The organism is Bradyrhizobium agreste (assembly GCF_016031625.1).
In the GTDB taxonomy this organism is placed as follows: domain Bacteria; phylum Pseudomonadota; class Alphaproteobacteria; order Rhizobiales; family Xanthobacteraceae; genus Bradyrhizobium; species Bradyrhizobium agreste.
The window spans coordinates 113,004-166,254 of sequence record NZ_JACCHP010000026.1 but is presented as its reverse complement, the minus strand read 5'-3'; the positions used below and the strand labels follow the sequence as shown (position 1 = coordinate 166,254).

The window sequence follows — 53,251 nt, the reverse complement described above, 5'->3', positions numbered from 1 at the left end:
GGACACTGCAACGCGCTGGATGTAGGTGCCCTTCGAGCCGGCGGGCTTGGCCTTGGAGACCGCGTCAGCCAGAGCCTTGATGTTCTCGACCAGCTTTTCCTCGGAGAAAGAGGCCTTGCCGACGCCGGCCTGCAGGATGCCGGCCTTCTCGACGCGGAACTCGACCGAGCCGCCCTTGGCGCCCTTCACCGCACCGGTGACGTCCATGGTCACGGTACCGATCTTCGGGTTCGGCATCAGGCCGCGCGGGCCGAGCACCTTACCGAGACGGCCGACCAGCGGCATCATGTCGGGGGTGGCGATGCAGCGGTCGAAATCGATCGTGCCGTTCTGCACCTTCTCGACCAGGTCCTCCGCGCCGACGACATCGGCACCGGCAGCCTTGGCCTCGTCGGCCTTGGCGCCGCGGGCGAACACGCCGACGCGCAGTGTACGGCCGGTGCCGTTCGGCAGGGTCACCACGCCGCGGACCATCTGGTCGGCGTGACGCGGGTCGACGCCGAGATTGATCGCGACCTCGATGGTCTCGTCGAACTTCGCTTTCGCGCGTTCCTTGACCATCTTGATGGCGTCCGCGAGCGGGTAAAGCTTTTCGCGGTCAATGCCTTCGCGGGCTTTGTTCAAACGCTTTCCGATTGCCATGGCCGCTTACCCCGCAACTTCCAGACCCATCGAACGGGCGGAGCCCTCGACCATCTTCATGGCCGATTCGATGGTGTCGCAATTCAAGTCCTTCATCTTCTTCTCGGCGATCTCGCGCACCTGCGCCTTGGTCACCTTGCCGGCCTTGTCACGGCCCGGCGCCTTCGAGCCGGACTGGATCTTGGCGGCCTGCTTGAGGAAGTAGGACATCGGCGGCGTCTTCATCTCGAAGGTGAAGGAACGGTCCGCATAAATGGTGATGATCACCGGAATCGGGGTGTTCTTCTCTTCCTTCTGGGTCTGGGCGTTGAACGCCTTGCAGAACTCCATGATGTTGAGACCGCGCTGACCGAGCGCGGGACCGATCGGGGGCGAAGGGTTCGCCGCACCGGCCGGGACCTGAAGCTTCAGGTATCCGGTAACTTTCTTTGCCATGTATCACTCCTGTTGTGCCGGCGAGGCCGGCGGTTTCAGGTTCGTGGTCTGGGTCGGATGCGGCTGGCAACCGCCCTCTCCCTCCCACGGCCTCTTGCTGCGCGAGACCGAAGCCTCGCGCGTTACCCGATCAGACCTTCTCGACCTGACCGAATTCCAGCTCGACCGGGGTCGCGCGGCCGAAGATCGACACGGCGACCTTCACGCGCGAGCGCGCCTCGTCGATTTCCTCGACCACACCCGAGAACGAGGCGAACGGGCCGTCGGCCACGCGCACGTTCTCGCCGATCTCGAACGACACCGACGCCTTCGGCCGTTCCACGCCCTCCTGCACCTGGTGCAGGATGCGCATGGCCTCGGCTTCCGAGATCGGCATCGGCTTGTTTTCCGCACCCAGGAAGCCCGTGACCTTCGGCGTGTTCTTGATCAGATGGAACGCCTCGTCGGTCAGCTTCATCTTCACCAGCACGTAGCCGGGGAAGAACTTGCGCTCGGCATCGATCTTGCGGCCGCGACGCACTTCCGTGACCTTCTCGGTTGGAACCAGCACCAGCTCGAACAGGTCCTCGAGCCCGCGCTGCTTGGCTTGCTCGCGGATCGATTCGGCGACCTTCTTCTCGAAGTTCGAATAGGCGTGGACGATGTACCAGCGCTTGTCGGACACTTGAGCGGTTGCTGTTGCCATCAGTGAATGCCCAGGAGGAAGGTGATGAGGTAGCGGATAATCTGGTCGGCCGCGAAGAAGAAGATCGAGGCCACCGCGACCATCACGAACACCATGATCGTGGTGATCGTGGTCTCACGACGGGTCGGCCAGGTGACCTTGGCAGTCTCCGAGCGCACTTCCTGCAAGAACTTGAACGGGCTGACTGCCATCGTCTAGGGTCCAGCGTCCTCGACAGACGCAACTGAATTTCGGGGATCCGAACAGCCGCCGTTGGCCCAGCCCTCTGTCTCGAAGGATGAGCCGGAAACCGGGCTCGATTGTTCGGGGATTTCAAAGCCGCGCCGGAGATCCGCGTCTAACGGGCCGGCTGCGAGTGCGGGGTATCTACTGCGGATGGGGCCAAAGGTCAAGGTGAAGAGAGTTCGCCCGGGCAGGCCGTCCTCCCCGGGACGGCCGCGCAGAAGCCATGTGGATCAAGGACTTGTCGATCGACTGGAAGGGCGCCCGCCCGTGAGGCTATCTGGAGCCCGGCACCGTCAGTCGGCCCGGTCGACCACGGAAATCCCCGCCAGCGGCACCACGAACTTCCCGCCTTCGGCGAAATACCGGACCCCATGATCAAATTTGCTGAACTTGACGCACACAACTGCGCGCGGGACGCCTTTCCGCCGAAATCTAGTCTAAGTGATTGATTTGGCTGGCAGGAGTGGCAGGGCTCGAACCTGCGACCCCCGGTTTTGGAGACCGGTGCTCTACCAATTGAGCTACACTCCTACGAACCCGCGTCGCCGCGGATCAGGGGCGCTTTCAAGCACAGAGAGCGGCCGGTTTGCAAGGGTGAACCGCGCCGGCTTCGCTTGTTCGTGCCGGGGCTTCTGGGCCACAGTCCCTTGGCCATAACGAAAAACAATCGGGAGTGCCCATGACTGTTACAGCGACCGCTACAGCCGCCCCGCAGGCCGCAAACGCGCCCCAGACCCCGGCTTTGCCGGAAGCCCGCCCCGAGACGCTCGGGCTGTCGCGGCCGCGTCTCCAGGCCATGTCGGACGCCTTCAAGCGCGAGATCGACAAGGGAACCGTTCCCGGGGTCACGGTGCTGGTGGCGAGGCGCGGCCAAATCGGCTGGTTCGAGGCGCTCGGCAAGCAGGGCCCGGCAGGCGCGACGCCGATGGCGCGCGATTCGATCTTCCGCATCTTCTCGATGACCAAGCCGATCGTCTCGGTCGGCATCATGGCCCTGGTCGAGGACGGTTACCTCTTGCTGAGCGATGCCGTCGCCAAATTCATCCCGGAGTTCGCGAGCCAGCAGGTCGGCGTCGTCAAGGACGGCAAGCTGGAGCTGGTGCCGCCGGTGCGGCCCATCACCGTGCAGGACCTGCTCCGCCACACCTCCGGCCTCACCTACGAGCACCAGGGCGACGGCCCCGTGCACAAGCTCTACCAGGAGTCCCGCGTCCGCAGCCGCAAGATCACCAACGCCGAACATGCGGAGCTGGTGGCGAGCTTCCCGCTGGTCTGCCAGCCCGGCGCGGAGTTCAACTACAGCCGCTCCACGGACATCTTGGGCCGCATCATCGAGGTTGTCAGCGGCAAATCGCTCGGCACGTTCCTCACCGAGCGCGTGCTCGCGCCGCTGCAGATGGTCGAGACCGGCTTCTCGACAAGCCAGGCCAATGCCGGCCGCCTTGCCGAGCCGTTCGCGGCCGACCCCTGGACCGGCGACAAGGTCGCGCTGTTCAACATGCTCGAACAGCCGGTGATGGAGTCCGGCGGCGGCGGCCTGGTCTCGACCACGATGGACTATGCCCGCTTCTGCCTGATGCTGCGCAATGGCGGCACGCTCGACGGCAACAGGATCATCGGCCGCAAGACGCTGGAGCTGATGGCCTCCGATCACCTCGGGCCAGGCGTGCCCACCAACGGCACGCTGCTGTCGCCCGGCCATGGGTTCGGCCTCGGCTTTGCCGTGCGCCGCGAGGCCGGCATCGCGCCCTTCCCCGGCAGCGTCGGCCAGTATTTCTGGAGCGGCATTGCCGGAACGTTCTTCTGGATCGATCCGAAGGAGGATTTGTTCGCAGTGTTCATGAGCCAGGGGCCGGGACAGCGCGACTACACGCGGACATTGGTGCGGGATCTGGTGTACGCGGCGGTGGAGTGAGATCTCGTGCCCCGGACGCGCTGCAACGCTTTTCGCGTTGCTGCGCAGAGCCGGGGCCCATGCCTCCGCAACCGCGCTCTCGGTTTTCTGGGGCCCCGGCTCTGCGGAGCAGCACCATAGTGCGTCGAAGACGCGCGTGAACGCGCTTATGGTGCTGCGCCGCGTCCGGGACATGAGAAACTCAGCGCGTCGTCAACCTCAACTGATCGTCGCGCCGCCGTCGATCACCATGGTCTGGCCGGTCATGAAGTCGCCGGCCTTCGAACCCAGGAACACGGCCGCGCCGGCGATCTCGTCGGGGATGCCGATGCGCTGTAGCGGCGAGCGCGAGGTCGAGGCTTTCAGGTTCTCCGGATTGTCCCACAGCGCTTTGGCGAAATCGGTCTTGATCAGGCCGGGCGCGATGCAGTTCACGCGAATGTTGTGCTTGCCGTATTCGCAGGCGAGATTGCGCGCGAGCTGCATGTCGGCGGCTTTCGAGATCGCGTAAGCACCGAGGATGGTCGAGCCCTTCAGGCCGCCGATCGACGAGACGATGATGATCGAGCCGTCATTGCGCTCGATCATCTGCGGCACCACCATCGAGATCAGCCAGTTGTTGGCAACGATGTTGTTGTCGAGGATTTTCCTGAACTGATCGTCGGAGATGCCGGCGAGCGGGCCGTAATACGGATTCGAGGCCGCATTGCAGACCAGCACGTCGATCTTGCCGAAGGCACGGTTGCTCTCGTCGACGAGGTTTTGCAGATTCTCTTTCGATGAGATGTTGGCGGCGATCGCAACTGCAGTGCCCTTGCCGAATCTTTCGTTGATGCTGTTCGCCACCTGCTCGCAGACGTCGGCCTTGCGCGAGGAGATCACCACCTTGGCCCCGTGCTCGGCCATGCGCTCGGCGATCGCGAGCCCAATGCCGCGCGTCGATCCCGTGATGACGGCGACTTTCCCCTTCATGTCGAACAAGGTCATGTTTCTCTCCCAGATTGATTTTCGTCTTCAGTGTCAGGCCAGCTTCTTGACTTCCGGTCCCGCCGGCTGATGCATTGCCGCGTGCGCGGGATCCGCGATCCACGGCTGCTGATTGACCATCGGCAGCCGCCAGAGCGTGCGCTCGGGGCTCGCGAAATGATCGAGCCGCGTCACCGACACATTGTCGATATCGAATGCGAGCCCCTGCTCCGGCCGGTCGCCGAGCGCAAGACCGACAGCCGCCTTGATGGTGCCGCCATGCGCGACCGCGATGATGTCCTGCCCTGCCGCCTCGCTGTTGATCCGCTCGATGGTACGCCGCGTGCGGTTGTAGAGGTCCATGAAGCTTTCGCCGCCGGGCGCGGGCTCGTTGATGTCGGCGAACCAGCTCGCGCCGACGGGGCGGCTCGCGATGAATTCGGCGCGGTTCATGCCCTGCCAGCGGCCGAGGTTCTGCTCGGCGAGCTCCGCTTCCCATTTCATCGACGCAGGCTTTGGGAAGCCAGCCGCCCAGATCGCCTCGGCGGTCTGATGGGTGCGCGTCAGATTGCTCGAATACCAGACCGCCTGGCGTGGCAGCACCTTGGCAACAGCGTTGAACACGTAGGTATCGCTGGTGTCACAGGCGATGTCGCTCTGCCCGTAGATGTTGCCGCCGTCGTTGCGCACCGGCGCGTGCCGGACCCACCACCATCGCGTGACGACCACGTTCGGCTTGTCTGCACCTGCCATCGAAACCCTTCCATCCCGTCTGATGTCGCTGTACGTGAGTAGCGAACGTGTCTCAAGACACTTTACCGTTTGAAATCTTGTTTGAAATTCCGTCGCGCGGCAAGCGTCGTGCGCGAGCAAAAGGGAGAAACGCATGGGCCGTCTGCAAGGCAAATCCGTCATCATCACCGGCGCCGGCAGCGGCATCGGTCGCGCGGCTGCGCTGCTGTTCACCAGGGAAGGCGGCAAGCTGATCGCGGTCGATCGCACCGAGGCGGTGAAGCAGACGGTCGAGGAGATCAAGCAGGCCGGCGGCGTCGCGGAGGCGATGGTTGCGGATGCCGGCTCCGAGCAGGACGTCATCGCAATGATCGACAAGGCGGTGAAGGCGCATGGGCGGCTCGACGTGATCTGGGCCAATGCCGGCGTCTCCGGCGGACTCGTGCCGCTCGCCGAGCAGACCGTCGAGCACTGGCAGGAGATTTTGCGCGTCAACCTGATCGGGCCGTTCCTCGCGGTGAAATACGCCATGCCGCACATGGTCAAGCAGCAGTCCGGCGCGATCGTGCTGACCGCCTCTGTCGCGGGTCTCAAGGCCGGCGCGAGCGGGCATCCCTATGCCGCGAGCAAGGCCGGCGTGATCAGCCTTGTGCAAACCACGGCCTATTCGCTCACCGGCACCGGCGTGCGCATCAATGCGGTCTGCCCCGGCCTGATCGAAACAGGCATGACCAAGCCGATCTTCGATCGCGCCAAGGAGCGCGGCACCGCCGACAAGATCGGCCAGCTCAACCCGCTGAAACGGGCGGGACAGCCGCACGAGCTCGCGGCGATGGGATTGTTCCTGGCGAGCGACGAGGCGTCGTACGTGAACGGCCAGGCGTTCCCGGTCGACGGCGGCTTGACCGCGTCGATGCCGTATACGGGCAAGCCGGTCTAGTTCGCACTCGTGTCCCGGACGCGACGCAGCGCGTAAGCGTTGCGGCGCAGAGCCGGGACCCAGCAAGCCCTGCGCTTCGCTGATGACACGCAATGACGGAGCGCGTGGGTGCTGGTTCGTAGGATGGGTAGAGCACTTGCGAAACCCATCATGCTTCCCCGCAGACGAAAGGTGATGGGTTTCGCTGCGCTCTACCCATCCTACAATCCTGCAGACACGGTTTCGCATCCTCGCGGCGCATCTCGCCCGAGCTTTGCTTTCACCTCTTCGCCCTCATCGAAAGAAGGCGCAGGGAAGACCGGGAGCCGGCTGGCTCCCATTGACCGCCATGCCAAGAGCAGACTGCGTGTGCCTGGTGCATAGCGGGGAAACAGGGCAACCGGAGACATCCCGGCCTTCCCTGCGCAGTGGTTGGAACGGCTTATGTCGTGCTCTCCCCGGGGAGCGATGCACTATTGCCCCCGTCGCCTTGCGGATGGCTGATGCGTATCGCCCGGTCGGACAGCACACATCACCGCAACACTTGGCGCACAGACCCCGGGCGCCAGGACCACACGATTTTGCCGTACGCGAACCGCACCCGTCGTTGACACGAGGTCTTCGCTCACGGCTCTCCGCCCTGCGAAGCTTTTCGCGCCGATGTGGCCCGCGTCCACCGCCGCCCGACCCGCGTTCGTGACGATCGCGATACGCCCCTCTTCCTTGGGCCGGGTTGCGCGTCACATACGTCATTTCCGAATTTCGGTAAAGCGGAATATTTTATCGACGTCGTCTTGACCCACGCCTTGGGTGTTTTGCCCGACGGACAACGCAAGGTTTGGTAGGCCTGCCTCGTCATTCCGGGGCGCGACGCAGTCGCGAGCCCGGAATCCATTTCACAGCATGTAACGCGGCCCGATGGATTCCGGGCTCGATGCTGCGCATCGCCCCGGAATGACGGCTGCGGTGTTGATTTGCCCCAGGGGACCTCACGTTGGTATGGTTCCTGCAGGCAACTCAGCCTCCATTCCCTGACAAGACCGAGATAATGCCAAGCTCAAGATCCGACCGCATCCGAAAACTCCTCGCCGACCTCGTCAGCTTCGACACCGTCAGCGACCGCACCAACCTGCCCCTGATTGCCCATATCGAGAGCTATCTCGCTTCGTTCGGAATCAAGGGCGAGCGCATCGTCGACGAGACCGGCGAGAAGGCTTCGCTGTGGGTCACGATCGGGCCGGAGGAGCGGCCGGGCTTCGTGCTGTCGGGCCATACCGACGTGGTGCCTGTCGTTGGCCAGGACTGGAGCCATGATCCGTTCAAGCTGGTGGAGCGCGACGGCAAGCTCTTTGGCCGCGGCACCACCGACATGAAGGGGTATGTGGCGGTGTGCCTTGCCATGGTGCCGGAGATGGTGGAGGCGAGACTCAAGACGCCAATTCATCTGGCGATCTCCTATGACGAGGAGATCGGCTGCGTCGGCGTGCGGCCGATGCTGCATGAGGTCGCGAAGAAGAGGATCCGGCCGCTCGGCGCCTTCATCGGCGAGCCCACCCAGATGCAGGTCATCATCGGCCACAAGGGCAAGCACGGCGTACGCGCCACGTTCCACGGGCTCGCACGTCATTCCTCGATCGCGCCCGACGGCGTCAATGCGATCGAATATGCCGCCGAGCTGATCGTCGAGATCCGCCGCCGCGCCGTGGCGCTCGCGGCCGTGCGATCGACCGACAGCCTCTACGACGTCCCGCATTCGACGCTGCTCACCAGCATCGTGCATGGCGGCGCGGCGCTGAACATCGTGCCTGATACCTGCACGGTGGATTTCGAATGCCGCGGCATCGGCATCACCGAGTCCAAGGAGGTGACGGATGCGATCGTCGCCTGGGCCAAGGCCGAGATCGAGCCGGCGATGAAGGCGCGGCATCCGGACTGCGGCATCGATTTCGAGGAGATCCTCGACTATCCCGCACTCGATACCGCCGCCGACGCCGCCATCGTCACGCTGGCCAAGAGCCTCGCGGGGCGCAACGACCATGCCAAGGTCGCCTTCGGCACCGAGGCGAGCCTGTTCGCCAGCATCGCCGACATCCCGTCAGTGGTGATCGGCCCCGGCGCGATCGCGCAGGCGCATACGCCTGATGAGTTCGTGGAGATGGCGGAGCTGGAGAAATGCGCGGGATTCGTGGAGAGGCTGATCGCGCATTGTGCGAAAGAATAGCCGGAGTTCGTAGTTGACTGGGTCCCGGCTCTGCGCAGCAACGCTACGCGTTGCAGCGCGTCCGGGACACGAGAACACGGTTTAATCCACGCTGAGACGATAAAATATGCGGTCTCGTGTCCCGGACGCGGTGCGACACGAAGTGACGCTCCGCAGAGCCGGGACCCAGAGTGCTTGGCGATATCTCATACATGCAATTATAAGTAGCGACACCCAGTCGATACCGATTGCACGGACGTGCCATACTTCGTCTACATCCTCGCGAGCAAACGAAATGGAACACTCTATGTCGGGGTTACCAACGATCTCGCTCGCCGAATGACCGCACACAAGTTCAAGCTCATACCCGGGTTTACACGGCAATACGACGTAACTCTGCTGGTCTACTTCGAAACCTTTGAGTCGGTGCTCGAAGCGCGAGCACGTGAACGTTCGCTGAAGCGCTGGCGGCGCGCGTGGAAGCTCAAGCTGATCGAAGACCTCAATCCGGATTGGCGCGATCTCACTGACGAGCTGAATACTTTGGCGACATGACTGGGTCCCGGCTCTGCGGAGCAGCACTTCGTGCTGCACCGCGTCCGGGACACGAGAGAAGCGTACTAAGCAAAAAAGCGCGGCCAGCGGCCGCGCCTTCGCTCTTGCTACACCGCGCCCGCCTTCTGCGCGTATTCCCACGAGGCCTTTGACAGCGGCACGGTGCGCTTGGCTGACTCCAGCGCCTTGGCGTTGGCGGCGGTGCCGTCGCGGACGCGGCCGGCGATGCCTTGGGTGATGCCGGCGAGACGGAACAGGTTGTAGGCGAAGTACCAGTTGAGATCGGGCACCGTCATCTGCGTGACGTCGCAATAGATCTGCGCGGCCTCTTCGAGGCTCGGGATGTTGAGCGCCTTGAGGTCGGCGCCCTCGAGGCCCGGCATGATCCACTGCATCAAGAGATAGGTGAAGTCGGCCATGGGATCGCCGAGCGTCGACAGCTCCCAGTCCAGCACCGCCTGCACGCGCGGTTCCGTCGCGTGGAAAATCATGTTGTCGAGGCGGTAGTCGCCGTGAACGATGGAGACGCGCGCCTGCTCCGGCACGGTCTTCGGCAGCCATTCGGCGACCTTCTCGAACTCCGGAATGTGCTGGGTCTCGGACGCCCGGTATTGCTTGGTCCACCGATCGATCTGGCGGGCAAAGTAGTTGCCGGGCTTGCCGAAGTCGCCGAGCCCGATGGCAGTGGGATCGAACATGTGGAGCTTGGCCAGCGTCTCGATCTTGCTGGTGAAGATCTTTCGGCGCGCATCCGGCTCCTGGCTCGGCAGCGTCGGATCCCAGAACACACGGCCCTCCTCCATCGACATGATGTAGAAGGCAGCTCCAATGACGCCGTCGTCCTGGCACAGCGCGTAGGCGCGCGCGACCGGAAAGCCCTGTTTTCCAAGGGCCGCGATGACGCGGTACTCGCGGTCAACCGCATGCGCCGATGGCAGCAATTTGCCGAACGGCTTGCGGCGCATCACGTAGGAACGGTTCGGCGTGTTGAGGCGATAGGTCGGGTTGGACTGGCCGCCCTTGAACTGCAGCACGACCAGCGGGCCTTCGAAACCTTCGACGTGCTCGCGCATCCAGGCTTCCAGCCGCAGCTCGTCGAAACGATGCCGCTCCTCGACCGGCTTGGTGCCCGAGAATTCTTCGTCCTTTCTGACGCCGTCAGCCACGATGACGCTCCCTCTTTTCATTGTCCGTCATTCCGGGGCGCCTCAGAGAGGCGAACCCGGAATCTCGAGATTCCGGGTTCTCGCTGCGCGAGCCCCGGAATGACGGTGAGGAGAGCACTGTTCGCGCTCTCCGCCGTTCTTAATGACTAGAGTTTGCATACTTCCGAAGTTCGAGTCTGGCAATGGCGCGGTTGTGCACCTCGTCCGGACCGTCGGCGAGACGGAGCGTGCGGATGTGCGCGTAGTCCTTGGCAAGGCCCGCTTCGTCCGACACGCCGGCGCCACCGAAGGCCTGGATCGCCTCGTCGATGATCTTCAGCGCCATGTTGGGCGCGGCGACCTTGATCATGGCGATCTCGGCCTGCGCCGTCTTGTTGCCGACCTTGTCCATCATGTCGGCCGCCTTGAGACACAGAAGACGCGTCATCTCGATGTTGGTGCGGGCCTCGCCGATGCGCTGCTCCCACACGCTGTGCTCGACGATCCTCTTGCCGAAGGCGGTGCGCGAGGCGAGCCGCTTCACCATCTTCTCCAGCGCCTCCTCGGCCTTGCCGATGGTACGCATGCAGTGATGGATACGGCCCGGACCGAGGCGGCCCTGCGCGATCTCGAAGCCGCGGCCTTCGCCCAGCAGGATGTTCTCCTTCGGCACGCGCACGTTCTCGAGCAGCACCTGGGCATGGCCGTGCGGCGCGTCGTCGAAGCCGAACACCGGCAGCATCTTCTCGACCTTGATGCCTGATGTGTCGAGCGGAACCAGGATCTGCGACTGCTGCTGGTGCTTGGCCGCCTTGAAGTCGGTCTTGCCCATCAGGATCGCGATCTTGCAGCGGGGATCGCCGACACCGGACGACCACCATTTGCGGCCGTTGATCACGTAATGGTCGCCATCGCGCTCGATGCGGGTCTCGATGTTGGTCGCGTCGGACGAGGCGACCGCCGGTTCCGTCATCAGGAAGGCCGAGCGTATCTCGCCGTCCATCAGCGGGCGCAGCCATTTCCGCTTCTGCTCCTTAGTGCCGTAGCGGATGAACACTTCCATGTTGCCGGTGTCGGGCGCGGAACAGTTGAAGACTTCCGAGGCCCAGGTGATGCGGCCCATCTCTTCCGACAGCAGCGCATATTCGAGATTGGTCAGTCCCGCGCCGCGGAATTCATCGTCCTCGTGCTCGGACGGCGGCATGAACATGTTCCAGAGGCCTTCGGCCTTCGCCTTCTTCTTGAGGTCCTCGAGGATCGGGATCACCTTCCAGCGGTCGCCGCTCTTGTCCTGCTGATCGTAGATCGGCACCGCCGGGCGCACGTGCTTGGCCATGAAGGACCGCACGCGGTCGAGCCATTCCTTCTGCTTGGGGGACATATCGAAGTCCATGGGACGCTCCTCTCTTTCGCTGGTCGTTTTGCGCCGGACTGTCCTCCCGCAAAGAGCGGCCCGCAAGCGCGAATGCGCGCGTTCACGGACCTGTCGAAACCCAGCCGCACTTGCGAACGAGTCCCGATTGCGGATTGACTTTTCCCGGCCTTCAAACGATAGTTTCATACAAGCGTTTGAATTGCAACTCCCTCCCTGAGGGCTCCCATGGCCAGCGATCATACGAGGTCTGCCATTCTCGCCGCCGCCGAACGGCTCTATGCCGATCGCGGCTTCGGCGACGTGACGCTGCGCGACATCGTCGCTGAGGCGGGCGTCAACCTCGCCGCGGTGAACTATCATTTCGGCTCGAAGGACGAGCTGATCGCGGAATTATTCGTCACCCGCTCGGTTCAGACCAACCGCGAGCGCCTGCGCGAATTGAAGGCGGCGGAGGAAGAAGGCGGCGGCCGCGCGCCGATCGAGGTGATCCTGCGCGCGCTGGTCGGGCCGACGCTGCGCGGTTGCCTGGGGCCGGAGAACCAGCGCTCGACCGCCGCGCGCTTCATGATCCGCGCCTCGATCGAATCCGTGCCGCCAATCCGGCGCATCAAGAACCGCGAGATCGACCATTTGCGCAAGTTCGTCGGCGCGATGCGCCGCGCCCTGCCCGAGCGCAGCGACGTCGATATCTATTGGGGCCTCAACTTCGCGCTCGCCATGGCGCATCACACCATCCGCGAGAGCGAGCGGCTGACCAAGCTGTCGGAGGGCAAATGCGACCTCGACGACGTCGAGGACGTGGTCGCGCGCGTCGTCAGCGTGGCGACGATGGCGCTGACGGCGGGAAAGGCCGAGGCCAAGGCGCCGGCGCGCGCGTTGGCCCGGGATGCGCGCTGAAGCTTCACATCAGCGCGATGCGCGTCGAAGTCTTATGGAAGCGCTGGCGAGCCTACGCCCGCTGCGGCATCTCCTCGGCCTCTTCCTTGGCGAGCAGCAGCAGCATCTCGATGCCCATCTCGCCTTCCTGCGGCGAGCGGATGAACTTGATCTCGTCGGCGCTCTGCCGCAGCGCGGCAATGATGGCGACGGCCTGATTGGCGGTGGCCGCCTCGGTCGCCAGAATGGCCTTCTGGTCCTTGGCCTGGAACCCGATCGTGTAGGACATTTGCTTCCCTCCCGCACTCAAGTGGAGAGATCGAACCAGAGTCTCGCGCGGAACGGAAGCCTGTGCGACTACGGACCGGGATCATCTGGGGATTGCGGCAAGCTTCAGGCAAGCCCCAAAAAAGGCGCACGCGTCCACGGCTGTCGCATCAGTCGCGCTGCCCTTGAATCCCGGCCTCTTGGCGGCGGGAACAGCGAGCGTCAGATGATGCCCTGCGTCTTCAGCTGCTCGATCTTGCCGGCATCGTAGCCGAGCTTGCCGCCGAGCACCTCCTCTGTGTGCTCCCCGAGCAGCGGCGGGGCGCGGTACTCCTTGATCGGCGTCTCCGACAAGGTGAGCGCGTTGCGGACCAGCGACAGAGCAGGCTCGAAGGGATGGTTGACCTTCACCCGCATGCCGCGCGACTGGACGTGCGGGTCGGCAAACACCTGCTCGAAATCGTTGATCGGCCCCGAGGGCACGCCGGCCTCCTCCAGCTTCTCCAGCCAGTAGGCTACCTTTTGCTTCAGGAACAGGCCGGCGAAGATCGCCATGATCTCCTTGCCGTACACGACGCGGTCGTTGTTCTTGACGAAGCGTGGATCGCTTGCGAGCTCGGGCGCGCCGAGCACGGCGCAGGTGCGCTGAAACTGGCCGTCATTGCCGACCACTACCATCAGCTCGCCGTCGGTGCAGCGGAACACGCCGGCCGGCATGCCGCCATTGCCCCAGGTGCCGCGACGCGGCGGGATCTTGCCGTTGACGAGATAGATCTGCAGCCAATGCGACAAGGATGCGATCACGGTATCGAACAGGCAGACGTCGATGTGCTGTCCCTGCCCGCCTCTGGCGTCGCGATGGTAGAGCGCCGAGAGAATTCCGATCGAGGCGTTCATGCCGGTCATGTAGTCGACGATCGACGGGCCGACCTTCATCGGGCCCTCGCCAGGCTCGCCGTCGATATGGCCGGTGACGCTCATCAGCCCGCCCATCGCCTGCAGGATGGCATCATAGCCGGCGCGCGGCGCATAGGGTCCGGTCTGGCCGAAGCCGGTCACCGAGCAATAGATGATGCCGGGATTGATCGCCTTGATGGTCTCGTAATCGAGGCCGTAGCGCTTGAGATCGCCGACCTTGTAGTTCTCCATGAAGACGTCGGCGTCCTTGGCGAGCTCGCGGACGATCGCCTGCCCTTCCGGCTTGGCGATGTTGACGGTGACCGACTTCTTGTTGCGGTTGGCGCAGAGATAGAACGAATTGTTGTTGTTGGCCTTGCCCTCGGGGTCGGTCAGGTAAGGCGGGCCGAAGGCGCGCGCGTCGTCGCCGGTGCCCGGCCGCTCGATCTTGATCACCTCCGCGCCGAGATCGCCCAGCATCTGGGCCGACAGCGGCCCGGCCAGCACGCGGGTGAGGTCAAGGATCTTGATGCCTGAGAGCGGCAGGGCCGACATGTCGATTTCCTCCGGGGAACTGGTGTTGGCGCGGCGGCTGAAAGCGGCCGCGCTTCCTGCGGATACCACCATTCTCGGGCCCTGAGCACTGCACTGGCGGCATACGGCTATCCTCTGCCGGGCTCAGGTCGCAACCGCCGGCATCCGTGGCCGGCGCCGAGCCAGCAGCATCAGGATCAGCACCGTCGCGCAGGAGAACACCAGCGTCAGGCCGAGCGCGCCGCGGCTGCCGAACGCGGTCAACAGGCCGACGAGCAGCGGCGGCGAGATCGCGGAGGCCAGATTGAGCGGCAGCGCGATCATCGACATCGCCTTGGCGAACTCGGCCTGGTCGTAGAACACGAGCGGGATGGTTGCCCGCGCCACCGCCATCGCGCCGCTGCCGGCGCCATAGAGCAGGATGAAGACCGCGACCGCCCAGGTGGCGCCCTCGCTCGTCATCAGCAGCAGCATGGCGACCGGCAAGGCGCTGCCCGCGACGAGCCCGGTGGTGATGCCGTCCCATCGTCCGCCGCCGAGGAAATCCAGCGCGCGGGCGCTGACCTGGATCACGCCCAGCATCGAGCCGAACAAAAGCGCCTGGGCCGGCGCCAGCCCCTCCGCCCGCAACAGCTCGATCAGGATCGCGCCGATGCCGAAATTGACGAAGGCGTTCAGCGTAATCGCGGCGACGACGAGGCCGAACGTGCTCCGTGCGATCGCGGGCGGCGGCGACCGCTTGGCCGGCGCAGCGTCATTGTCCTTTACGATCTTCCTGCGCGGCGCGCAGAACGCATAGAGCGGCAGGCTGACGAGAAGCATCATCGCCGCGTAGACCAGGCACGTCCCGCGCCAGCCGAGATGGCCGCTCAGGAACGAGGTCGTCGGCCAGAAGATGCTGCTGGACAGGCCCGTCACCAGCATCAGCGCGCCGATCGCGTTCTTGGCCTGCCGCCCCGCGATCTCGTTCAGCATGATATAGGCGCCGGTCGACAGGGTGGCGCTGCCGGCGATGCCGAGGACGATCCACGCGGCGAAATACAGCATCGGCTCGCGTGCCAGCGACAGCAGCACGAAGCCCGGCGCAGTGACGATCGTGCCGACCATCATGACCGTCCGCGCGCCATGCCGCGCAAATGACTTGGCGAGCAACGGGCCGCACAGCCCCATCGAGACGTAGAGGACGGACGTCCCGGCGAACACCGCCGGCAGGCTCATGCCGAGATCGGCGGCGAGATCGCGCCCGACGATGGCAGGAAGGCCGATCGTGCCCCATCCGACCAGCTGCGTGATGGCAAGCACCAGCAACACGCCGATCAGCCTGCCGTCAGATTTCAAGAACCGCATTCCAAACGTTCGCCTGCCCGGCTGGCACAGATTGCGCCTGTAGCACCTGTCTACTCGGAGACTCGGCGCACGGGAACGCCGGCCGCCGAATGGCAGGCGGCAGCCGGGAGCATGTCAGGACGAGGAAAGGCGCCCTACCCTGCCATGCCAAGCAGCGATCGCGCCTCAGTCGCGGTTGCAACGCGCCGGCCGTGGCGCGCGACCGCCTCGCAGGCCAAGGTCACGAGCTCGGCGTTGCTGGCCGCGAGGCGCGTCTTGTCGATGCGGATATTGTCCTCGAGCCCGGTGCGGACCGCGTCCGCGCCGCGGGCGAGCGCCCAGCCCATGACTTCGGCCTGATGGCGGCCGATTCCGGCTGCTGTCCAGGTTGCCTTCGGGATCAGCCGCCTGAGCTCGCCCAGGAGAATGTCGAGCACATGCTCGTCCGCCGGCATGGCGTTCTTGACGCCCATGACGAACTGCACGTGAGGACGCGCATCGATGAGGCCCGCCTCGATCAGGCGGCGGGCGCCATGCAAATGCGACAGATCGAAGATCTCGATTTCCGGCCGGATACCGTTCGCCTTCATGCTGGTGGCGAGCGTCTCGACCAGCGCGGCGCTGTTCTCGTAGACGATGGTCGGAAAGTTCACCGATCCCGTGGAGAGCGAGGCCATGTCGGGCTTGAGGTAGAGCGCCGATCCGCGCGCCGCGGGATCGCGTCCTCGCCCGCCGGTCGAGAACTGGACGATCATTCCCGGACAATGCTTCCTGATCCCCTCCTGCACCTGGGCAAAACGCTCGGGGTCGGAGGACGGCATCTCGTCATCGTTGCGGACGTGGATATGGGCAAGCGTGGCGCCGGCCTCGAAGGCTTGTTGCGTCGACTCGATCTGCTCGGAGGGCAGGATCGGGACCGCCGGATTGTCCTTCTTGCGCGGAACGGAGCCGGTGATGGCGACGGCAACGACGACGGGGTTCATCCCTAGACCTCATGATGATCGCGCTCGCGCGCACTAAGTCGAATAGACGTAGCGCAGGGAGCCATGCCGCTGCAAACTTCCTCGATCGCAGCGGCGTGGCTTCCTTGCGTCCCGTCAGGTGGGAATTGTGGCCGCATCGTTCGCCTCCGCACGCTGCCGCTCATAGTCGGCCCGCGGCATCGGCACCGCCTCGGGATTGCCGAGATCGTCGATCCTGATCCGATAGGTTTCACGGGCCGTGACGGCCGCCAGCGCCGCGATGACCGTGATGCCGAAGGCGATCGCCCCGACCGTCAGGGGAATGTTGGCCGAGCCAGGAGGCGCCACGGTCGCGAACAAGGCGGGCAGCAATGCGGTGATCGTGGTGCCGATGTTCTGCGAGATCGCCATCGCCGACACACGGGTGCGGGTCGGAAACAGCTCCGGATAGAAGCTGGGGAAGATCGCGTTGTAGCCCTGGTAGACCACGCCCCACATCAGCAGCGACAGCATGATGGCGAGTGGCACGTTCCGGATGCTGATGGCATAGAGATAGCCGAAGGCGAGCAGGCCGGAGAGCAGCGCGCCCACGATGATCGGAGGCTTGCGGCCGACCTTGTCGGAGAGATGGCCGACGAAGGGAATGACGATCACGGCCAGCATGTTGCCGAGCACCGGGATCCAGAGATAGACGTCCTTCGCAAACCCGATGCCATAGGCCGGCTGCACCGCATAGGCCGCGCCGAAGATGGTCGCAACGACCGGAATCACGTTCATCAGCGCCATGCAGATGACCCGGAGCATATCGGGCCAACTCAAGCGGATGGCCTGGACGATCGGAGCCCGCGGCGTTTCTCCGCGCTTCTCCTCTCGGGCAAAGGCCGGCGTTTCGTCGACCTCGCGGCGAATGACGTAGCCGGCGACGATGACGAAGAAGCTGAGCAGGAACGGAATCCGCCAGCCCCAGCTGTTGAAGGCCTCGGTCGGCATGTAGGCCGCCAGCGGCAGGAAGACGGCTGCCGCGAGAATTTGTCCGGCCTGCACGCCCTGAAGGGCGAAGCTCGCATAGAAGCCGCGGCGGCCGAACGGCGCATGCTCCAGGATCATCGAGCTCGCGCCGGAGATTTCGCCGGCAACGGCAAATCCCTGCACGAGGCGCAGCATCACGAGCAGGATCGGCGCCAGGATGCCGGCTTGCTGATAGGTCGGCAGCAACCCGACCGCCATCGTCGAAACGCCCATCAGGAACATGCAGACGATGAGCACGGTCTTGCGGCCATGCGTGTCGCCCCAATGACCGAGCACGAACGCCCCGATCGGCCGCGCGACGTAGCCGACGCCGTAGGTCGCAAGCGACGCGACGATCGCAACGGTCGGATTGTCGGAGGGGAAGAATATCTGCGGGAAGATCAGCGACGCCGCCGTCGCGTAGATGAAGAAGTCGTAATATTCGAGGGCCGACCCGATCCAGCCGCTTGCAGCAGCCTTCCTGGACTGGCTCATGTGATGGATCGCGCGCGTGGTAGCCATCAGAAAATTTTCCTCCCGATCTGTCTTGTTTGTGACGTCCCGTTGGCGGGCTTCGTTGGAAAATTCGGCAGCAATTCCCGGGCGCCCTAGCGGAGCTCCGCGAGCGCTTGGCACTGCCGATCGGTGTCTTGGGTGAGGAGGAGCATAGGCTTTCGCCGGGATAACACAATTACCCAGTTATGCGATAAACCTAACATGATGTTATGCGGGACGAACGCCCCTGCAGCGGCGATGCTCGGAGGACCACGAGCCAGCCGCCTCGATTTCAAGAGCCGGTGTGGAAATGATGCGGAATTGCCGCGGCGCGGTTGATCGCCTGATCAGTTCGCCGCCCAGAGCCGCGTCACGCGGTGTGGCCGGGATCGATGTGCTTCGGCGTCTTCTTCTCGCGCTGCGGCGTCATCTTGGCCGGATCGGGCGCGTCCGGTACGCCGCGCGGGCCGAGCTGGTCGCGCTGGATGTCGTCTTCGGAGCGGGATGGCTCGATGCCGTTGGGCTCACGGGGCTTGGTCATCGCGGCCTCCTTCTCTCGAATGCCCTTGCTGCCGTTCTAGACACCGAGCGCGTTGTCGCCGGCTTCGCGGCCGGGCACGCTGACATGCACTTCGTGTCCTTCGCGGAGGGCCAGCGAGGCCGCGGCGACCGCGGACTCGAAGGCGGCTTCCTTGGTGGCGTATCGGCTCTTGACGTCGCCGTCATGCAGCACGCCCCATTCGTCCTGCACCGGCACGATGGCGTATTGCGCGAGACCCATTGTCCAACTCCTGGCTTTGCGTTCGAAAGACCGTCTGACCTCTCAACGCGGGACCGGGCTTAACGTTGCGTTAGCTGCGGACGTGTCGCGCTCACCCGCCACACCGTGTTGCCGCTGTCGTCCGCGACCAGAAGCGCGCCTGATTTGTCGATGGCGACACCGACGGGGCGGCCGCGCGCCTGGTTGTCGCTGTTGAGGAACCCCGTGACGACGTCCTGCGGCGGGCCGCTCGGCTTGCCGTCCGCGAACGGCACGAATACGACCTTGTAGCCGTTGAGCACCTGCCTGTTCCAGCTGCCGTGCTCGCCGACGAAGGCGCCGCCCCGATAGGCAGCCGGCAGGCTGGTGCCGGTGTTGAAGGCGAGCCCGAGCGGAGCGACATGCGAGCTCAGCGCGTAGTCCGGCACGATCGCCTTGGCGACGAGATCCGGCCGCTCCGGCTTGACGCGGGGATCGACGTGCTGGCCGAAATAGCTGTAGGGCCAGCCGTAGAAGCCGCCGTCCTTCACCGAGGTCATGTAGTCGGGCACGAGATCGGAACCGAGCTCGTCGCGCTCGTTCACCACCGTCCACAAAGCGCCGGTCTGCGGCTCGAAGCTGAGGCCGTTGGGATTGCGCAGGCCGCTTGCGAACACGCGCCAGCGGCCGCTGGCGCGATCGATCTCGAGGATCGCGGCGCGGTTGTGCTCGGCCTCCAGGCCGTTCTCGGTGATGTTGCTGTTGGAGCCGACGCCGGCATAGAGCTTCGCGCCGTCGGGGCTGGCGACCAGGCTCTTGGTCCAGTGATGGTTGATCGGACCGCCCGGCAGCGGCGTCAGCACCGTGCCGGGCGCGGTGATCTTCGTATCCCCTTCCGTGTAGGGATATCTGACGATGGCATCGGTGTTGGCGACGTAGAGATCGTTGCCGACCAGCGCGACGCCGAAGGGTGAGTTGAGATGGTCGAGGAAGACGCTTTGCGTCTCCGGCACGCCGTCCCCGTTGCTGTCGCGCAGCAGCGTGATGCGGTTGCTCGCGCCGCTGTCGCCGCCGGAGGTCGCCCAGGACTCGACGAAGCCCATCACGATCTCCTTGGGCCGCTTGATCGGGGCGCCCTTCGGCGCCTTGGATTCCACCACCAGCACGTCGCCATTGGGAAGGACATAGAGGAAGCGCGGGTGCTGCAGGCCCGTGGCGAAGGCCTTGGCCTGCAGGCCCTGCGCGACCGTCGGGACCTCGTCCTTCTTCCAGCCGACGATGCGGGCGATGTGGATCGGCGGCAGCAGATATTGCTGGATTTCGGGAAGTGCCGGGTTGGCGCCGACCTGCGCGTTGGGATCGCCGCTGCCGTCGTTGCAGCCGGCCAGAGACAGCAGCGACGCGCAGAGCAGCGCGCGGACAATTGCAGACCTCATCGCGCAACTCCCACGCCGTGGCGATAGACCAGAGCCCAGCCGAGCCAGCCGGTGATCGGCAGGATCAGCACGGTGAGCGCGGACAGAATCAGCCCGCTCGGCCACACCGAGGTCCAGGCATCGCGCATGTGGATCATCAGGTTGAAGATCGCGAGGATCAGCGCCACGGCATTGCCGATCAGATGCGGCCAGGCCGGCGCCTGCGCCCGCACCAGCCGGCTGCCGAGGAAATCGGTCAGGCCCGCGATCGCCGCCAGCACGCCCAACATGACGCCGGCGAGCAGCAGCCAGGCGGAAAAGTTCGCCCACATGATCTCGGCGCTGGCGACATAGGCGATGTCGGTCAGCAGCGCCCCGACAAAACACGTGATCGGGATCGGCACCAGCATCGGATGAATCGGATGACCCGCGATCTGCGCGGTGGAGCGTACGTGCACGTCGTCTTGCACGGTTGGCCTCATGTGGCTTTCGCCCCGCCCGACCGGCCAACTCGCGCTCGCAGTGATGGTTCCTCAGACCCCTTCCCCGGGGCCGACACCTCATCGGGTCACCGCTCGATCGTTCCGGTGCGCCGAATCTTCTTCTGAAGGAGCACGAGTCCGTAAAGCAGGGCTTCAGCCGTCGGAGGACAGCCGGGCACATAGATGTCGACGGGCACGATACGATCACAGCCGCGCACGACCGAGTACGAATAGTGGTAGTAGCCGCCCCCGTTTGCGCACGATCCCATCGAGATGACGTAGCGCGGCTCCGGCATCTGGTCATAGACCTTGCGCAAGGCTGGTGCCATCTTGTTGCAGAGCGTACCCGAGACGATCATGACGTCGGATTGCCTGGGCGATGCGCGAGGAGCCGCGCCAAACCGCTCGATGTCGTATCGTGGCATCGACACCTGCATCTGCTCGATCGCACAGCACGCGAGGCCGAAGGTCATCCACATCAGAGACCCCGATCGCGCCCATGTGATGAGATCGTCGAGCGGGGCTACGAAGTAGCCACGGTCACCGAGTTGGTCCTGGACATTGTCGAAGGGCGCGCTTTCGTCGAAGGGAGCGTTTTCGAGATGGTTCATGGCGGTATCGCTCGCGAGCCCTGCCTGATGCTGCAAGCACGGCTCCGTCTCCCTGTTCCTAATTTCTTCTCTGTTTCCCTCGCTCCGAGCTCAAATGTCTTTTGCGCTCCGACTGGCAAGGAACAGTCTCGCGGATAAGCGGTTGACCGCCAAATCCGGAACTCGGGTCATCCCAAACCAAGCCATGGACGGACATCATGAAGATCGACAACTTCAAAGACCTTTACATCGCCGAGCTGCAGGAACTCGTCAGCATGGAGGATCAGCTGAGTGATGCACTCAAACGAATGGCCGACGTGGCGGTGCATCCCTCCCTGAAACTTGCCCTGGCCGAGCATCAGCAAGAGACGGTGCAACAAGCTCAACGGCTTCAGAACATCCTGCGGAGGCACGGCGCAGATGCGCGCGTGCACACCGATCAGGCCGTGGAATCGTTGATCGAAGAGACCGCGAAGATGATGAAGATGGTGACGCAGGATGACGCGACGCTGCGATGATCGCCTCGGCCCAGAAGCTGGAACATTACGAGATTGCCGCTTATGGCAGCGCAGCCGCTCTTGCCGGGCAGCTCGAGTTCAGGGAGGACCAGAACCTCCTGCACGACAGCCTGGAGGAGGAGAAGGCAACCGACACCATGCTGACGACGCTCGCGAAGGGCGAAGTCAATCTCGACGCTCTGGCAGCCTGACTTGGAACGTCGCTGGTGAGTCCTTGCTGACGGCCACGCGACTTCGGATATCCGCAAGCACGCGTGAAACCGGACAGTTGCGCTTGGCTTTTTCGTCGCGGAACTTGAATGTATTTATTCCAGGAACTGCCGAGGTTCTTCCCTACGCAAATCGCAATGGGTGCCATCTTCAAAGCAAGGTCTTCAAAACAAGGTTTTCAAAACAAGGACCCCGCCGGTTACCGAGGTAACCTGACGGGGCTTGTGAACGAACCTTTGATTTGGTTTATCCGCAGCTTTCGCTCTGGCTTCGCCATTTCATCGATCGCTCACTGAATAACCAACCGACGACCGCCACGGACGTTCCGGACGGCGGCCATTTTTAATGTTTCTGATCGTCCGTACTTGCGCAGGAGCACAAGGCGTGGAGCGGAGGAAAGCCGGGATCCTCGAGAAGATGGAACAGGGGCCCGCGCTTACTCTTCGGGCGGATACTTCCGATTGGAGCGGGTGAAGGGAATCGAACCCTCGTATCAGCTTGGAAGGGTGTCGAACTCTCAGCATTTTCAATGCCTGTTCGGACAAAATGCAGCTTCAGACGCCTCTGAACCTCAATAACTTTTCGGGCCTATCCGAACCCGATCAGCGCCCCTTATTCGTAGATTGCCCATCGGCGGCGCAACTCGTACCATAGCCTGCCAATCCGTTTTGCATAGCGGAAGCGAGCCATGCGTATTTTAAGAATTCTTGCGGTAGTCGTATTGATAGTCGCCAGCTTCGCCTTCGGGCCGACGATATTCTTTCATTTCTACCGACCACTTCCAAACCTAGCCGCCGGAATTTCCTCGCTCAGCAGCGATGCAGCGGCGCGTTCTGAATTGATCAGAAGGCTAAACGACAAATTCCCGCTGGGGTCATCGGACACGATATTGAAAGCCGAACTTGATCAGGAAGGATGGGGCCCGATCTACATAAGCGATCTTAACAAGCGCAAGCCTCCTACTCAGTACGTACGGTTCAAGCGTCACATCAGCCTGCTCTTCGTGGAGGTCGCCATTGTTTCGTGGAGATCAGACGACAATGGCAACTTGATCGAAATTGACGGCGGCTATTTCAGAGACGCTTCTTTCAAGCAAGGTTAAGCGCCGGGCGCACCAAACAAAGAGGGGCCTTTATCGGGATGAACACCAGCCTGCTTGTCCGAATGGAAAGCTGACAACGCGACAAGTGCCTGAAATCATTGGAGCGGGTGAAGGGAATCGAACCCTCGTATTCAGCTTGGAAGGCTGCTGCTCTACCATTGAGCTACACCCGCGTTACGGGCTCCCTAACACGGCCGGACGGCGGTCTCAACTGCCCAGGGGGTCGCTTTCCGGCGTCTTCCACCCCTCGCGAAACCGGCTCTGGTCCCTCCGGACTCACCGGCCCTTAACAGCGGCCGCAATGCAACCTATATTGAAACCTCCCGCAACCAACGAAAGGAGGTGATCCAGTGTCTTATCTCAAGCGCTGTCACCTCGCTGGGATCGCCCGCTAGGCTCTGAATAGGGCTTGGCCTCGGGGCGCTCTCAGCCCTGGACCAGCGAGCAAGAAATCGGGCGCGACGGGGCCTCCCGCCGCGCCTTTTCTTTTCGATTTCCTTGAAGCCTGGTCCGGGAGCCAGTCAGTTGGCGAGGGAGTTCAGTTCGTCCCTCAGGGAAGTTGAGTTACCTAAGATTGCGCAATTGCGGCTTGCCGCCAACTGGGTCCGGCTCTGCGGCGCGTCACTTTCGTGGCGCGCCTTGTCCGGGACACGAGATACCGGCTCGTCGCAAGGCGTCAGAAGCCGAAGATGCTGAACGCGCGCCGTCGTTTGCCGCGCCGGCTCTCGACGATCCGCTCGCCGCCGTTCTCGGCCGAGCTGCCGTAATAGCGGTGATGCCCGGCTTGGTCGTGCAGATCGGCCGGCTCCGACTGTCCCGCCCGCCGCGCGTCGCAGATGATCTTGGTGGTGTGACTCGACATTGCCGCCTCCAGCAAAAGCTTGTTGTTCGTGGTTCATCAGTCGCGAGGCGTTCCGGCGGCGTTCACATGGCAAGGGCGCAATCGGGTTTCAGGAGGGTTTCGCCGCTTGCCGGCCACGCAATATTTTGCTTCGGAAGTGTCGGCAGGGACTGCGGTGCCACGTCCTTGGGACTTGCGCAGAAAAGAAACGAGGTGACGATGCTGTACGCCATCCTGGCCTATCACGTGGAAGACGAAGTCTTGTCCTGGACGCCCGAGCAGGACGCCGCTGTCGTCGCCAAAGTCATCGAGGTTCAGGCGCCGCTGCGGGCCAGCGGCCAGTTTGGACCGGCGGCCCGGCTGGATGAGACCCGGAAGGCCCGCACCTTGCGAGGCCCCGGCGCGGGAATGGTGCTGGACGGGCCGTTTGCCGAGACCAAGGAGCAGCTTCTCGGCTTCCATTTGATGCAATGCGCCACCGAGGAGGAGGCGATCGCAGCGGCGCGGAAGCTGCGGGCGGTCAATCCGACGGCGGTGTACGAGATCCGCCCGGTCAAACTTTACGTGCCGGCCGATGGGTTCGGCGCGACATCCGGCTAGGCGCCCGGCCCGGTCCGGTTCGGAAGGAAGCGCCGGATCACGATGCCGCCGAAAGCGATGAACCACAGGAAGGGTGCGACCTGCGGCGCGAACGCCGCGACGATCGTGCCCGGGATGAACACCAGCAGCGGAAACAGCGAGGCCATGATTTCGGTGCGCCAGCCGCCGAGGATCGTCCACCACAGCCAGGCGTTGAGGCCCGCGATCGCGGTCAGATGCAAGCCGTAGAGGACGGCGACGGCGTTGCTCGTGCCCTAATTGGTGTAGAGGCCGTTGGTAACCGGCAGCAGCACGATCGAGAGCAGGAAGAACAGGTTGAGGATCACGTCGCCGCGGCTGCCGATCGGCTGGCGCGCCAGCCGGCGGTGATGGCTGATCCAGAACACGCCGGCAATGATGAAGCTCAGCGCCAGCCCGGCCAGCTTGCCGGAATAGACCTGGGCGAGCTCGCTCCAGCCAGGGGCGCTGGTGAACACCGCCGCTCTCGGCAGATCGTAGGCCAGCAGCGTCATGGCGACGCCGAAAATGGTGTTGCTGAGCGACTCCAGACGCCGCATCTCGAATTGGTCGGGCGTGAGCTCGGTCATTTCGCCGTGGGGTGCTGGAACCAAAGGGCCGTCTTCCCCTAAATCCTAATTCCAGTTCCGTCCAGCCGCATTGCGATTCGCGCCGGGATCGCCGAGTCTGTCCCTTTCACCGGGGCGATTCGTGGCGACATATCTGGACACGCTCAATGCGGAGCAGCGCCGCGCCGTGGAGCATGGCGTGGCCGAGGGTTCGACCGTGGGCGCCCCCCTGCTCGTCATCGCCGGTGCGGGCTCCGGCAAGACCAACACCCTGGCCCATCGCGTCGCGCATCTGATCGTCGCAGGCAGCGATCCCCGCCGTATCCTGCTGATGACGTTCTCCCGCCGCGCGGCCGCGGAGATGGCCGGCCGGGTCGAGCGCATCGCGCGCAAGGTGCTGGGCGAGAACAACGCCGCGATCATGCGCGATGCGCTGACCTGGGCCGGCACCTTCCATGGCATCGGCGCGCGGCTCCTGCGCGAATATGCCGAGCGGATCGGCGTCGATCCCGCCTTCACCATCCACGACCGCGAGGATTCTGCCGACCTGATGAACCTGGTTCGGCACGAGCGCGGCCTGTCGAAGACTGAGAGCCGCTTCCCCGCCAAGGGCACTTGCCTGTCGATCTATTCCCGCTGCGTCAATGCCGAGATGGAAATCGAGAAGGTGCTCGCCCAGCATTATCCCTGGTGCGCGGGCTGGGCCGCCGAGCTGAAGGGTCTGTTCGCCGCCTACGTCGAGGCCAAGCAGGCCCAGCACGTGCTCGATTACGACGACCTGCTGCTGTACTGGTCGCAGATGATGAGCGACGCGCTGATCGCCGAGGAGATCGGCGGCCGCTTCGACCACGTGCTGGTCGACGAATATCAGGACACCAACCGCCTGCAATCCTCGATCCTGCTGGCGCTCAAGCCCGACGGACGCGGCCTCACCGTGGTCGGCGACGACGCGCAGTCGATCTATTCGTTTCGCGCCGCCACGGTGCGCAACATCCTGGACTTTCCGCAGAGCTTCTCCCCGCGCGCGGAGATGATCACGCTCGACCGCAATTACCGCTCGACCCAGGCGGTGCTGTCGGCGGCGAACGGCGTCATCGGCCTCGCCCGCGAGCGCTTCACCAAGAACCTCTGGACCGACCGCACCTCGGGGCAAAAACCGCAGCTCGTCACCGTGCACGACGAGGCCGACCAGGCGCGCTACATCGTCGAGGCGGTGCTGGCGAACCGCGAGCAAGGCGCGCTGCTCAAGCACCAGGCGGTGCTGTTCCGCACCTCCTCCCATTCGGGTCCGCTGGAGATCGAGCTGACCCGCCGCAACATCCCCTTCGTGAAATTCGGCGGGCTGAAATTCCTCGATGCCGCGCATGTCAAGGACGTGCTGGCCTTGTTGCGCTTCGCCGAAAATCCGCGCGACCGCGTCGCCGGCTTTCGCATCCTGCATCTGCTGCCAGGCATTGGACCTGCGACCGCGCAGCGCGTGCTCGACCAGATGGCGGAGAGCACCGACCCGCTTGCCGCACTCGGCCGGCTGCCGGGGCCGGCGCGCACCGGCGAGAACTGGACCTGTTTCGTCCGCACGGTCGAAAACTTGCGCAATTCGGAATGGCCCGTCGATCTCGAACGGGTGCGGCTCTGGTACGAGCCGCATCTCGATCGCATGCACGAGGATGCCGAGACGCGCCGCGCCGATCTGATGCAGCTCGAACAGATCGCGAGCGGCTATGCCTCGCGCGAGAAATTTTTGACCGAGCTCACGCTCGATCCGCCGGATGCGACGAGCGACAAATCAGGTCCCCCCTTGCGTGACGAGGATTACCTGATCCTCTCCACCATCCACTCCGCCAAGGGTCAGGAATGGAAGTCGGTGTTCGTGCTCAACGTCGTCGACGGCTGCATGCCGTCCGATCTCGGCGCCGGCACCAGCGCCGAGCTCGAGGAGGAACGCCGCCTGCTCTATGTCGCGATGACGCGCGCCAAGGACGATCTCCACCTCGTCGTGCCGCAGCGCTTCTTCGTGCATGGCCAGGCCGCCAGGGGCGACCGCCACGTCTACGCGTCGCGTACCCGCTTCATCCCGGAATCCCTGGTCTATTTGTTCGAGCGCACCGCCTGGCCGAAGGCAGCGGCAGGCGCCGCGCGCACCGCGGCGCAGGGGCCGAAGATCGACATCGGGGCGAAGATGCGCGGGATGTGGCGGTAGGGCTGCCGCGATAGAGCCAACGGAAACCGAGCATTTCCGAAATGCTGCCTTGTGACGGTGCGGCTGCCCATTAAGTGTCGTTCATCCTCCCACAGAGACTTGATCAATGACCGCACCGCTCGAATTCGGACTGGACACCTTTGGCGACGTCACCAAGGACGCCTCCGGCGGCATGATCTCGCATGCGCAGGTGATCCGCAACGTCGTCGACGAAGCGGTGCTGGCCGACGAGCTCGGCCTCGATTTCATCGGCCTCGGCGAGCATCACCGCGCCGATTTCGCGATCTCCTCGCCTGAAACGGTGCTCGCGGCGATCGCATCGCGCACCAGGCGCATCCATCTCGGCTCGGCCGTGACGGTGCTGTCCTCGGACGATCCCATCCGCGTGTTCCAGCGCTTTGCGACCCTGGATGCGGTCTCGAACGGACGTGCCGAGGTGATCCTCGGCCGCGGCTCGTTCACCGAATCCTTTCCGTTGTTCGGCTTCGACCTGCGCAAATATGAGGAGCTGTTCGAGGAGAAGCTCGATCTGTTCGCCGCGCTGTTGTCGCAGCAGCCCGTGACTTGGCAAGGCAAGCTGCGTCCGCCGCTGCGGGATCAACTGGTCTATCCGCCGGTCGAGCACGGCCGGCTTAAAACCTGGATCGGCGTCGGCGGCAGCCCGCAATCGGTGGTGCGCGCTGCGCACTACGATTTGCCCCTGATGCTCGCGATCATCGGCGGCGATCCCGCGCGCTTTACGCCCTACGTCGATCTCTATCATCGCGCCTTCAGGGAGTTCGGCCGCCCGGCCCAGCCGATCGGCGTGCATTCGCCGGGCTACATCGCCGAAACGGATGCGCAGGCGCGCGAGGAGCTGTGGCCGGATTACAAGGCGATGCGCGACCGCATTGGCCGCGAGCGTGGTTGGCCGCCAATGGGACGCGACGAGTTCGTCCATGAGGCCGAGCACGGCTCGCTCTATGTCGGCTCGCCGGAAACGGTGGCGCGCAAGATCGCGAAGACTGCGAAGGCGCTCGGCATTTCCAGGTTTCAGTTGAAGTACTCGGCGGGACCGTTGCCGCACGAGAAGCTGATGCGGAGCATCGAGCTTTATGGGCGCAAGGTGGTGCCGATGGTGCGGGAGATGATGGGGTAGCGGGCTTTTGAGATAGTCTCAGTCCGTCTTCGCTCACCAGAGTCTCTTCTTCGCGAAGGCGTGGCCCGAACCGGATTTCAAGTAACGCTCGAACGCACGTGCCTTCGCGATGTCAGAGAAGGCTACGTAAGTCACCAGTCGCCAGGGAGCGTATTTCGACGTGTGGGGTGACTTGCCTGCGTTGTGGTCTGCCAGGCGTTGCTTGAGATTCGTCGTCAGGCCGATATAGCGCTGACCTCCAAAGGCTTCGCTCTCCAGAAGATAGACATAGAGCATCGACGCCCGCCCTCCTTCGCCAAGGCTTCGGAGGGCATCCTGCTTCGCGCAGCGAAAGGTTGCAATCCTGCGAAGCGCGTCAGCGCGAAGCAGGATGGTGGGGGAGGCAGGACTCGAACCTGCGAAGCCATGAGGCGGCTGATTTACAGTCAGCTCCCTTTGCCACTCGGGACACTCCCCCGCTCGACGGCAGCACAATCGGGCCGGACCTTGCCGGCGGACCGAAGACGGCCATGGAACGTGAAGGCCGCGACAACCCGGATCGGGGCGCGACCGGGCGCGTTTATGGGCGAAGCGGTGGGGCAAAGTCAACCGAGGCAAGCAGCTAAAATCGCCCTCGCGGGCACCGAAATTGCCATATTCCGGAACCCATGACAGAAGCGAGCCCATGAAGGATCGAAAATTCGGCCCCAAGGGGGCTCGCGGCGGGGCTAAGCCCTTCAACAGACCCGGAAAATCGGCCGGCCGGCCGGCCTGGCGCGATCGCGATTCGCAAGGCGATGGCCCGGTCATTCTCTACGGCTGGCACACCGTCACCATGGCGCTCGCCAACCCGCGACGACGGATCCGCAAGCTGACGCTGACCGAGAACGCCGCTAGACGGCTGGCTGAGGAAAACATCAAGACGCGGGTGGCGCCCGAGATCGTGCGGCCCCAGGAGATCGACCGGCTGCTGTCGCCCGACGCCGTGCACCAGGGCCTTCTCGCCGAAGCCGATCCCCTGCCTTCGCCCGACATCGAAACTCTCAAGCAGGAGGGCATGGTGCTGGTGCTCGATCAGATCACCGATCCGCACAATGTCGGCGCCATCCTGCGCTCGGCCGCCGCGTTCGCGGTGAAGGCGATCGTCACCACGGCACGCCACAGCCCGGAAGCGACCGGCGTGCTGGCGAAGGCGGCCTCCGGCGCGCTCGAGCTGGTGCCTGTTGTCACCGTGCAAAATCTCGCCCGTGCGCTGACGGCGCTGAACGAGCGCGGCTTCCAGACCGTCGGCCTCGACAGCGAAGGCAGTGAAGATATCGGCGACGTCGCGCTGCGCGAGCCGCTCGCTCTCGTGCTCGGCGCCGAAGGCAAAGGCCTCAGGCAATTGACCCGCGAAACCTGCAGCGTCGTGGCGCGGCTCGATATGCCCGGCGAGATCAAGAGCCTCAACGTCTCGAACGCGGCCGTGCTCGCGCTCTATGTCGGCGCGAGCCGGCTCGGGCTGATGAAGCGCTCATGAAACAAAACGCCCGTCCGCATCACGCGAACGGGCGCTTCGCAAATCTCGACCGATCAGCGATCAGTAATAGCGGCGCAGCACGCGGTGACCGCCATAATAGTGCGGCGCGTGGCGGTGGGCGTAGCCGTAGCGGTGAGCATGGCCATAGTGCACGCGCGGCAGGTAGCCGTAGCGGGGGCCGTAGCCGTAGCGATAGGGGCGGAAGTACGGGCGGCGATAGGGATAGGCGGCCGGCGGCGCGACCGCAGCGGCACGATAGCCATAGCCATAGCCATAATTGGCGGGCGCGACGACCGCATCCTCGCGGTAGGTCGGATACGGCGCGAAGGCGCCCGGACCGGTATAGGTCGGCCCCTGGTTGACGTAGTAATACTGCGTGGTCGGCTCGGCGAGACGCTCATAGGCGGCGTAGCCGTAGCCATACCCGTATCCGTATCCGCCGCATCCGGTGTTGCAGCCGGTATAGACCGGCGCCACCGGCGCGCATGTGGTGAAGCCGCAGGCCGCGGCCGGCGCGGTGGCGGCGAACATCACGGCAGTTGCCGCGACCAGTCCCGAAATCATCTGACGCATTATACTCTCCTGTTGATTTCCGTTTTTGGTTTTCACGTTTCTCAACCCGGCGGCCTGCCGGGTATCCCTGTGCGCGGCCGCGGCCGAGGGGGCCGAGGACGGTCGTTGATCTCGGGCGCGTAGATCACCGGGGGCGGATCGACGGGCGGGTCCATCTGCGCCGGCAGCGGCGCGGACGACGCGCCCCAGCTCTGGTGATAGCTCTGGGCGGGCTTGGGCAATTTGCGGTTCGCCGGCGGCTCGACCTCGAGCCGGCCGTAGCCCGGCCGCAGACCCAGCGTCGGGTAGTAATGGCCGACGTCGTCGGGCTGCCGCTCGGCGATATAGCGTCCGCCATAGATCGTGGGCTGCACCTGCTGGTTCTTGCCGAGGCCCCAGGTGCCCTCGACGACGGCATAGGATGCGTCGATGTTGTTGATGATAACAGGCACGCCGGGACGGCCGGGAACGACGATCTCGAAGCCGCCGGCCAACGCCGTCGCAGGCAGTCCGATCAGAAAGGCGGCGAGCGCCACGGCGCGCATGAGGAGACCCCGGTTATCCGGGCGGCAACCTAACCGATCGCGACGCAGAGAGGGTTAAGGCCTGCTCACCAATTTCCGGTAAGCCTAACGTGCAAGGATTGCGCGCCGCTCAAATGCTGCACAGCGGACTAGCGAAGCGTTAACGGCGCGGAACCGCACCGCTGGAACAGCGCCGGCAAACGCCTCCACCGATAGCGGCTACCGCCATCGTCGTGCGGCCTATCGTCAGACCAGCCGCGACTGGAACAGGAGCCCCACCGGCTTCTGGCCGACCGACGTCGCGGCTGGGGTTGCCGGCGCCGCGATCGGCACCGCCGGCGCGATTGCCACCGCCCCATTCCGCGGCTGGGACAATTCCTACGCCTACGATCGCGGCTGGGACAATCGTAGCTGGGACACCCGCACCTACGCCCAGCGCAACGGCTTCGTTTGCACGCCCGGCACCTGGTTCAAGGGCGCAGACGGCCGCCGCCACATCTGCCAGTAAGGCGGCTTGAGGCCAACGCGACACATCGGGCGGCCGGCGCGGCCGCCCGATTCACGCTTGCGACGGCGACCTCCCGGTTCTGGCACTTTCCGATCAAGTCTGGTATTGCGGCGCGCACGGGTGGACGGCCCCGGCGCGAGCCGAGCTCTGCCCCTGCCTCGTAAGGCGTCGCCGGCTTAGCTCAGCGGTAGAGCAGCGGTTTTGTAAACCGAAGGTCGGGGGTTCAATCCCCTCAGCCGGCACCATTGGTTTTAGTACCCCGACGTCGCGTCGTGGCCTGACGTGCTATGGCGACTTGCAATCGCGGTCGGCAGTGTTTCTAAAATAAACTGCAGCTTGCCACGGCTCCCCCTGGGCGACCACCGCAAGAACGAAATCATCTGTTCGGCGTTATCATCGAACCATGGAGCCGTCTCGCGGAGGTCTAGCGATGGACCCGAATGACCGGGCAGCCTTAGTCCTATCCGCTGTCGCCTTGGCTATCGCCATCGTGGTCGCTTCGACGGTCACGTTGGAGCGCGTCAACACCCGTACGGCCAGCAACGACGCACCTCCCGGAACGGTAGGACTCGCCAGGCCTCACGCGCCACTGGACCGTGCCCCCGGTGAACCGATACAGACAACAGGAACGCCGTCTAACGCAAGGCAACGTCCCTGATCGAACACCGACCGCACCGGCGCTCGATGGCCGCGCCTCAGCCTCAACTCTTGCGCGCGCCTCCCTGTTGGAAGTGCTCGACGGCCGTGCCGCCGATCTCGACCCAGGTATGTTTCGATTGCTCGAACACCGATCTGACGGGTGCCGGAAAATCCGGATCCGCGATCGCGCCAACGGCAACGCCGATCATCTCAGGCAGATTGTCGGCTTGCCAATAGACCGTTGAGCCGCAATCGGGACAGAAATAGTTGCGGACCTTGCCGCCGCTCATAGCTGTCCGAACATATGGCTTTGGCTGTCCCGAGATCGTGACGGTCTCTGCAGTGTAGAAGGCACCGACTCCGAACGGCGCGCCGGTTCGTCGCTGACAGTCGAGGCAATGACAGGCAACGACGAGACGCGACGGTCCCGGAAGCGAAAGTGAAACAGCGCCGCAGCTGCATCTGGCAACGATCATCGAACCTGATCTCCCTCATTGGCCGATGGAATTGAAGAGGCAGCGCCCTCGCTCACCCGTTCGACGAGGCAGTCTCATCCCATCTCCAAACGCGTTGCGGCGTCCGGGACACGACAGCGAACTCGTGACGTTCAGTCCGTCCCGGCCTCGAATGCCAGCAGCACGTTGCCGGCGACGCCGCTCCATTGGCCGTAACCGGAATTGGTGTAGACCATGCCGCCGGCAATGACGGGCCCGGGGCCGTCGATCGCGCCGCCATGGGCAGGGACCCCGTTCACCGCCTTGAAATCCCGCGCGGTGTCGTACTCCCAGAGCAGCTTGCCGTCGGTGGCGTAGGCGCGCAGGAAGCCGCTGACCCCGCCGGAGAACACGACGCCAGGGATCAGGCTCACCGCCGCGGAGAGCGCCGGGCTGCATTGAGGCCGCTCACCGCAGGCGACCGGCGCCACCTCCATCACGACTTTGCCGCTGGCAAGGTCGAGGCCGAACAGGCCGCCGCCTTGCGTGGAATCGAGCTGCCGCGTGCCGTCGCGTTTGAAGCGTATGTCGGAGTTGGCGACATAGATGCGCTCGCCGTCCGCGGCCGAACCCCATTCGCTGCCGCCGAGCGCACCGCCCTTCCCGATCCGGGTCTGCCACAGGATCTTGCCGTCATCGTCGGGATCGAGCGCGTGCACGACGCCGGACTTCTGCGCTATGGCAAGAATGCGGCTGCCGTCGCGCAAGGTGGCGAGGATCGGCGATTGGCCGAAATCGTGATCGGGTCCGGGCTCGTCGGGACAGTTGGTCTTGTCCATGCTGAAGCAGGCAACGACGAAAGCGTCCTTCGGCGTCGCCTGCTGCTTCCAGAGCAGCTTCCCGGTTGCGAGTTCGAAAGCAAGGATCGAATCGGCGGTCGCGGCCGGCGGATTCGAATAGGAATTGCTGGTCGCCACATAGACCGCGCCGCGCTGCGCATCGATCGTCGGTGCCGACCAGATGGCGACGCCGGACGGACCGAACAGCTGCGTGCCCTTGGCATTCTTGCCCGTCGGATGCGGCAGCTCGGGGATCGTGTACGCCTGCCAGATCATCTTGCCGTTCGCGGCCTCCAGCGCCACCACGCTGCCGCGGAAGGTGCAGCATTCGTAAGAGGCTTGCGAGCCGGCGGCTTCCTCGATCGAGGACACCGGCACGTAGAGCACGCCGGAATGCAGCGTCGGCGCGCCGGTGATGCGTGCGGCGGCATGTTCCTCCACCTTGGTCTTCCAGATCAGCGCGCCTGTCAGCGCGTTCACGGCATAGGCGTTGGCGCGCAAATCCCCGAAGAAGATCGCGACCTGGTCGGAGCCCGGCAGCGGCGCAAAGCTGATCGCGGCGCGAACCGCCGCATCGAGCGCCAAGGTCCACAGCGTGCAGCCGCTTCGCGCATCGAGCGCGTGGACCTTGCGATCGGTGCCGCCGATGAACAGCATCCCGCCCACGATGGTGGGCGGCGCAAACGACACCGAGGCGCCGGGAAAGGCATAGGCCCATTTCAACCGCAAATGCGGCACCTGCGTCGCGGTCAGCCCCGCCATATCGGCCGGCTGAAAGCGGCTGTTGTTGGTGTCAACGCCCCAACCGTTCCAGCGCGGACCGTCAAGAGCTTGCGCAAAGCCGCCCGCCTGCTGCGCGCAGCGGCCCTCGGCGTCGGCGCTCACCATCGGCATCTTGCCGGTCACGAACGAGGCGATCGCACGGCGTTCGGCATCGCTGCGGTCCTTCGCCATCGCCGCCATGCTGCCTGACGTCAACGTTCCCAGCACGTGGTCGAACGACATCGCCTGCAGGGCGGCGCGGCCCGGCACGCGGCTCTGCGCATCGCCATCGTGGCATTGCGCGCAATGCGCCGCATAGAGCGCCGCGCCTTCCTGCTGCGCCAGCGCCGGCGCGCTGCACCAGATCAACAACGCGGCCAAGACGGCACGTACGCTCATGGTGGCTCCGGTATGCGAGAGGAGATCGCTTCATGCAACCCGAAGTCTATATCCGCCGCGATTGCGGATGCAATGGACGTTGTGCCCGCCGCTGTCACACATCCGTTGCCATGCGGACAGGATCCGGCAATACGTCAAGCCGCCACAGCCCAAGGCTCTTGTCGCGCCAGCCGCCACCGCCCTCCTCGCAACGCTCGTCGATCAGCGCCTGCGGTGCCGGCCAGCCGAACGGCGCCTTCGTCATGTTGAGCGCGCGCCAGTCGCCATCCTCGCAATCGCGGTTGTCTTGCCACTCCGGAAAGGTCGTGACGAGCAGATATTGCGCGCCGCTCTCGCGAAAGCGGGCGGTGGCGCGGGCGATGTTCTGGTAGCTCAGATGCACCAGGCAATCCCGGCAAAGAATGACGTCGGCGTGCGGCAGCGCATCGCGCGTGATGTCGGCAACGAGAAACCGACCGGACGAACCGTCGGCTGCGACACGCTGGCGGTTTGTCTCGATCAGCGACGGTACGATGTCGATGCCGGTGTAATCGATATCGAGCTTGAGCCGGCCGATCCATCCGGCATCGCCGCAGGGTGCATCCAGCAGCGAGCGCGCGCCGAGCCGTTGCAGCAATGGAGGCAGCGCCTCCTGGATCGCGGCTGTGGCGACATCCTCCGAGCCGAGGCCCGACACCGAAGTGGCCGCGCCCCAGAGGTTGGTGCGCTCGATCCGCGCGAACCGCGCGGCGAGATCGAGGCCCACAAAATTGTCACGGTCGGCAACGAAGCGTTCGTGCGCAAGCACGGGAGGACGATCGGCGATCATTGAGCGAGCCTTTCCGGCGCGATCACACTATACAACCCAGATGAATTGTTCGAAATTCTCTGGCAGCGAACCTACGCACGTCATCGTCGAGACCATGCGCTCCAGCACTCCCAAAGAGAAGGCCAAGATCGTCGCCGGCGCGGTGACGGCTGTCGTCGCGACGGCCATGCTGTTCGTGTTCGCGCTCGGCCTGGTGCTGTCGCACTAAAGCGCGATGCGATTAGGATGAATCGTCATCGCGCTTTAGGTTGTTGTTTGAGCATGATCTTTTCGGAAAACCGCTACACACTTTTCCGGATCATGCTCTAGGCGCGATCCAAAGCCCCTGTTCTCGCATCGAAACTCGTCGGCCCGGAACCGGCTTCGGCGTCAGCCGTTGTCGGCGCATGAGGATCCGGGAAGAAAACCGAAACATGATTCTGCTGGCGACGGTGACGCTGTGCTGTAGCGCGGTGGCCGGGACGTTGGCGCTGTTCGAGCCGGCGCCGGGACGGGCGCCTGACGAGCTGCTCGCGGATCGAGCTGGCCCCACCCCGCGCACGCCTGCTCAGATCCCGGTTCGGGTGGTCGGCGCGCCGTTCGAGCCCAACGTCAATCCGCGCGAGCGGTAGCGCTCACCTTGGCGAGGCCTCCGCGCCCTCCTCGGGCCGGCCGTGCACGCGCGCCAATTCCTCGACCAATGCGATCACCTCCGCCCGCTTGTCGGGCGGCAGCGTCAGGAACGCGCGGATGAGCCTCAGGCCCTCCGCCTCGTTCGGTCGTTCTTTCGATGCATCCATCTGCCCAGTGTCGGGCCACCGGGAAAAATATGCAATCCCTTGCAAACAGCCTTGATTCGAAGCAGCCGCTTTGCTGCAATGGGCACGGCTGAGGTGGATCATGAAATGGATCAGGGAGCGCGACGCACTGATCGCGCAGACACTGGCCTTCGTCCAATCGGTGACCGGCAGGAAGGATGACGTCCTTCAGCCGGAGCCGCCCGCATCTGGCCCGGCCATCGCGATGGAGATCGTCACCGTGGAGGCGGTCGCCGCCGAGATCGAACCGCCGCAAGCCCCCATTCCGCCCCGGCCCGCACCTCTGCCGCCGCCGCGGACCAGCGGCGATTTCCGCACCGAGATGCAGGCCCGCATCGCCAACTTCCGCAAGCACCAAGAACGCTTCGAGCGCGAACGTGAGGAATATTGTGCGGCGACCCTGACCAAGTTGCGTGCCGCCATCCGCGACGCCTCCGGCCAATCGGCCGAAAAGTAAAGCCCGGCCAAGGGGGCCTACAGCCAGGGCCTACAGCCAGGACCAGACCAGCCAGAGATTGGCCGCGCAGGCGCCGAACAGCGCCAGCGTGAGCGGCAGGAGCATGTGCCCGCAGGATGTGTTCAGGTCGCTCGTCATGGCGGAAAACATCCGCTGATTCCTGCCGGCGAGTCCCAGGGATTCTTTTTTCCGGGATTCAGGACTCGTTAAGGACTCAACGGCGGCCCGCAACGATCACGCCCCCGTGAACGGCTTGGCGGCCGGAACTCCTACCCCGGTGAGCTCGTTAACCGGCTTTCTTGGAGCGGGATGAATGCCCTACGCCCTCTTCTGCAATGACGCCCAGATCAGCAAGGCCTATCCGAGCGAGGCCGACGTCTGGAAGCTTGCCGAGCGAAGTGGTCTCGTCGTGGACGTGACGACGGACGACGAGCGGCCGGGACCGCGCCGGGTGCTCGACAACGACTACAAGATCGAGCCGTGCCAGGCGGCCAGGGGCGAGGACCCCGCCAGAAACAAGGCGGAGGCCGATCGGCAGTCGAGGATGGAGCTCGAGCTGATTTCCTGAGTTCCGGAGCGAAAGCTCAGGGGGTGGCGGCCGCAAGCGAGGCCTGCTCGCCCGGCATAGCCACGCAGGCCTTGCGGCGGTGCAGCCCGCGAATGGCGCCGGTGACCTTCAGCACCTTGCCCGACGGACAGGAGGCGTCCTTGACGAAGGCGACCTCGTAGGGTGCCAACATCAGAGGCTCGGATTTGAGGATTGTCTGTGCAGAGCACGGCAGGCAGGCGAAGCACGAGAGCACCACTGCCGACACCAAGATACGCATGTCCGTCGTCCCACCTGCCCGGTCATTGTCATATAACGCGTTCCGGGGCGCGAGTTGCGTAAATCGCAAAAATTATTTTTGCTTTACGCCAGCCCCATGACGCGCGTGAGAAGGCGCGCCAGTATCGTTTGCAAGCAAATGACGCGCCAGATGGTTCACGAAATGCAAAGAAGGCGCCGCCCCAGGTGGAAGGCGGGCAAGCGAAAGGCCGGCGGCGCCGGCCTTTGTCAGGTCCTGCTAGTCAGGCCTTGTTAGTGAGGCCTTGGATCGGCGCTGACCGTCAGTACCGCGAGGCGGGCGGGCCGCCCCAGCCGAAGCGGTAGTTCACACCGACCTTGACGGTATGCTCGTCCTCCCGGCCACGAACGCCGACGATGTCGGCCGGGCCGGAGGTGAAGGTGGTGCTGCCGAAATTGTAATACTGGTACTCGGCCTTGGCCGACCAGCTCGGCGCGAACATGTATTCGAGGCCGGCGCCGACGGTATAGCCGTCCTTGTTGTTGCCGGTGGTGGTGAAAGCCTGCGGCACCCCGGCGATGTTCACGCCAAGGCCGTTATTGCGCCAGGCATAACCGCCCTTGGCGTAAAGCAGCGTCGGTCCCCAGGTGTAGCCGATGCGACCGGTCACCGACCCGATCTGGTCGGTGTTGGAGGTCACCTGCGTACCCAGCGGGAAGGTGACGCCGTTGTTGTTGGTCGGCAGCCAGGAATACTGGGCCTCGATACCCATCACCCAGTTGGGCGCGAACTGGTAGTCGAAGCCGCCCTGCACGCCGCCCAGGAAGCGGGCGTCGCTCGACTGGAAACTGTTGTCGCCGGCAAACGCGCCGCCGACATGGCCGCCGATATAGAAACCGGTCCAGTTATAGATCACCTGCGGCGGCGTGTAGGCCGGAGCCTTGGTGTAGGTGCGCGGCTGCATGTCGGCGGCTGCGGCGGGCGCGACCAGCGCAAGCAGAGCTGCTGCACCCAGCAAGATCGACTTCATGATCATCCCCGTTCTTTCATTTACGACACTCGGGAAACAACGTGGCGTGAATTGGGTTGCTTCGCGGCAATGCCGGAACGTTGATCGTTCGTTACTGTGACGGGTTGGCAACAACGCGATTTTGTTCCATCACGCCGTCCTGCCCCGACTGTTTTGTCGCCAGCGCAAGCCCCGCCGTAATGATTTGTCGCCAGTCGAAACCACCCCGTTCAAGGCTCGCCGAAATGTGATCCAGCGGCTCCGGCGGCTTCTGTCTAACACCCGGCGATGAAGGCTGCCTTTGCGCTACCGCGTCATCTTTTCCAGTTCGGGAAAGGGTGCGTAAACCGCACCGGCGCAGAGATCGCTGGTCTGGTCGACCACGCGGTCCGCACGGCCGTTGACGAAGATCACGGCCCGTTCGCGCATGCCCTTGTAGCTGCCATCCGTCTCGCGCGGGGTGAAGTGCAGGCAGCTCACGTAGAACTGCCGGCCGCCGACCTCGCGCTGCACCGGCTCGGCCATGCCGGCATTGCGCACGCCGACCGGATTGTTGAGATAGGTCCGCATCAAGGCCAGCGTGTCGCTCCGGAAATTGTCGGGAAACGGCTGCGGCCCGCCGGCCTGGGTCCCGCCCATGAAAGTCGGACGGTCACCGTCGCTGCCGAAACATGCCGCAAGCGCCAGCGGCAACACCAGGATCACTGCACATCTCGCCAATCGCCCCACAGGCCCGCTCTCCGCTCGAACAGATCAGGAGACGTTCTAGCCCCTAGCCTGTATGAAGGGAATTCGCTTGCAGAGGCTTAAAACAGCGCACCGGCCAGCTGCCGCCGCCTCGGGCTTCCGCACGAGGCGTGGCAACGGGCCAGGCCTGACATCCGCGCGCAGCGGCGGGGCAATGCCAGGGATGCCGCCGCGCGGGGATCAGTGTCAGTTGCGCTTATCGGACGTCGCGGGCTTCGTGAGATCCGGCTGCGCCTTCTGCGACTCCTTGGCCGTGACCTGCTTGTGGTGATGGCGATGCTTGCGCATCGTCTTGTGCGTGTCGGTGGTGACCGCGGCGTTCGCGTCCATTGCCTTCGACTTGCCATCCACCTTGGCGTCCGCCTTGACGTCGGGAGCCTTCACGCCCGTCGACTTCACGTCAGTGGTCTTGGCGTCTGCCTTGACGCCGGCTTCCGGTTTCGCGGCACTGGTCGCTGCCTTGGTCTGGCTCTGGTCGGCCTTGATGACCGGGGCGGCCGTGGTGGTCTTGCCGGCCTCGGCGGCCAACGCCGGGGCTGCGATCACGGAGGTTGCGAGCAAGGCTGCAGAAATGGTCTTCAACATGGTGGTCTCCTCTTGGAAGGATCATCAGGCGGCGCCCTCACGCCCACCCGTCGATCGTGGGGAGGAGCCTAGGCGGGTGGCACTGAACCCAATCTGAAGTCCTCTGCAGGCTTCCGTTCATCTCGATGACAAGTTTGTCATCCGCGGCCGGGCGAATAGATCGTGCGACGCGGGAATGTTTTCGGCCGAGAGGTGTTCCGGTCTTCGGGCAATCGTGTAGGATCGCCACGTTCCATACCGGAGAACTTTGATGCGCAAACTCTCAATGCTCGTTGTGCCGGGACTTGTCGCCGCGACACTGGCGGCCGCGCCGGTGCTGTCCAGCGCGTACGCCGCGGGCGGCGACGACCCTTCGTCGCCGCCGAAATCGGACACCTCGACCAAGAAGGGCAAGAAGAAGAGCTCTTCCGTCAGCGATCCCAAGTTCCTCGCGGCCTACCGCACCGCCTACGCGGCGATCTACGACAAGCACGATTACACGGGCGCGATCGACCAGCTGAAGTCGCTGGGGCGTGAGGACGTCGCCGATGTCGCCAACCTGATCGGCTATTCCTATCGCAAGCTCGGCGACTACCACTCGTCGAAGGTCTATTACGAGCTGGCGCTGAAGGACGATCCGAACCACGTCCGCACCTGGCAATATTACGGCCTCTGGCAGCTCGAGCAGGGCAACCGCGAGCAGGCGCAATATCACCTCAACAAGATCGCCTCGCTCGCTGGCACCGGCAGCTCGGAATATCGCTCGCTGGCCGAAGCGCTCGACAAGCCGACCGGCGCGACGCTCGTCTACTGAAGGCATCGCATCTTCGAACCACGCGAACGGGCGCGACCTTTCAGGTTGTGCCCGTTCTGCTTTCTCGGCTAGCCTCGCGCACCAACCTCCCTCGCAAATTGGTAGTGCAATGGACACGTGGCTGCGATCCGCGATCGATTACATCGGCTCCTGGATCGAATACCAACTGACGACGATCCAGCAGCCGGGCGTCATCGTGGCTTTCGTCCATCGCGGCGAGATCGTCGCCGAGCATGCGTTCGGCCTCGCCAATCTCGACACCGGCGAGAAGCTCACCCCGCGTCACCGCTTCCGCATCGCCTCGCACTCCAAGAGCTTCACCTCGGCCGGCATCATGAAGCTGCGCGAGCAGGGCAAGCTCCGGCTCGACGACCATGTCGGCCAATATGTCGGCGGCCTCAATCCGCGCGTGGCGGAGACGACCATCGCGCAAGTGCTGTCGCACAGCGCGGGCCTGACGCGCGACGGCGCCGATTCCGGCCAGTTCATCGACAGCCGCCCCTATCTCGATGCGAAGGAGCTGCTTGCGGAATTGAAGCTGCCGACCGCGATCGACCCCGGCACACGCTTCAAATATTCCAATCACGGCTTTGGCCTGCTCGGCCTCGTGATCGAGGCTGTTGCGAAGGAGCCCTACTCCGTCTGGATCAAGCGCGAGATCATTACGCCGGCCGGCCTGCGCGAGACGGAGCCGGACACACCGCTTCCCAAGGGCGCAGCGTTCGCGCGCGGCCACACGCGAAAGGTGCCATTTGGTGAGCGCTGTGTGATCCCGGGTGACAATCCCGCACACGCAATGGCATCTGCCGCAGGCTTCGTCGCCACCGCCGCCGACACCGCCCGCTTCTTCGCGCAGCTGGCGCCCAATGCGAAGAAGAGCGTGCTGTCAGTTGCGAGCCGCCGCGAGATGACGCGAAACCATTGGCGCATCCCGCAGAGCTTCGAGGCCCATTATGGGTTGGGCGTCAATGCCGGCAAGACCGATGGCTGGGACTGGTTCGGCCATGGCGGCGGTTTCCAGGGCTATATCTCGCGGACCTGCTCCATTCCCGCTTGCGAGCTTGCAATCAGCATCCTCAGCAACTCGATCGACGGCGCGGCGCCGTTCTGGATGGACGGCGCGATGCAGATCCTGCGCGTCTTCCAGACCCGCGGCGCACCCGACCGGCGCGTGCGCGACTGGACCGGGCGGTGGTGGACGATCTGGGGCGCGACCGATCTCGTCCCCGCAGGCAACCGCGTGCTCGTCGCCAACCCGCAGTTCAACAACCCGTTCATGGATGCCGCCGAGATCGAGGTGACCGGCCGCGACACCGGCAAGCTCGCCTGGGCTGCCGGCTATTCCAGCCACGGTGAGCCGGTGCGTCGGATCCGCGACAAGCGCGGCAAGATCAGCGACATCTGGATCGCCGGCGCGAATGTGAAGCCGGAAAAAGTCGTCGCGCGCGAGATCGCGCGACGCTATCCGCCGCGCAAACGCCGGCCTACTCCCGAATGAGCGCCTCGACCTCGCTCCGGAACGCCTGCCGCGACCCGTCGCGCGAATAGAACATGTGGCCGCCGGGATAGACGACGAACTTCACGCGCTGCGCCACGAAGGCCGGCAGCTGGTCGAGCACCCGCCTCGTTCCGAAATAGGGCGTGGCGAGGTCGAACAGGCCGTGCGTGACCAGCACGTTCAGCTTCGCATCGGTGGCGAGGATCTGGCGCAGCTCGGAGACTGATTGCGGCGGGTTGATGCCGCGGCCGAAATCCCAGTGGCCTTCGACGGCGCCGTTCAGGACTTCATAGGAGCCGTCGGGCCGCCAATTGAGCTTGCGCGAGAGCACGTCGACCGCGGCACTCGTCAGCGGTGCCTGGAGCGCATCGCCGGAGGGATCGCCGAAGCGCGAGCTGCTTGAATCGGGATAGGGATCGAAGCCGCGCACCGAGGCATCGTAGCGTCCGGTCACCTTGCCGTTCTTGCGGTCGAATTCGCGGCGGAATTCACCGACGTCGAAGCGGCCGGCGAGGCGGCGGCTCACCGCCTGGTCGATGCCGGTGAGCTCGGCGACCTTGTCGGCCAGACGCGTCGTTGCCTCCTTGTCCGCTTCGCCCTTGACGAGGTCGGTCAGGAATTCGCCGCGCGCGTAAGCCTCGACGTCGGCGAGGTCGGCGCGCTTGACCGGACGTTTGGCTTCGCGCGCCACCGCCACATAGCTCGGCAGCGTCGCGACATATTGCAGAAGGCTCGTGCCGGTGAAATCGCGGAAATCCAACAGCGGCGAGACCAGGATCAATCCCCTGACGCCGACGCCGTGCTGGAGCTGCAACTGGCGCACGACCTTGGGGCCGCGAATGCCGCCATAGCTTTCGCCGGCGACGTATTTCGGCGAGGTCAGCCGCTCGTGCTTTTCGAGCCAACGGCGGATCACGAGCGCGATCGAGTTGGCGTCGCCGTCGACGGAGTAGAACGATTTGCGCGCGTCCTCGCCGCTTGCCACGAACCGGCTGTAGCCGGTGCTGACGGGATCGATGAAGACGAGATCGGTGAAATCGAGCCAGGTCTCCGCGTTGGGCTTCACCTCGGGCGAGGCCGACGGCGACAGGGCCTCGCCATCGAGCGGCAACCGCCACGGCCCCGCGGCGCCGAACTGAAGCCAGGCCGAGGACGCGCCGGGCCCGCCGTTGAACAGGAACGTCACCGGACGCGTGGCGCGCTCGGCACCGTCGAGCTGGTAGGATGTATAGGCGATGTCGGCCAACGGCTCGCCTTTGCCATCGAACACGCGGATCGAGCCGGCGGTGGCCGTGAAGTTGAGGGTCCGGCCGGGCAGATCGAGCGTCTGCTTCGTGGTCGAATCCGGCGGCAGACGGTGCGGCTCGGCCGCGGACGACGGCGTCTGCGGCGCACCTTGCGCGCCACTGCCGCGCCCACCCTTCTGTCCGGCCGGCGCGGCCGTCTCGGAGCGCGGCTGCGGCGCATCATCGGCGTGTGCAACACCCGCGAGGGCGAAAGTCGACACCACCAGCACCAGGCCCGCGCGGCGGAGCGCCGGCAAAGTCGTGACCATGAACGTCCTCCGTGTCCGGCCGTAACCGCCGGTGGATCAGAAAGGTAGCGCCAAATTGCGACGGTTTGGGGAATCATTGGCCGTGCGAAGCCTGAAGCGGCCAACCAGGTTCAAATTGCCCGGTTCTATGCTTAAGTCCGGTTGGACCATCTCCGTTAGCTTTGGAGGGCGGTCATCCTCGACAATGCAGCCCCACCTCGTATAGACGAGCCCGGCGGAACCTTTTCTCCAGCAAGGCGGCCCTGCCGAGACGCCATGACCAAGCCTTCGCGATACGACCGGATCGCCTTCGTCGCCAGCCCGAGCAACGAGGCGCAGGTCGCCTTTGGCCAGCTGACCAGCGACTATGGCAATTGCGACCCTGACGAGGCCGACGTGGTCGTCGCGCTCGGCGGTGACGGCCTGATGCTGCAGACGCTGCATCGGAACATGCGCACGGGAAAGCCGATCTACGGCATGCATCGCGGCACCGTCGGCTTCCTGATGAACGAGTATTCGACGCACGATCTGCGCGCCCGGCTCGAGGCGGCCCACGAATCCGAGATCAATCCCCTCCTGATGCGCGCGACCGACGTCAATGACCGCGTTCATCTGCACCACGCCATCAACGAGGTTGCCCTGTTCCGGCAGACCTACCAGGCCGCGCGCTTGAGGATCCTGATCGACGAGCGCGAGCGCATGTCCGAGCTGATCGCGGACGGCATCATGGTGGCGACGCCGGCCGGCTCGACGGCCTACAACCTCTCCGCCCAAGGACCGATCCTGCCGATCAACGCCGCGCTGCTGGCGCTGACCCCGATCAGCGCCTTCCGTCCGCGTCGCTGGCGCGGCGCGCTGCTGCCCAACACGGCCTATGTCGTGATCGAGGTGCTGGAGGACGAGAAGCGGCCCGTGGCCGCCGTTGCCGACCACGACGAGGTGCGCGACGTCCGCCGCGTCGAGGTGCTCTCCGACAAGACCATCGCGATGCGGATGCTGTTCGACCCCGGTCACAGCCTGGAAGAGCGCATCCTGCGCGAGCAGTTCGGGTACTGAACCGCCTGCCCTGCGACACCGCCTCAGGCCTGGCCGCAACCCTTCGTTAACTCCCGGCACGATATGGTTAACGAAGGTTGACCCGCTTCTGGCCCGGGCGTCATGTTCCGTATCGACTTCAACAAGCTGCGCTTCCTCGTCTGCGACGACAATCCGCACATGCGCCGCATCCTGCGGACGCTGCTGCATTCGTTCGGCGCGCGCGAGGTCTATGAGGCCGAGGACGGCGCCACGGCGCTCGAAATGTACAGCCATTACGTGCCCGACATCGTCATCACCGACTGGGCCATGCCGATCTTCGACGGGCTCGAGCTCGCGCAGATGATCCGCCAGCCGGAATCCAAGGGCAATCCCTACGCCCCCATCATCATGCTGACCGGACATTCGGAGAAACGTCGCGTCACCGTCGCGCGCGATGCCGGCGTCACCGAATTTCTGGCCAAGCCGATCTCGGCCAAGGGGCTCTATCAGCGCATCCTCAACGTCGTCGCCAATCCCCGCCCCTTCATCAAGACCAAGACCTATTTCGGCCCCGACCGGCGCCGCAACACCAACTCCGCCTATATGGGCCCGGAGCGCCGCGTCGGCGAAAAGCACGAGGTGCTGCAGCAGCCCTCGCTGCTCGACAAGGCCCGCTCCTCCATCTAGCGCAACCTCTTCGGACGAGGCAGGCATCATGGCGAAGAACAGCGCAAAGGACATCGAGGTCAAGGCCTTCGCCACACACCAGGTCATCACGCAGCCCAATCCGCTGCGCAAGGTCCTGCGCCGTGTCGAAGAAAAAGACCTGGACGACCCGGTCGGCCGCGCCGAGCAGGCGCTCGCGAGCCTCTCCGGCGAGTTCAAGGACTGGATGGCGATCGAGGTCCAGCGACTGTCCGCCGCCTGGACGGCCGTGCAGAAGGACGGCTTCACGAAGAAAACGCGCGACGAGCTGTTTCACGCCGCGCACGACATCAAGGGCGATGCGGCGACCTTCGGCTTTGCTTCAGCAGCAGGCATCGCTGAAAGCCTGTGCCGCGTCATCGAGCACGCGCCTGACCTGGACAAGGTGCCGGCCGAGCTGTTCACGCACCACATCAACGCCATTCTCGCCATCGTGCACGAGAACACCAGGCTGGACAGGATCAGCGTCTCGGCCGAGCTCAGCCGCCGCCTGCGCAAGGTCGCCGACGATTATCTTGCCCATGTCAACCGCGACCGCCCCGAGCATCTCGAGATGATCCTGTCCCCGAACATTGCGCCGGGCGAGTAGTTTCGCCGCGCGCAAACTATCGCAGGGTGGGCAAAGCGGAGCGTGCCCACCAATCGACATCAGCTGCGCTGATAGATTGTGGGCACGGCGCTTCGCGCCTTTGCCCACCCTGCGGCATCTTGTTATGCGGCGATCAGATCGTCGTACACAGGATCGATCGCATCGTCCGCGACCAGCTCGTCGCAGAACAGCCGTGCCTCTTCGCGCGCGGATTCGGTGGCGAAGCGGCGCAGCAGGACCATCAGCGGCTCGGTCGCGCCGCGATCGGTCTCGCAATGGGTGAGCACGCGTTCGACCATGCGCCGGCGCAGCCGCACCGCGCCGTCGTCGCTATCGACGAAGCCCTGCTCGTGGCAGGCATCGAGCGCGACCTGGAACGCTGCAAACGTCGCCTCCGGAAGCCCGGCGCGACGGAGCAGCGCGTGCACGCTGTTGCCGCCGCGGTCGTGCAGCAGCGCCGAGACGCGCGCCAGCGGCAGATCGGCGAGCTCGGCGAGTGCCGCCTCGAACAGGTCGAGATTGCCCGACAGCAGCGCGCGCAGGATCAGGCCCGCGGTCAGCTGGCCGGTGATGCGCAAATGCCGGACCAGGCCCTGCATGTCATCGCCGCGCGAGCGCGCAGCGATGTTCATGGTGGAGCGGTCGCGCGCCTCGATGGCGATGCGGTCAGCGCGGTCGGCGCTCAGCCAGTTCCGCGCCACGACGAATTGCGCGAGCGTCTCGGAGAGCTTTGCCACCAGCGCCGCACGCGTTGCGGCCGGCAGATCCTCCAGCACCAGCATCGCCTCGCGGATCGCAGCGAGATGGCCGTGACGCTCGACGATCCGGTCCCAGGAGAACGGGGCGAGTTCGGCGTGGGGATTCTCGATCAGCTCCAGCGCGGCAGCCGCGCAGCCGACTTCGGCGATCGCGGCGCACACCGACACCGGCAATGCGATGCGGCGGGCCACCGCGCATTGCACCTCCTCGCTGCCGGTCGCGACGATGTCGACGAGATCGGCGTCGATCAGGAGCGGGGAATGTTCGAGCACCGGCAACGCGACCGTGGGCTGATCGGCGGACAGCGCCCGCACGATTGCGCCCGGCGCGTCAAGGCTGCGGGCAAAGGCTTCGGCCATCGCCTGCCGCACCAGCGGCGAGGGATCGTCGAGCAGCATCAGAAGCGCGCCTTCGGCGGCGATGCGGTCGTCTGCAGAAAGGTCCGAGATCAGCCAGGCCCGGGCCAGCGCCCGCGTTGCCTCGGCCCGCTCGCCTGCGGGCGCCGTCCTGATCCAATGAATGAACTGCCGAACAATCATGCTGCTTCCGGCTTACACAACAAACGAAGAACGATGACGGCTCGTCACCTGCAACACAAAATAAACCACGACGCTTAACAAAGCGTTCACCATAACTGGCTGGTTTCATTGATGATTTGTTAAGGGAACAAAGGTGCGTGCCGCACGTGCCCCGGACGCGGCGCAGCACGCAGTGATGCGCTGCTGAGCCGGGGCCCATTCTTTGTATGCAGGCTGGGTCTCGGCTCTGCGGCGCACCGCTTGCGCGCTGCGCCTTGTCCGGGACACGGCGCGGAGACTAGCTCGAGAACGTGCCGCTGCGATCACTGAAGAGATCGAGCGGTTGCGGCGGCCGCACGTCCGGCGTCACTGCGGCGACCGAGGTCAGCGAGGCCTTGTTGCCCCATAATTTCTGCACTGTGGTCGAGACCGGCTGTGTGGCATCGCCGGGTTGATAGATCGAACGAAACACCGGCGTGCTCGCCGCATTGTCCGCGACCTGTGCCGACGACGTCGCGCTGACGGGCGTCACTGTGCGGCTATTCGGGAAGGTCTGGAGATAGGCGGCGTTGTCCACGATAGGCGCAGTGGGCACGACCGCATTGGCACTCGCGACCTGCGTGGTCGAGGGCGTGCCGCCATACATCGCCATCGCGCTGCGGGTCACCCTTGAATTCGCGGCGCTGGCATAGCGGGCGTCCAGCACCGAATAAACCTCGGAGACACTGCGGGCGCGGCCATCCTTGGCGTAGAAGATCGAGCGGTTGGCGGCCGCCGCGTTGGGAAACAGCCGCGCGCCGACGGCTTGCGGATTGTCCTCGGCGTTGGCAATGAGCTTTGCGGCGCCGCCAACGCCCATGAAATGCGCCATGTAGAGCTCGCTGTCGCTCGGCCTCCGCCCGAGCAAACCGGTGAGCTTGAAGCTGTTGGACTGCGTCAATGCCGCCGCCATGGCGGAAGCGGCTTCGGGGTCGTCGCGCAGCTTCATGATCGACCGCTTCTTGACGGGATCCTCGACGGTGTAGGTGCCCGATGACGTCCTGGTGATGGCGTCGGCGTAGCTGCCATAGCCGAGCTGGGCGCCGGCCTCCTTCACTGTACCGAGCCAGGTCTGGTCGATGAACTGGTAGAGTCCGTGCGCGGACGAGGTGGTGGCTCCCGCCGTCGGATCGAAATCCGATTCCATCTTGGCGGTGGTCAGCATGTACTGGAAGCTGACACCCGTGATGTTCGAGGCCTGCTTGATCGCACCGGCGACACGCGCCCGCGACGGATCAAGGCCGGCCGTCTGCGTGGCACTGAAATTGTCGATCGACATGATGGAGTGCCCGCCCCGCGCGGCGCTGAACGACGCCGGCAATTCGGCGCCCGTCGTCTTACCGTGGGACAGGTATGGTTAAGGCGGGGTTAATTCGGCTGCCCTCGTCGTTCCGGGGCATCGCGAAGCGATGGGCCCGGAATCCATTGAGCTGCGCGTGATGCCTTGCGATGGATTCCGGGCTCGCGCTCTCCGCGCGCCCCGGAATGACAGGCTGCTACTTCTTGTAAACGTCGTTCGGATCGAACAGCCGCTCGGCCCCGGTAAAGACCAGCCTGGCTCCTCCGCCCTCGGCCTCGACCTTGCGATAGAAGCACGACCGCCGGCCGGTATGGCAGGCCGCACCGATCTGCTCGACGCGGATCCAGACCGCATCCTGATCGCAATCGGTGCGCATTTCGACGACGCGCTGGGTCTGACCCGACGTCTCACCTTTTCGCCACAGGGCATTGCGCGAGCGGCTGAAGTACCAGGCTTCGCCGGTCGCAATCGTCTTGCGCAACGCCTCGTCGTTCATGTGCGCGACCATGAGCACGTCGCCGGTAGCGACGTCGGTGGCGACGACCGTCACGAGGCCAGCGGCATCGAACTTGGGCAGGAAGGTGAGGCCCTCCTCGATCTCATGGGAGTGAGCGGACACAGTAACTCTCGCCGGTTTTCGCGAGGTCAGCGCGTCGCGCCTCGCACCAGGGACAGGAAACGGGCCTGCTCCGCCGGATTGTCGCGGAACATGCCGGTGAAACGGCTGGTGAAGGTGGAGGCGCCATGCTTGGAGACGCCGCGCACCGACATGCAGGTATGCTCGGCCTCGATCAGCACGGCAACACCGCGAGGCTTGAGGACCTCGTCGATCGCGGCGGCGATCTGCGCGGTCAGGTGCTCCTGGGTCTGGAGCCGGCGGGCGAAGATGTCGGTCAAGCGGGCAAGCTTGGACAGGCCGACGACGCGCTCCACCGGCGTATAGGCGATGTGCGCCTTGCCGTAGAACGGCATCATGTGATGCTCGCATTGCGAGGTGAACTCGATGTCGCGCACCAGCACGAAATCGTCATAGCCCGCCGTCTCGCCGAAGGTGCGGTCGAGCACCTCGGCCGGGCACTGGTGGTAGCCCTGATAGAGCTCGTCGAAAGCCTCGACGACGCGGCGTGGCGTGTCGAGCAGGCCCTCGCGCTCGGTGTTCTCGCCGATATAGGCGAGCAGCGTCTTCACCGCCGCTTCCGCCTCGGCGCGCGCGGGGCGCGGCTGGTCGGCGCGGACGGCGGCAGTGAGGAATTCGGCAGGATCGAGCTCGGCCGGGCGGCTCTCGTGCTGCCGGTCAGAGGGCTTGCCCGGGCGGATGGATTTGATTGCTGCGTCCATATCGACTCCGTTCGACGGCCTAACGGCCGGAGTGTCACCGGCAGACGGGGCGGCCAAGCCGCCGGACGCCTGAACAGAACAATTTCGGTGCAAAAGTCCCGAGGTCACAACGCCGGCAGCACAGATCTGGATCACCGCCACCCGCACCGCTGGACTGTTTTTCCACCAGTTCCGCCCCTATATAGGACCGTGGGCGGCGCCCGCCAAGGCCGACCCGGCCCGGAAACGGGTGTGGACGTGTTGGACTCCATGACATGCTGAACGACATTTACAACAAGCGGATCATCGAGCTGGCCGGGAATATTCCGCGCCTCGGACGGTTGTCGGACCCCGATGCGTCCGCGACCGCCCATTCCAAGCTGTGCGGCTCGACCGTGAAGGTCGATCTCAAGATGAACGGGGACACTGTCACCGACTTCGCCCATGACGTGAAGGCCTGCGCCTTGGGCCAGGCCTCTTCATCCATCATGGCAAGTCACGTGGTCGGCTCGACTGCGAGCGAACTCCGTGAGTTACGCGAAACCGTTCGCAAGATGCTGAAGGAGAATGGTGCGCCTCCTCAAGGCAAATGGGAGGAGATCAAGTTCCTCGAGCCAGTCCGCGACTACAAGGCGCGCCATGCCTCGACGCTTCTCACCTTCGATGCCGTGGTTGATGCCATCGGCCAGATCGAGGCCAAAATCAAACAGCCGGCCGCAGCGCAAGGCTGAACTTTCCTTCGATGGCATTCCGGGACGCGTGCAGCGCGAACCTTGGTGCGCAATTGCGCACCGGGAGTAGAAATCTTACTTCTGCTGCGCCGTCGCAGCCGGCGTGGCAACGCTACCGGTTGGCACGGCTTCCGCCGTCTTGGTCGACTTGGAGGCCTGCTCCGGTTCCACGCCGAACCTGGCCTGCGTCTTCCGTGCAAGCTCCGCCATTGCCGGCGCCGAGATGTCCACGTGCGGGAGCACGTCAGCCACGAGATCGGTCGTGACCAGATTGGTGAGCTTGAGTTCGCCGGCGTCGAGCTCGTGCAAGTCCTCCCAGGGCGGGACGCTGAGCGCAAGCGACAGCAGGTCCCCGGCGCCACCCATGTCGAAGGTGTATTTGGCGAGGCGGCCGATGTCGCGCTCCACGATCATCAGGTCCTGCGCGTTGTAGCTCGCCGCCTTGGCATCGTCGGCGCGGTCGCCCATCCAGATCTGGTGAACCCGGACATGGGCGGCTTCCGGCACGTAGCGCTTCTTGCCGGCCAGCAGCAGGAACACGCACATCGATTCGCAATAGGCTCCCGGCGCGACCGCCGGACGCGTCGATGGGCCGCCACGGAGGCTTACACCGACCGTGGTCAAAAGCCCGAGATTGCGGAAACGTCGGCCGAGCGTGATCGCGTCATTGACGGAACCGCCGCTGGAATCGAGCACCACGGTGGCGCCGCCGAGCTGGCGTCCGCGCGAAAACTCTTCGAAGTCTTTGGGCGTATCGGCCGTGATGATGCCGACCGCGCTGATCCAGCCGCGGCAGTTCGGCTCACAGGCGACCCAGCTGAACTTCATCGGCAGCTTGCGCTCTTCGAGGGCAGCGCCGGCGCGGGCCGACGATCCGAATGTCGCGACGGCGCCAGCCAGCGCGACTCCACAAACGGCGGTTCCCACCAGCAACCAGCCGCGAAGATGAAGGGAGTTCAGAAGTCTCAATCTGGTTCCTTCCCCAAGCCCCAAAGCCCCAAGGTCCCCAAACAATCCCCGGTAGCGCAATCTGAGTCCATCATACAGGCGTATGTTTCTACACACGGCCGTCATAAAAATGGTATCCGGGCGAATACAGTTCGTCCACAGATACTTGCTGCACTGCTCCCAAAAAGCAGGCAAAATATGGCATAGAAACAACAGCTTACAGTTCCCTGCCCCGGAACCATGCAACATTCCGCTCAAGGTAGCGGCAAAGCGCACATGAAGCATTCAGCCTGCCAGCACCGTTCCAGTTCCGTCGATGGTGCGCTCCGGCTGCCGCGCAGATTCGGCCGTGCGTTGATCTGGCTGTATCGCCACACGCTGTCACCGCTGGTGGGTTACAATTGCCGGCACCTGCCGACCTGCTCCGCCTATGGCGATGAGGCGATCGAACGGTTCGGGCTCTGGGCCGGCGGCTGGATGACGCTCGCGCGCCTGCTCCGCTGCAATCCCTTCGGCACGTCCGGGATCGACAACGTGCCTCTCACCGCGCCCAAAGGCGCACGCTGGTATCTGCCCTGGCGCTATGGCCGCTGGCGCGGAGTCAATGCATCCTGACGTTTAGCGCGGTGCTCTGAGCCGCGCCGCCCTGACCGGAACCTTCGACTTTACGCCCGCGTTGTTTTGATGCTCCCCACGGGAGGAAGCAATAATGCGCTGGAAAATCAGCCCGCATTTTCACGTCAAGCCTGGCCCGAATCTCGATCATAGGGCACACGATCCGAGAACCATCGACCTGCTTGCCATCATCGCTTTGCTCGCACTCGTCCTCGGCTCCGGCTGGTACCTGGCGAGGAGCCTTGCCACACAGCCGAGCACGACGACGTTCATCGTGCCAAGCCAGAGCGTGCATTGGTGATCACCGGAACCAGAAAAAACGTCCCTGTGACGGCGGGACCGACTCCGGCGGTCGTAGCCGCTTCGGGCGCGGCGGCTTTGGCACAGGCTCGGCGGCCGAAGTGGCCTCCGCAGCCGGTGCGGTCTCGCTGCCCGGCACCTTCACCGCCAGCAGCAAATTCGATTCATGCATGCGCCAGCGATAGCCGACGCCGAAATCGATCGGCTGGGCGCGCGTGAACAGCTCGGCGTAGCGCTCCTGATAGCGGCCCGGAAATTCGTCGATGGGACCGAGATAGCGGCCGAACGGGAAGAACCGCCATTGCCGCGCATTGTAGTTCGCGAGCGGAATGCCGGAATCGTCCTGGATGATGGTCGCACTGTTGGCGAGCAACCAGTCGCGTGCGACGGTGAAATTGCCGGAGTGCAACAGGTAGGACGCACTCTTGATCAGGCTGTTGCCGGGCCCGAGCGTCTCGCAGAATTTCAGGAAGCCCGCGGCACGTGCGCCGGAATTGGAGAGGTCGGTCGAGAAATAATACAGCGTGCGCGTTTCCCCGTCGCTGCCGGCGAAGCTGATGCGGACGCCGCGCGTCGCGTTTCGTCCGGGATTGTCGTCGCCGAGATGCAGCCCGCCCTTGTCGTCGAGCGCGACCATCTCGACGTTGCGGATGGTCTTGCCGGAGCGGGCGAGGAAGACATAGAGGATCGGCAAGGTGCCGTTGAC

Annotated in this window: 60 protein-coding genes, 4 tRNA genes and 2 pseudogenes (2 of these 66 only partly in view); 25 read left to right on the top strand and 41 right to left on the bottom strand. The window is 64.5% G+C overall.

The window, feature by feature from the left end:
- From rplA to HZZ13_RS31255, 5 genes are all read right to left on the bottom strand, one after another.
- Window positions 1-642, bottom strand: partial view of a 50S ribosomal protein L1 gene (rplA, locus tag HZZ13_RS31275; RefSeq protein WP_025037003.1) — the 5' portion only. It extends 51 nt beyond the left edge of the window; only the first 642 of its 693 coding nucleotides appear in the window; the start codon lies at window positions 640-642; its stop codon lies off the left edge, out of view.
- A gap of 6 nt (window positions 643-648) precedes the next feature.
- On the bottom strand, window positions 649-1,077 hold the full coding sequence (rplK, locus tag HZZ13_RS31270; RefSeq protein WP_011088164.1) for a 50S ribosomal protein L11: 429 nt from the start codon (window positions 1,075-1,077) through the stop codon (window positions 649-651).
- 130 nt (window positions 1,078-1,207) lie between these two features.
- Window positions 1,208-1,762 (bottom strand): transcription termination/antitermination protein NusG, encoded by a 555-nt coding sequence (nusG, locus tag HZZ13_RS31265; RefSeq protein ID WP_028146088.1) that lies wholly within the window; start codon window positions 1,760-1,762, stop codon window positions 1,208-1,210.
- On the bottom strand, window positions 1,762-1,953 hold the full coding sequence (gene secE / locus HZZ13_RS31260; protein ID WP_007611620.1) for a preprotein translocase subunit SecE: 192 nt from the start codon (window positions 1,951-1,953) through the stop codon (window positions 1,762-1,764). The genes nusG and secE overlap by 1 nt, the downstream gene beginning before the upstream one ends.
- A gap of 489 nt (window positions 1,954-2,442) precedes the next feature.
- Window positions 2,443-2,518 (bottom strand) — tRNA-Trp (locus tag HZZ13_RS31255).
- Between the two features lie 148 nt (window positions 2,519-2,666).
- Between HZZ13_RS31255 and HZZ13_RS31250 the strand changes: the two genes are divergently transcribed.
- Window positions 2,667-3,902 carry a serine hydrolase domain-containing protein gene (locus tag HZZ13_RS31250; RefSeq protein ID WP_197963324.1) on the top strand — a complete coding sequence of 412 codons (1,236 nt, stop codon included), beginning with the start codon at window positions 2,667-2,669 and terminating at the stop codon, window positions 3,900-3,902.
- 198 nt (window positions 3,903-4,100) lie between these two features.
- Here the strand turns inward: HZZ13_RS31250 and HZZ13_RS31245 are convergent, their stop codons facing one another.
- Together HZZ13_RS31245 and HZZ13_RS31240 are read right to left on the bottom strand one after the other, a co-directional pair.
- A complete protein-coding gene (locus HZZ13_RS31245; protein ID WP_197963323.1) occupies window positions 4,101-4,868 on the bottom strand; it encodes an SDR family NAD(P)-dependent oxidoreductase in 768 nt (255 codons plus the stop codon).
- 33 nt (window positions 4,869-4,901) lie between these two features.
- Window positions 4,902-5,600 carry a histidine phosphatase family protein gene (locus tag HZZ13_RS31240; protein ID WP_197963322.1) on the bottom strand — a complete coding sequence of 233 codons (699 nt, stop codon included), beginning with the start codon at window positions 5,598-5,600 and terminating at the stop codon, window positions 4,902-4,904.
- 133 nt (window positions 5,601-5,733) lie between these two features.
- Between HZZ13_RS31240 and HZZ13_RS31235 the strand changes: the two genes are divergently transcribed.
- The 3 genes from HZZ13_RS31235 (at window position 5,734) to HZZ13_RS31225 (ending at window position 9,253) form a co-directional block, all read left to right on the top strand.
- Window positions 5,734-6,519, top strand: a complete 786-nt coding sequence (locus tag HZZ13_RS31235; protein ID WP_197963321.1) for an SDR family NAD(P)-dependent oxidoreductase — start codon at window positions 5,734-5,736, stop codon at window positions 6,517-6,519.
- A gap of 1,027 nt (window positions 6,520-7,546) precedes the next feature.
- The gene (gene argE / locus HZZ13_RS31230) at window positions 7,547-8,719 is read left to right on the top strand and encodes an acetylornithine deacetylase (protein ID WP_197963320.1); all 1,173 of its coding nucleotides are present in this window, start codon (window positions 7,547-7,549) and stop codon (window positions 8,717-8,719) included.
- A 237-nt stretch (window positions 8,720-8,956) separates the two neighbouring features.
- Entirely contained in the window at window positions 8,957-9,253 is a 297-nt protein-coding gene (locus tag HZZ13_RS31225) for a GIY-YIG nuclease family protein (RefSeq protein ID WP_197963319.1), read from the top strand.
- Between the two features lie 107 nt (window positions 9,254-9,360).
- Here HZZ13_RS31225 and HZZ13_RS31220 read toward each other — a convergent pair whose 3' ends face one another.
- Together HZZ13_RS31220 and HZZ13_RS31215 are read right to left on the bottom strand one after the other, a co-directional pair.
- Window positions 9,361-10,419, bottom strand: a complete 1,059-nt coding sequence (locus tag HZZ13_RS31220) for a phosphotransferase family protein (RefSeq protein WP_197963318.1) — start codon at window positions 10,417-10,419, stop codon at window positions 9,361-9,363.
- A 139-nt stretch (window positions 10,420-10,558) separates the two neighbouring features.
- Window positions 10,559-11,791: an acyl-CoA dehydrogenase family protein gene (locus tag HZZ13_RS31215; protein WP_197963317.1), complete on the bottom strand. Its 1,233-nt coding sequence runs from the start codon at window positions 11,789-11,791 to the stop codon at window positions 10,559-10,561.
- A 207-nt stretch (window positions 11,792-11,998) separates the two neighbouring features.
- Here HZZ13_RS31215 and HZZ13_RS31210 point away from each other — a divergent pair, with 207 nt between their 5' ends.
- A complete protein-coding gene (locus HZZ13_RS31210) occupies window positions 11,999-12,670 on the top strand; it encodes a TetR/AcrR family transcriptional regulator (protein WP_197963316.1) in 672 nt (223 codons plus the stop codon).
- Window positions 12,671-12,722: 52 nt separating this feature from the next.
- Here HZZ13_RS31210 and HZZ13_RS31205 read toward each other — a convergent pair whose 3' ends face one another.
- From HZZ13_RS31205 to HZZ13_RS31160, 10 genes are all read right to left on the bottom strand, one after another.
- Window positions 12,723-12,938: a hypothetical protein gene (locus tag HZZ13_RS31205; protein WP_036010888.1), complete on the bottom strand. Its 216-nt coding sequence runs from the start codon at window positions 12,936-12,938 to the stop codon at window positions 12,723-12,725.
- 200 nt (window positions 12,939-13,138) lie between these two features.
- A complete protein-coding gene (locus HZZ13_RS31200) occupies window positions 13,139-14,368 on the bottom strand; it encodes a CaiB/BaiF CoA transferase family protein (RefSeq protein WP_197963315.1) in 1,230 nt (409 codons plus the stop codon).
- 123 nt (window positions 14,369-14,491) lie between these two features.
- Window positions 14,492-15,694, bottom strand: coding sequence for an MFS transporter (locus tag HZZ13_RS31195; protein ID WP_197963314.1), 1,203 nt, complete (start codon window positions 15,692-15,694; stop codon window positions 14,492-14,494).
- Window positions 15,695-15,828: 134 nt separating this feature from the next.
- Window positions 15,829-16,656, bottom strand: coding sequence for a 3-oxoadipate:acetyl-CoA acetyltransferase (locus tag HZZ13_RS31190; protein WP_197963313.1), 828 nt, complete (start codon window positions 16,654-16,656; stop codon window positions 15,829-15,831).
- 114 nt (window positions 16,657-16,770) lie between these two features.
- Complete coding sequence (locus tag HZZ13_RS31185; RefSeq protein WP_197963312.1) at window positions 16,771-18,165, bottom strand: MFS transporter; 1,395 nt, start codon at window positions 18,163-18,165, stop codon at window positions 16,771-16,773.
- Between the two features lie 343 nt (window positions 18,166-18,508).
- Complete coding sequence (locus tag HZZ13_RS31180; RefSeq protein ID WP_197963311.1) at window positions 18,509-18,679, bottom strand: hypothetical protein; 171 nt, start codon at window positions 18,677-18,679, stop codon at window positions 18,509-18,511.
- A 36-nt stretch (window positions 18,680-18,715) separates the two neighbouring features.
- Window positions 18,716-18,919 carry a hypothetical protein gene (locus HZZ13_RS31175; RefSeq protein ID WP_061030115.1) on the bottom strand — a complete coding sequence of 68 codons (204 nt, stop codon included), beginning with the start codon at window positions 18,917-18,919 and terminating at the stop codon, window positions 18,716-18,718.
- A gap of 59 nt (window positions 18,920-18,978) precedes the next feature.
- Entirely contained in the window at window positions 18,979-20,313 is a 1,335-nt protein-coding gene (locus HZZ13_RS31170; RefSeq protein ID WP_197963310.1) for a PQQ-dependent sugar dehydrogenase, read from the bottom strand.
- Complete coding sequence (locus tag HZZ13_RS31165; protein ID WP_311972768.1) at window positions 20,310-20,762, bottom strand: DUF2231 domain-containing protein; 453 nt, start codon at window positions 20,760-20,762, stop codon at window positions 20,310-20,312. Before HZZ13_RS31165 ends, HZZ13_RS31170 begins: the two co-directional genes overlap by 4 nt.
- Before the next feature lie 98 nt (window positions 20,763-20,860).
- Entirely contained in the window at window positions 20,861-21,385 is a 525-nt protein-coding gene (locus HZZ13_RS31160) for a NuoB/complex I 20 kDa subunit family protein (protein ID WP_197963308.1), read from the bottom strand.
- A 197-nt stretch (window positions 21,386-21,582) separates the two neighbouring features.
- Here HZZ13_RS31160 and HZZ13_RS37025 point away from each other — a divergent pair.
- From HZZ13_RS37025 to HZZ13_RS31140, 3 genes and pseudogenes are all read left to right on the top strand, one after another.
- A pseudogene (locus tag HZZ13_RS37025) lies at window positions 21,583-22,073 on the top strand (YciE/YciF ferroxidase family protein).
- A gap of 108 nt (window positions 22,074-22,181) precedes the next feature.
- Window positions 22,182-22,388: a hypothetical protein gene (locus HZZ13_RS31145; RefSeq protein WP_197963305.1), complete on the top strand. Its 207-nt coding sequence runs from the start codon at window positions 22,182-22,184 to the stop codon at window positions 22,386-22,388.
- A 392-nt stretch (window positions 22,389-22,780) separates the two neighbouring features.
- The gene (locus HZZ13_RS31140; protein WP_197963304.1) at window positions 22,781-23,194 is read left to right on the top strand and encodes a hypothetical protein; all 414 of its coding nucleotides are present in this window, start codon (window positions 22,781-22,783) and stop codon (window positions 23,192-23,194) included.
- Window positions 23,195-23,293: 99 nt separating this feature from the next.
- Here HZZ13_RS31140 and HZZ13_RS31135 read toward each other — a convergent pair.
- Both HZZ13_RS31135 and HZZ13_RS31130 read right to left on the bottom strand, forming a co-directional pair.
- A tRNA-Gly gene (locus HZZ13_RS31135) sits at window positions 23,294-23,367 on the bottom strand.
- 503 nt (window positions 23,368-23,870) lie between these two features.
- Window positions 23,871-24,056, bottom strand: coding sequence for a hypothetical protein (locus HZZ13_RS31130; RefSeq protein WP_197963303.1), 186 nt, complete (start codon window positions 24,054-24,056; stop codon window positions 23,871-23,873).
- Window positions 24,057-24,254: 198 nt separating this feature from the next.
- Here HZZ13_RS31130 and HZZ13_RS31125 point away from each other — a divergent pair, with 198 nt between their 5' ends.
- Complete coding sequence (locus HZZ13_RS31125; RefSeq protein ID WP_172783148.1) at window positions 24,255-24,635, top strand: YciI family protein; 381 nt, start codon at window positions 24,255-24,257, stop codon at window positions 24,633-24,635.
- Here HZZ13_RS31125 and HZZ13_RS31120 read toward each other — a convergent pair.
- Window positions 24,632-25,222 (bottom strand): annotated as a pseudogene (locus HZZ13_RS31120) (TMEM175 family protein). The gene HZZ13_RS31125 and the pseudogene HZZ13_RS31120 overlap by 4 nt on opposite strands.
- Before the next feature lie 121 nt (window positions 25,223-25,343).
- On the opposite strand from HZZ13_RS31120, the gene HZZ13_RS31115 reads away from it, so the two are divergent.
- Entirely contained in the window at window positions 25,344-27,401 is a 2,058-nt protein-coding gene (locus tag HZZ13_RS31115; protein WP_197963302.1) for an ATP-dependent helicase, read from the top strand.
- A gap of 106 nt (window positions 27,402-27,507) precedes the next feature.
- Complete coding sequence (locus HZZ13_RS31110) at window positions 27,508-28,539, top strand: LLM class flavin-dependent oxidoreductase (RefSeq protein ID WP_197963301.1); 1,032 nt, start codon at window positions 27,508-27,510, stop codon at window positions 28,537-28,539.
- A 33-nt stretch (window positions 28,540-28,572) separates the two neighbouring features.
- Here the strand turns inward: HZZ13_RS31110 and HZZ13_RS31105 are convergent, their stop codons facing one another.
- On the bottom strand, window positions 28,573-28,815 hold the full coding sequence (locus HZZ13_RS31105) for a GIY-YIG nuclease family protein (RefSeq protein ID WP_197947939.1): 243 nt from the start codon (window positions 28,813-28,815) through the stop codon (window positions 28,573-28,575).
- 95 nt (window positions 28,816-28,910) lie between these two features.
- Window positions 28,911-28,996 (bottom strand) — tRNA-Tyr (locus tag HZZ13_RS31100).
- A 207-nt stretch (window positions 28,997-29,203) separates the two neighbouring features.
- Here HZZ13_RS31100 and rlmB point away from each other — a divergent pair.
- The gene (rlmB, locus tag HZZ13_RS31095; RefSeq protein WP_197963300.1) at window positions 29,204-30,037 is read left to right on the top strand and encodes a 23S rRNA (guanosine(2251)-2'-O)-methyltransferase RlmB; all 834 of its coding nucleotides are present in this window, start codon (window positions 29,204-29,206) and stop codon (window positions 30,035-30,037) included.
- 60 nt (window positions 30,038-30,097) lie between these two features.
- Here rlmB and HZZ13_RS31090 read toward each other — a convergent pair whose 3' ends face one another.
- On the bottom strand, window positions 30,098-30,610 hold the full coding sequence (locus tag HZZ13_RS31090) for a hypothetical protein (RefSeq protein WP_197963299.1): 513 nt from the start codon (window positions 30,608-30,610) through the stop codon (window positions 30,098-30,100).
- Window positions 30,611-30,651: 41 nt separating this feature from the next.
- Window positions 30,652-31,134, bottom strand: coding sequence for a hypothetical protein (locus HZZ13_RS31085; protein ID WP_197963298.1), 483 nt, complete (start codon window positions 31,132-31,134; stop codon window positions 30,652-30,654).
- A gap of 97 nt (window positions 31,135-31,231) precedes the next feature.
- Between HZZ13_RS31085 and HZZ13_RS37020 the strand changes: the two genes are divergently transcribed.
- Entirely contained in the window at window positions 31,232-31,621 is a 390-nt protein-coding gene (locus HZZ13_RS37020) for a hypothetical protein (RefSeq protein WP_376707089.1), read from the top strand.
- A 170-nt stretch (window positions 31,622-31,791) separates the two neighbouring features.
- Window positions 31,792-31,866, top strand: a tRNA-Thr gene (locus HZZ13_RS31080).
- 456 nt (window positions 31,867-32,322) lie between these two features.
- Here the strand turns inward: HZZ13_RS31080 and HZZ13_RS31075 are convergent.
- The 3 genes from HZZ13_RS31075 to HZZ13_RS31065 form a co-directional block, all read right to left on the bottom strand.
- Window positions 32,323-32,736: a GFA family protein gene (locus HZZ13_RS31075; RefSeq protein ID WP_197963297.1), complete on the bottom strand. Its 414-nt coding sequence runs from the start codon at window positions 32,734-32,736 to the stop codon at window positions 32,323-32,325.
- Between the two features lie 131 nt (window positions 32,737-32,867).
- Window positions 32,868-34,694: an outer membrane protein assembly factor BamB family protein gene (locus tag HZZ13_RS31070; protein WP_197963296.1), complete on the bottom strand. Its 1,827-nt coding sequence runs from the start codon at window positions 34,692-34,694 to the stop codon at window positions 32,868-32,870.
- A 94-nt stretch (window positions 34,695-34,788) separates the two neighbouring features.
- Window positions 34,789-35,502 (bottom strand): class I SAM-dependent methyltransferase, encoded by a 714-nt coding sequence (locus HZZ13_RS31065; RefSeq protein WP_197963295.1) that lies wholly within the window; start codon window positions 35,500-35,502, stop codon window positions 34,789-34,791.
- Between the two features lie 413 nt (window positions 35,503-35,915).
- On the opposite strand from HZZ13_RS31065, the gene HZZ13_RS31060 reads away from it, so the two are divergent.
- Window positions 35,916-36,113 carry a hypothetical protein gene (locus HZZ13_RS31060; RefSeq protein ID WP_197963294.1) on the top strand — a complete coding sequence of 66 codons (198 nt, stop codon included), beginning with the start codon at window positions 35,916-35,918 and terminating at the stop codon, window positions 36,111-36,113.
- A 3-nt stretch (window positions 36,114-36,116) separates the two neighbouring features.
- Here HZZ13_RS31060 and HZZ13_RS31055 read toward each other — a convergent pair whose 3' ends face one another.
- On the bottom strand, window positions 36,117-36,281 hold the full coding sequence (locus tag HZZ13_RS31055; RefSeq protein WP_197963293.1) for a hypothetical protein: 165 nt from the start codon (window positions 36,279-36,281) through the stop codon (window positions 36,117-36,119).
- 100 nt (window positions 36,282-36,381) lie between these two features.
- Between HZZ13_RS31055 and HZZ13_RS31050 the strand changes: the two genes are divergently transcribed.
- Both HZZ13_RS31050 and HZZ13_RS31045 read left to right on the top strand, forming a co-directional pair.
- Window positions 36,382-36,756 carry a hypothetical protein gene (locus tag HZZ13_RS31050; protein ID WP_197963292.1) on the top strand — a complete coding sequence of 125 codons (375 nt, stop codon included), beginning with the start codon at window positions 36,382-36,384 and terminating at the stop codon, window positions 36,754-36,756.
- A gap of 313 nt (window positions 36,757-37,069) precedes the next feature.
- A complete protein-coding gene (locus HZZ13_RS31045) occupies window positions 37,070-37,324 on the top strand; it encodes a hypothetical protein (protein ID WP_197963291.1) in 255 nt (84 codons plus the stop codon).
- 16 nt (window positions 37,325-37,340) lie between these two features.
- Here the strand turns inward: HZZ13_RS31045 and HZZ13_RS37445 are convergent, their stop codons facing one another.
- The 4 genes from HZZ13_RS37445 to HZZ13_RS31025 all read right to left on the bottom strand — a co-directional run bounded on the left by HZZ13_RS37445 (window position 37,341) and on the right by HZZ13_RS31025 (window position 39,882).
- Window positions 37,341-37,583 carry a DUF6719 family protein gene (locus tag HZZ13_RS37445; RefSeq protein ID WP_197963290.1) on the bottom strand — a complete coding sequence of 81 codons (243 nt, stop codon included), beginning with the start codon at window positions 37,581-37,583 and terminating at the stop codon, window positions 37,341-37,343.
- Between the two features lie 280 nt (window positions 37,584-37,863).
- Window positions 37,864-38,571 carry an outer membrane protein gene (locus HZZ13_RS31035; protein ID WP_197963289.1) on the bottom strand — a complete coding sequence of 236 codons (708 nt, stop codon included), beginning with the start codon at window positions 38,569-38,571 and terminating at the stop codon, window positions 37,864-37,866.
- Window positions 38,572-38,856: 285 nt separating this feature from the next.
- Window positions 38,857-39,252, bottom strand: coding sequence for a hypothetical protein (locus HZZ13_RS31030; protein ID WP_311972769.1), 396 nt, complete (start codon window positions 39,250-39,252; stop codon window positions 38,857-38,859).
- Window positions 39,253-39,483: 231 nt separating this feature from the next.
- Complete coding sequence (locus tag HZZ13_RS31025; RefSeq protein ID WP_197963287.1) at window positions 39,484-39,882, bottom strand: His-rich protein BRANT; 399 nt, start codon at window positions 39,880-39,882, stop codon at window positions 39,484-39,486.
- Between the two features lie 250 nt (window positions 39,883-40,132).
- On the opposite strand from HZZ13_RS31025, the gene HZZ13_RS31020 reads away from it, so the two are divergent.
- Together HZZ13_RS31020 and HZZ13_RS31015 are read left to right on the top strand one after the other, a co-directional pair.
- Entirely contained in the window at window positions 40,133-40,675 is a 543-nt protein-coding gene (locus HZZ13_RS31020) for a tetratricopeptide repeat protein (RefSeq protein WP_197963286.1), read from the top strand.
- 109 nt (window positions 40,676-40,784) lie between these two features.
- On the top strand, window positions 40,785-42,173 hold the full coding sequence (locus HZZ13_RS31015; RefSeq protein ID WP_197963285.1) for a serine hydrolase domain-containing protein: 1,389 nt from the start codon (window positions 40,785-40,787) through the stop codon (window positions 42,171-42,173).
- On the opposite strand, the gene HZZ13_RS31010 is transcribed toward HZZ13_RS31015, so the two are convergent.
- Entirely contained in the window at window positions 42,160-43,728 is a 1,569-nt protein-coding gene (locus tag HZZ13_RS31010; RefSeq protein WP_197963284.1) for a S10 family peptidase, read from the bottom strand. The two genes, HZZ13_RS31015 and HZZ13_RS31010, sit on opposite strands and share 14 nt — an antisense overlap.
- A 255-nt stretch (window positions 43,729-43,983) precedes the next feature.
- On the opposite strand from HZZ13_RS31010, the gene HZZ13_RS31005 reads away from it, so the two are divergent.
- The 3 genes from HZZ13_RS31005 (at window position 43,984) to HZZ13_RS30995 (ending at window position 46,018) form a co-directional block, all read left to right on the top strand.
- A complete protein-coding gene (locus tag HZZ13_RS31005) occupies window positions 43,984-44,763 on the top strand; it encodes an NAD kinase (RefSeq protein WP_197963283.1) in 780 nt (259 codons plus the stop codon).
- A 102-nt stretch (window positions 44,764-44,865) separates the two neighbouring features.
- Window positions 44,866-45,411 carry a response regulator gene (locus HZZ13_RS31000; RefSeq protein WP_008549760.1) on the top strand — a complete coding sequence of 182 codons (546 nt, stop codon included), beginning with the start codon at window positions 44,866-44,868 and terminating at the stop codon, window positions 45,409-45,411.
- A gap of 28 nt (window positions 45,412-45,439) precedes the next feature.
- Window positions 45,440-46,018: an Hpt domain-containing protein gene (locus HZZ13_RS30995; protein ID WP_197963282.1), complete on the top strand. Its 579-nt coding sequence runs from the start codon at window positions 45,440-45,442 to the stop codon at window positions 46,016-46,018.
- Between the two features lie 122 nt (window positions 46,019-46,140).
- Here the strand turns inward: HZZ13_RS30995 and HZZ13_RS30990 are convergent, their stop codons facing one another.
- The 4 genes from HZZ13_RS30990 to folE all read right to left on the bottom strand — a co-directional run bounded on the left by HZZ13_RS30990 (window position 46,141) and on the right by folE (window position 49,972).
- Entirely contained in the window at window positions 46,141-47,316 is a 1,176-nt protein-coding gene (locus tag HZZ13_RS30990) for a DUF2336 domain-containing protein (RefSeq protein WP_197963281.1), read from the bottom strand.
- 277 nt (window positions 47,317-47,593) lie between these two features.
- Window positions 47,594-48,613: a lytic transglycosylase domain-containing protein gene (locus HZZ13_RS30985; RefSeq protein ID WP_246504623.1), complete on the bottom strand. Its 1,020-nt coding sequence runs from the start codon at window positions 48,611-48,613 to the stop codon at window positions 47,594-47,596.
- Between the two features lie 217 nt (window positions 48,614-48,830).
- Window positions 48,831-49,253: a phosphoribosyl-AMP cyclohydrolase gene (gene hisI / locus HZZ13_RS30980; RefSeq protein ID WP_197963279.1), complete on the bottom strand. Its 423-nt coding sequence runs from the start codon at window positions 49,251-49,253 to the stop codon at window positions 48,831-48,833.
- 26 nt (window positions 49,254-49,279) lie between these two features.
- Window positions 49,280-49,972: a GTP cyclohydrolase I FolE gene (gene folE, locus HZZ13_RS30975; protein ID WP_197963278.1), complete on the bottom strand. Its 693-nt coding sequence runs from the start codon at window positions 49,970-49,972 to the stop codon at window positions 49,280-49,282.
- A 254-nt stretch (window positions 49,973-50,226) separates the two neighbouring features.
- Between folE and HZZ13_RS30970 the strand changes: the two genes are divergently transcribed.
- Complete coding sequence (locus HZZ13_RS30970) at window positions 50,227-50,682, top strand: iron-sulfur cluster assembly scaffold protein (protein WP_197963277.1); 456 nt, start codon at window positions 50,227-50,229, stop codon at window positions 50,680-50,682.
- 75 nt (window positions 50,683-50,757) lie between these two features.
- Here the strand turns inward: HZZ13_RS30970 and HZZ13_RS30965 are convergent, their stop codons facing one another.
- Window positions 50,758-51,651, bottom strand: coding sequence for a COG3904 family protein (locus tag HZZ13_RS30965; protein WP_197963276.1), 894 nt, complete (start codon window positions 51,649-51,651; stop codon window positions 50,758-50,760).
- A 255-nt stretch (window positions 51,652-51,906) separates the two neighbouring features.
- Between HZZ13_RS30965 and yidD the strand changes: the two genes are divergently transcribed.
- Both yidD and HZZ13_RS30955 read left to right on the top strand, forming a co-directional pair.
- On the top strand, window positions 51,907-52,245 hold the full coding sequence (gene yidD, locus HZZ13_RS30960) for a membrane protein insertion efficiency factor YidD (protein ID WP_197963275.1): 339 nt from the start codon (window positions 51,907-51,909) through the stop codon (window positions 52,243-52,245).
- Between the two features lie 94 nt (window positions 52,246-52,339).
- Window positions 52,340-52,546, top strand: a complete 207-nt coding sequence (locus HZZ13_RS30955; protein ID WP_197963274.1) for a hypothetical protein — start codon at window positions 52,340-52,342, stop codon at window positions 52,544-52,546.
- Here HZZ13_RS30955 and HZZ13_RS30950 read toward each other — a convergent pair whose 3' ends face one another.
- Window positions 52,547-53,251 carry the 3' portion of a hypothetical protein gene (locus HZZ13_RS30950; RefSeq protein WP_197963273.1) on the bottom strand. 510 nt of this gene lie beyond the right edge of the window, so the window shows 705 of its 1,215 coding nt (coding positions 511-1,215); the start codon falls outside the window, past its right edge — the gene reads right to left on this strand; it ends in the stop codon at window positions 52,547-52,549. It lies immediately after the preceding gene.

Excerpts from the sequence above, each read along its gene's own strand:
- rplK (WP_011088164.1), bottom strand. The coding sequence starts at position 1,077 with ATGGCAAAGAAAGTTACCGGATACCTGAAGCTTCAGGTCCCGGCCGGT.
- nusG (WP_028146088.1), bottom strand. The coding sequence starts at position 1,762 with ATGGCAACAGCAACCGCTCAAGTGTCCGACAAGCGCTGGTACATCGTC.
- secE (WP_007611620.1), bottom strand. The coding sequence starts at position 1,953 with ATGGCAGTCAGCCCGTTCAAGTTCTTGCAGGAAGTGCGCTCGGAGACT.
- HZZ13_RS31250 (WP_197963324.1), top strand. The coding sequence starts at position 2,667 with ATGACTGTTACAGCGACCGCTACAGCCGCCCCGCAGGCCGCAAACGCG.
- HZZ13_RS31245 (WP_197963323.1), bottom strand. The coding sequence starts at position 4,868 with ATGACCTTGTTCGACATGAAGGGGAAAGTCGCCGTCATCACGGGATCG.
- HZZ13_RS31240 (WP_197963322.1), bottom strand. The coding sequence starts at position 5,600 with ATGGCAGGTGCAGACAAGCCGAACGTGGTCGTCACGCGATGGTGGTGG.
- HZZ13_RS31235 (WP_197963321.1), top strand. The coding sequence starts at position 5,734 with ATGGGCCGTCTGCAAGGCAAATCCGTCATCATCACCGGCGCCGGCAGC.
- argE (WP_197963320.1), top strand. The coding sequence starts at position 7,547 with ATGCCAAGCTCAAGATCCGACCGCATCCGAAAACTCCTCGCCGACCTC.
- HZZ13_RS31215 (WP_197963317.1), bottom strand. The coding sequence starts at position 11,791 with ATGGACTTCGATATGTCCCCCAAGCAGAAGGAATGGCTCGACCGCGTG.
- HZZ13_RS31210 (WP_197963316.1), top strand. The coding sequence starts at position 11,999 with ATGGCCAGCGATCATACGAGGTCTGCCATTCTCGCCGCCGCCGAACGG.
- HZZ13_RS31205 (WP_036010888.1), bottom strand. The coding sequence starts at position 12,938 with ATGTCCTACACGATCGGGTTCCAGGCCAAGGACCAGAAGGCCATTCTG.
- HZZ13_RS31200 (WP_197963315.1), bottom strand. The coding sequence starts at position 14,368 with ATGTCGGCCCTGCCGCTCTCAGGCATCAAGATCCTTGACCTCACCCGC.
- HZZ13_RS31195 (WP_197963314.1), bottom strand. The coding sequence starts at position 15,694 with ATGCGGTTCTTGAAATCTGACGGCAGGCTGATCGGCGTGTTGCTGGTG.
- HZZ13_RS31190 (WP_197963313.1), bottom strand. The coding sequence starts at position 16,656 with ATGAACCCCGTCGTCGTTGCCGTCGCCATCACCGGCTCCGTTCCGCGC.
- HZZ13_RS31185 (WP_197963312.1), bottom strand. The coding sequence starts at position 18,165 with ATGGCTACCACGCGCGCGATCCATCACATGAGCCAGTCCAGGAAGGCT.
- HZZ13_RS31180 (WP_197963311.1), bottom strand. The coding sequence starts at position 18,679 with ATGACCAAGCCCCGTGAGCCCAACGGCATCGAGCCATCCCGCTCCGAA.
- HZZ13_RS31175 (WP_061030115.1), bottom strand. The coding sequence starts at position 18,919 with ATGGGTCTCGCGCAATACGCCATCGTGCCGGTGCAGGACGAATGGGGC.
- HZZ13_RS31170 (WP_197963310.1), bottom strand. The coding sequence starts at position 20,313 with ATGAGGTCTGCAATTGTCCGCGCGCTGCTCTGCGCGTCGCTGCTGTCT.
- HZZ13_RS31160 (WP_197963308.1), bottom strand. The coding sequence starts at position 21,385 with ATGAACCATCTCGAAAACGCTCCCTTCGACGAAAGCGCGCCCTTCGAC.
- HZZ13_RS31145 (WP_197963305.1), top strand. The coding sequence starts at position 22,182 with ATGTATTTATTCCAGGAACTGCCGAGGTTCTTCCCTACGCAAATCGCA.
- HZZ13_RS31140 (WP_197963304.1), top strand. The coding sequence starts at position 22,781 with ATGCGTATTTTAAGAATTCTTGCGGTAGTCGTATTGATAGTCGCCAGC.
- HZZ13_RS31130 (WP_197963303.1), bottom strand. The coding sequence starts at position 24,056 with ATGTCGAGTCACACCACCAAGATCATCTGCGACGCGCGGCGGGCGGGA.
- HZZ13_RS31125 (WP_172783148.1), top strand. The coding sequence starts at position 24,255 with ATGCTGTACGCCATCCTGGCCTATCACGTGGAAGACGAAGTCTTGTCC.
- HZZ13_RS31110 (WP_197963301.1), top strand. The coding sequence starts at position 27,508 with ATGACCGCACCGCTCGAATTCGGACTGGACACCTTTGGCGACGTCACC.
- HZZ13_RS31105 (WP_197947939.1), bottom strand. The coding sequence starts at position 28,815 with ATGCTCTATGTCTATCTTCTGGAGAGCGAAGCCTTTGGAGGTCAGCGC.
- rlmB (WP_197963300.1), top strand. The coding sequence starts at position 29,204 with ATGAAGGATCGAAAATTCGGCCCCAAGGGGGCTCGCGGCGGGGCTAAG.
- HZZ13_RS31090 (WP_197963299.1), bottom strand. The coding sequence starts at position 30,610 with ATGCGTCAGATGATTTCGGGACTGGTCGCGGCAACTGCCGTGATGTTC.
- HZZ13_RS31085 (WP_197963298.1), bottom strand. The coding sequence starts at position 31,134 with ATGCGCGCCGTGGCGCTCGCCGCCTTTCTGATCGGACTGCCTGCGACG.
- HZZ13_RS31075 (WP_197963297.1), bottom strand. The coding sequence starts at position 32,736 with ATGATCGTTGCCAGATGCAGCTGCGGCGCTGTTTCACTTTCGCTTCCG.
- HZZ13_RS31070 (WP_197963296.1), bottom strand. The coding sequence starts at position 34,694 with ATGAGCGTACGTGCCGTCTTGGCCGCGTTGTTGATCTGGTGCAGCGCG.
- HZZ13_RS31065 (WP_197963295.1), bottom strand. The coding sequence starts at position 35,502 with ATGATCGCCGATCGTCCTCCCGTGCTTGCGCACGAACGCTTCGTTGCC.
- HZZ13_RS31060 (WP_197963294.1), top strand. The coding sequence starts at position 35,916 with ATGATTCTGCTGGCGACGGTGACGCTGTGCTGTAGCGCGGTGGCCGGG.
- HZZ13_RS31055 (WP_197963293.1), bottom strand. The coding sequence starts at position 36,281 with ATGGATGCATCGAAAGAACGACCGAACGAGGCGGAGGGCCTGAGGCTC.
- HZZ13_RS31050 (WP_197963292.1), top strand. The coding sequence starts at position 36,382 with ATGAAATGGATCAGGGAGCGCGACGCACTGATCGCGCAGACACTGGCC.
- HZZ13_RS31045 (WP_197963291.1), top strand. The coding sequence starts at position 37,070 with ATGCCCTACGCCCTCTTCTGCAATGACGCCCAGATCAGCAAGGCCTAT.
- HZZ13_RS37445 (WP_197963290.1), bottom strand. The coding sequence starts at position 37,583 with ATGCGTATCTTGGTGTCGGCAGTGGTGCTCTCGTGCTTCGCCTGCCTG.
- HZZ13_RS31035 (WP_197963289.1), bottom strand. The coding sequence starts at position 38,571 with ATGAAGTCGATCTTGCTGGGTGCAGCAGCTCTGCTTGCGCTGGTCGCG.
- HZZ13_RS31025 (WP_197963287.1), bottom strand. The coding sequence starts at position 39,882 with ATGTTGAAGACCATTTCTGCAGCCTTGCTCGCAACCTCCGTGATCGCA.
- HZZ13_RS31020 (WP_197963286.1), top strand. The coding sequence starts at position 40,133 with ATGCGCAAACTCTCAATGCTCGTTGTGCCGGGACTTGTCGCCGCGACA.
- HZZ13_RS31015 (WP_197963285.1), top strand. The coding sequence starts at position 40,785 with ATGGACACGTGGCTGCGATCCGCGATCGATTACATCGGCTCCTGGATC.
- HZZ13_RS31010 (WP_197963284.1), bottom strand. The coding sequence starts at position 43,728 with ATGGTCACGACTTTGCCGGCGCTCCGCCGCGCGGGCCTGGTGCTGGTG.
- HZZ13_RS31005 (WP_197963283.1), top strand. The coding sequence starts at position 43,984 with ATGACCAAGCCTTCGCGATACGACCGGATCGCCTTCGTCGCCAGCCCG.
- HZZ13_RS31000 (WP_008549760.1), top strand. The coding sequence starts at position 44,866 with ATGTTCCGTATCGACTTCAACAAGCTGCGCTTCCTCGTCTGCGACGAC.
- HZZ13_RS30995 (WP_197963282.1), top strand. The coding sequence starts at position 45,440 with ATGGCGAAGAACAGCGCAAAGGACATCGAGGTCAAGGCCTTCGCCACA.
- HZZ13_RS30990 (WP_197963281.1), bottom strand. The coding sequence starts at position 47,316 with ATGATTGTTCGGCAGTTCATTCATTGGATCAGGACGGCGCCCGCAGGC.
- HZZ13_RS30985 (WP_246504623.1), bottom strand. The coding sequence starts at position 48,613 with ATGTCGATCGACAATTTCAGTGCCACGCAGACGGCCGGCCTTGATCCG.
- folE (WP_197963278.1), bottom strand. The coding sequence starts at position 49,972 with ATGGACGCAGCAATCAAATCCATCCGCCCGGGCAAGCCCTCTGACCGG.
- HZZ13_RS30970 (WP_197963277.1), top strand. The coding sequence starts at position 50,227 with ATGCTGAACGACATTTACAACAAGCGGATCATCGAGCTGGCCGGGAAT.
- yidD (WP_197963275.1), top strand. The coding sequence starts at position 51,907 with ATGAAGCATTCAGCCTGCCAGCACCGTTCCAGTTCCGTCGATGGTGCG.
- HZZ13_RS30955 (WP_197963274.1), top strand. The coding sequence starts at position 52,340 with ATGCGCTGGAAAATCAGCCCGCATTTTCACGTCAAGCCTGGCCCGAAT.